The organism is Pandoraea sp. ISTKB (assembly GCF_001721285.1).
In the GTDB taxonomy this organism is placed as follows: domain Bacteria; phylum Pseudomonadota; class Gammaproteobacteria; order Burkholderiales; family Burkholderiaceae; genus Pandoraea; species Pandoraea capi.
In genome coordinates this window covers 1-45,155 of the sequence record NZ_MAOS01000056.1, presented here as the reverse complement: position 1 = coordinate 45,155, position 45,155 = coordinate 1, and the positions used below count along the sequence as shown (strand labels likewise).

Below are 45,155 nucleotides of genomic sequence, written 5' to 3'. Positions count from 1 at the left end.
ATGATGATCACCGACCGCTTCTCGCTTCCCGGTTTGTGGAAGCGCTTCATCAGCGGGTGGTTATCCGCGTTCAGCGTCAGCATCGTGAACGACAGACGCGAACGGCCCTCGCCCTCCCATTCCCGCCATAGCCCCGCAAGCGCTAACGGCCCGCCGTCGGCCATACCGATAGCCCAGCGCACCGACTTCCCCGTCTCGTAGTTCGGCTCGCAAAATACATGCGCCGGAATCCGGCAGAGCTGCTGTTTCTTCCAGGCGCCGCTGAAGCTGCGCTTCCCCCACAGTCTCCGCTCGCGCACTCATCGTGTCGAACACCTTCACGCCCTGCGGGATCCTCTCGCGCGGCACCATCCCGAACGACGCAAGGTCTGAGCGCCGCCCGTCGCCATCTCGCCGAATGATTGGGGCGAAATAGTCCTTGTAGACATCATCTCGCCAATCCCCCGCTAGCGCGGCCACACCGCATTTTTCGCTGAACAACTACCGATCAAAAACTCGGCGTTTGCGGCGCATCCCCCTCCCCCAGCACAACCGAATGCCTCGATTGCAATCATGACGGCATCACCTGATGCATTTCCGTAAACGTGGAAAAACGTTAATCGGCCTCTAGAAGCAATTCCGTCTTGCCATACAAAACAACTTTTCAGCAAAGACAACAACAGTGGACATTGGCACAAGGACACATTTGTTTTTATAGGCAAAACAATTCACAGAAAAATTTCGCAAGCCCCCAACGAAAACAATAACTAATATTATGAAACCAATCCATCAACACTATAGTTATAAAAAACTTGAACTCTTCCTCGATTTTCTATATTTTCCATAAAATATTTACTTGGAAAAATTTCTTCAAATCTATCGGATTTCATCCATAACAAAAATGATAATCATCGATTATGAAATCAAATTATGCCCACCTGGCCGAAAAAACATATGGGCAACGATTTTAATCATGCTCTCAACAGTATTCTTGATTACCGGCTTTACATCAACACACTGGCTTGCTGATTTAAGATTCTCAGAATCAATAATTCCATCAAAAGACGAATTGATTAAGATTGGCCCACTACCAATGAGTACAATACACACCAGAAATTCTACAATCATCAATTTTTTTGACAAAACCCCTCCCACGCTCTACCAGGAAGACATTGACGATTTTAGCATCCACCGGGAAGATGTATTGAGAATACTCAACGAAAACAAGAACAAACCCATCGCCTATTTATTTGTTTCAAATAAAAACCCAATTCGCCAGATATGGGAAATTAAAATAGATAATGATGACGCACTAACATATGAAACATCTTTACTTAACTACAAAAGAGAAGTCTCCTATGGATACGCGCGATTTTATCTTTCTATAATATTTTTCGCATGGTTTCTTATTTCAATTATTGAAATAAACAAAATTGAAAAATTGTAAATCCAACGACACATGACATCTATAGCCCCAACGAGCGAAGCGGTTTTGGCTCAAATCAATCAATGGATAGCCGCACTAAGTGTGACCTGACCGCGAAATTTCGTACCAAACAAATCTGAAGATAATGGCTCCTCAGCTCAGACGAGGAGTTGGTATGAAGAAAGCCGGTACAGCGACGAACAGATTGTGCGGATACTGCGAGACGCAGTGCCCGAGGGCGTCAAGCGTCACGGCGTAAGCGAAGTGTCGATTGACGCCTGGCGCAAGCGTTTCGGCGAGATGGTCAGCGATGACGTCAAGCGACTCAAGACGCTCGAGGCCGAGAACGCGCGACTCAAAAAGATGGTGGCCGAGCGCGATCTCTAGATCGAGGTCATGCGGGAGATTGGTGCAAAAAAGTGGTGAGCGTGCAGGCTCGCTGTGAACAAGCCCGGTTTGCGATGGCACGGGGCTTGAGCCAACGGCGAGCGTGCACGCAGATGCAGGTCAGCCGTTCGAGCTTGGGTTACGAGCCCAAGATGCCGAGCAAGAACGCGCCAGTAATTGAGGCAATGCGGGCGTTGTCGGGGCAATTTCCACGCTTTGGTTCGCGCCGCATTCGCGTGCTGCTTGGGCGTGATGGCATCGTTGTCGGTAAAGATCGATGCGCATCGCTCTGAGCACGGGCGGGCCCGCAAGTGCCGAAAAAACGGCGTAGGCGCCGCGTGGCCGGCAGTCGACCGAGGCCTCAAGCGCCGGCGGCTCTCAACGCGGTGTGGTGTTATGACTTCGTGTTCGATGCCTGCGCAAACGGTCAGCAGGTCAAATGTCTGACAGTGGTCGACGAATATACGCGCGAATGTCTGGCGATCGAAGTGGCGGGATCGATTCGCTCACCTCGAGTCATTGAAGTGTTAGGCCGATTGATCAGCCTGCAAGGTGCACCGCGTTATTTCCGCTCAGACAACGGGCCAGAGTTTATCAGCACGGCACTGTTGAAATGGGCGGTTCAAGAGCAGATCGAGACGGCGCTGATTAATCCAGGCAAGCCTTGGCAGAACGGCACCAACGAAAGCTTCAACGGAAAATTCCGTGACGAATGTTTGGCGATGGAGTGGTTCCGAAACCGAATCGAGGCGAAGATTGTGATCGAAGACTGGCGGACGCACTACAACGAAGTACGCCCGCATAATTGATCGACGAGGTGAAGCGAACGCATCCGAGTGTACTTGCCGCACAAGCGCAATACGAAGCCGCGAATGCGAAAGTCTCGCAAACGCGTCGCGAAGGGTTACCCAATGTCAGCCTCGTTGCGAAGTACAGCCGAAACAATCAACCGGCGAGTCTTGGGCTTAGGGTTCCCAGGCCACAGCTTAAACATCGCGACAAACCCGCACACAAGCCTCCCCCTGCTCCGCTTGCCATGCCCGCGCCCAATCCTCCAGCTCGGCCTCTGGCAACGGCTTGCTAAGGAAATAGCCCTGCGCGAAATCGCATCCCAGCGCGCGTAGTTTTTCCAGCGTCACGGCATCTTCGATACCCTCGGCCACAATGCGAATCCCCATGCTGTGACCCAACGCAATCGTCGAGCGTACGATCAACGCATCGTTCTGCTCGTGAGCCATGCCCTTTACGAACGACCGGTCGATCTTGATCTCCTCCACCGGCATGCGCTTCAGATACGACAGCGACGAATACCCCGTGCCAAAGTCGTCGATGGCAATACGAATACCCATGCGATGCAGTCGCTCCATCGTAATCAGCGCCTGCTCGGGATCGTCCATCAAGGCACTTTCCGTAATCTCTACGCACAACCAGTGCGGCGGCAGCGCGTGCTCCCGCAAGACCCGCTTCAGATAATCCGGCAAGTCCGTATCCACGAGATCGCGTGCCGACAGGTTGATCGACATGCCGACCTCCACACCCCTGGCATGCCACGCCGCACACGTCGCGATCGCCTCGGCCGCCACCCATCGTGAAATCACCCGGATGAAACCCGTCTGCTCGGCGAACGGAATGAACTCTGCCGGCGCCACGATGCCGCGCTTCGGATGCCGCCAGCGCACCAACGCCTCCACCCGCACCGCCCGCCCATCCGCCAGATCCACCTGCGGCTGGTAGTACAGGTACAAGCCGCCATGCTCGATGGCATGACGCAGATCGCTCATCAACGACAGACGGTCCCGGTCACGACTCTCCGTATCCGGCTCGTAGATGGCCACGCCCAGATTCGAGCGCTTCGCCGCATACATCGCCAGATCGGCACGCCGCAACAACGTATGCATATCCGACCCATGCTCCGGATACACCGCAATGCCGAAGCTCGCACCGACGTCGACCGTCTGACCATCCACAACGATCGGCACATCCAGTGCGCCCGCCAGACGCGTCGCACACTGGTGCGCCGCCGCCTGATCGCCGCCACGCACGAGAATCGCGAACTCGTCCCCACCCAACCGCGCGACCATGTATCCGGCGTCCTTCAATTCGGTGCTCAGCCGGTGGCCCGCTTCCCACAAGAGATGGTCGCCCACGTGGTGCCCCAACGTGTCGTTCACATCCTTGAAACGGTCCATGTCCATCAGGATGACGGCGAACGGTGCGCCGCCACGGTAAGCCTCCTCGATATCCGATTGCATCCGCTCACTGAACGCCGCGCGGTTCGGCAACCCGGTCAGCGTGTCGACGTAAGCGAGTTCCGTGATTCGCTCCTCGCGCTGTGCAATCGCATTGCGCATCGAATCGAAAGCGCGCGCCAGATCGCCGGTCTCGTCCCGGCGTCGCAAGTCGATGGCCACCGTATCGTCACCGTAATCGCCCTTGCCGATGCGTCTCGCCAGATCGACGAACGACGCCAGCGGACGCGTCACGCTGCGCGCGATCAACGCCGCACCCAGGATCGAAATCACAATGCCGCCGAGCGTCAGCCACAGCAGCGTCGAGCGCAATTGACGGAACGGTCCGGCGGCTTCGGTCACCGAGCGCTGCAACACCGCGACGACCGGGGCATCCGTGCCGGAGAGATTGACGACCTTGAGCGCATACCCGCTCACGCGCGACATTCTCGCCTCCTCCGTCACCGACACGGTATGGCTCGCCAGCGCCGCCTGCAACTCGGTGCGATCCGCCGCACGCAGCGAACTCGCCACCATCTCCCATTGCCCCGATGCCGCCCGATGCACCAGCGACACTTCAAGCCCCGACAACTCGTGCATGTCGCGCGCGAACGCATCGTCCAGCGAGAAGCCCATCGTCACCCAGCCGATGACCAGCGGCGCTTTGACCGGCACGCTCACCAACTCGTAAGCCCGTCCGTCGAGCATGCCGATCGACGAAACGGAAGTCCCCGCCTTGGCTCGCAATCGCCCGCGCGACGGCCCCGGCAGTGCCGGCGCCGCACCGTCGCCACGCACGCCCGAGATGCGCGAGTCGGCAATCACCGCACCGTTCAGGTCGATGAGCAGGGCGACGTCGGCATGCACGCGCTCCCGCACGTTCTCCAGCGCCGAGTGCATCGTCACCGGGTCGTGCAGCGCCACCGCCTCCCGGAAACCGAAGTCTGCCGTGACGACCTGCGCCACCTGCGTCAGCTCGTCCGCCTTGGTTTGCAACGCCCGGCAGAACACACGCTGCCCGACGGCAAGCTGCTCGTTGACCTGCGCCGTGGACGCGTCGTTGAGGGCGCGGCTGGCCGTCATTTGCATCACGGCGAGCACGACCAGAATCAGCGCGACGAACACGAGCGTGATTTTCGTGCGCAGTCGATACCACCCGAGGCTCACGCCAAGGCGAACCATCCGGCTACGGAAGCGGAGAAATGCGGGAAAGAACGGCACGCCTCAGTCCCCACGCAGCGGGAGCACTAGGGATAGCGGCGGGGAAAGCGGCGTGACGGTGACGCCCGGGGCAGCGGGTGCCGCCCCCGGCAACTGAAAAGTGCCCACGACGGTTGCCGGCGCATTCCCGAGTCGTGGATGCCACACGGCGACCCGATACCGGCCGGCCGGTACCGTCGGCAACTCGCCGCGACCGCCGCCACCGGTCTTCGCGAAATACGGCGTGTCCACGACAACGACGTACGCAATCATCATGTCGTGGATGTTGCAACCGATGGTCACGACGCCGGGCTTGTCGAACACCACTTGCCTGGAGCCGCCACGATAGAGCTTGAGCTCGAAGCGCTTCGCATCGGAGAGGGAATAGACGTCGTGCGCGATGTCGTCACGATTCGGAAAATCGACGGCGGCGCCCTTCTGCACGACGGTGACCATGGGCATGAACATCTTCTGCTTCTGCACGATGGACGCCGGTGCAGGACGCCCCGCAGGCACCTTTCCGTCTTCCGGGGTGAGATAGACGACGGCGTCGTCGAGGGCCGCCCCAGTGTTGTCCCGCACCTGAAAATCCTGTGCCCAGGCGCTTGCGCCGGACAAGGCCAGCGCCAATAACGCCAGACAGCCCCGCGACAGGACCGCGCGCAGCGGCAGACGTTTTCTTGCGTTCATGATTTTATTGCTGTGTAAAACGCGCCTTCCCCTGCGGTGCCGACGCGGCGCGCACGGCTTCGGCTTTCCCTTCCATAACGACGCATACCCCCGAACTATTCCTACACGTCGTTAAGAAATTTGCCGTCGCCGCAGTATCCGTCAGGCGCCCTGTCGTTGCCCTTCAACGCCCCGTCAACCCGAATGCACGTTCAACCCTTCGGAAATGCCCGAGAACGCCGTGGAACGCCCGTAAATCCTCAAGAACGTCTGAAGCCCCTTCACCAACCGCCGTCCAACAAAAAAGGCACAAACCCGTTAAAACGCGTTTGTGCCCTTCCGTTGGTGTCTTCCTGCCCGTGCTGCTTTACCGGATGATCTCCGGGGAACGCTCCTGTCAGGCCGTCAGACGCGCCAGCAGCGTGCGCGGCCGCCCGGCGCGAACCTGCGCTGCAAGCGCCGCCTCGCGCCAGCGTGCCGTCGGCACCTCCGAGGGCGACAGCAGGCTATCGAAGCCGCAAGCCCACAACATCGCCAGTTGATCCGGCAGCAGCGGCCCCGCAGCGCGGATCGCGCCCTGGAAATTCCACTTGTCGCGCAGGAACTTCGCCAGCGTGAAACCACGCCCATCGCGCGTCTTCGGGAACTCGATCACCACGAGTTCAAGCTGCGGCAACAGCGCGGCGATGCGCTCCGGATCGTCATGCCCCTGCACGCGGATACCGGCAGGCGCCACGCCCTGCTCGTTCGCGGCAAGCCACGCGTCGAGCGGCAGCACGCTTTCGCTGCGGGTTTCGTCCGAAGCGTCCGGCGCAAGTTGCGCGTCGGCGCCAAGATAAGTCCAGACGTCCTCGGCCGGCAGTCCGTTACGATCAATCAACATTCAGAGCTCCCTTGAATTCTTCCGCGCCGACACGTCCGAGCGTATCGATGAAGCGCTCACCCTCGTGACGCAGATTGAGATAGCGTCCGAGAATGTTTTCGATCACTTGCGGCACGGCCTCGTACGACACGCCCGGGCCGAGAATCTTGCCGACGGCCGCGTTATCGTCCGCCGAGCCACCCAGCGTGATCTGATAATTTTCCTTGCCCGCCTTGTCCACACCGAGAATGCCGATGTGAGCGACGTGGTGGTGCGCGCAGGCATTGATGCAACCGGACACGTTGAGCGTCACCGGCCCGATGTCGCGCTGCTGCTCCTCAGTAAAGCGCAACGCAATGCGCTGCGCCACCGGCACCGAACGCGCATTGGCGAGCGCGCAGTAGTCCAGCCCCGGGCATGCGATGGCGTCCGAGATCAGACCGATGTTCGGCGTCGCGAGCCCGGCCGCCTTCAATTGCTTCCACAGGGCATGCAGATCGTCGAGCTTCACGTGCGGCAGCACGAGGTTCTGCTCGTGCGTCACGCGCAGCTCGCTGAACGAATACTTGTCGGCCAGATCGGCCAGCACCAGCATCTCCTGCGCGCTGGCGTCGCCCGGAATCCCGGAGGCCGGCTTGAGCGACACGACGGCACTGATGTAGCCCGGCACCTTATGCTCGTGCGTGCAGGTGTCGACCCAGTGCTTGAATGCCACGTCAGTCTTGTACGACTGTTCGTATGCACTGGACTGCGCCGGCAGCGTGGCGAACTCGGGCAGGATGAAGCGCTCGCCGATGGCCTTGATCACGCTGTCCGCCAGCGGACGATGCGTTTGGGCGATACGGGCGAACTCTTCCTCGATCATCTCGATGAACTTCGCCGGCTGCATTTCCTTGATGAGGATCTTGATGCGCGCCTTGTAGATGTTGTCGCGGCGGCCCAGCGCGTTGTACACGCGCAGAATCGCTTCGACGAAGCGCAGCAGATCGGCCTCGGGCAACCAGTCGCGCACCAGCGTACCGACGATAGGCGTGCGGCCCAGACCGCCACCCGCGTAAATCTGGAAGCCGACTTCGCCCTGCTCGTTCGTGCGCGCCAGAATGCCGATGTCGTGAAAACGCACCGCCGCCCGGTCCGTCTGACCGCCAGTGATGGCGATCTTGAACTTGCGCGGCAGATAGGTGAATTCGGGGTGGTCCGTCGACCATTGACGCAGAATTTCGGCATACACGCGCGGATCGATGACTTCATCCTTCGCGGCGCCGGCGAACTGGTCGGTCGTCACGTTACGGATGCAGTTGCCGCTCGTCTGGATGGCGTGCAGATCGACGTCTGCCAGCGCCGACAGAATGTCCGGCGAATCGGTCAGCGTCGGCCAGTTGAATTGCAGATTCTGACGCGTGGTGAAGTGCCCGTAGCCCTTGTCGTAACGATTCGCCACGAACGCGAGCTGGCGCAACTGCACCGCGCTCAACGTGCCGTAGGGAATCGCAACGCGCAGCATGTAACCGTGCAGTTGCAGGTACAGGCCGTTCATCAGACGGTAGACCTTGAAGTCGTCTTCGCTCAGCTCGCCGCTCAGACGGCGCGCCACTTGCTGACCGAACTCCTTCGCGCGGTCCTTGAGGTATTCGCGTTCCGACGGATCGTAGCGATAGATGCCCGCGTGCTCGGGGGCCACGGTCAAGGCCGGTGCGTCCGCCAGCGCGGCTTGCACGCCGGCGTCTGCCGCCTGCTTGCCGAGGTCTTCACGCACCGACGGACCACGCGAACGCAGTTGTTCACGGAAGTCCACCGGCACAGGACCGGCGTCGCCGAGTTCGGCCGGACGCGGCACGGGATCCACGATCAGGTTGGCAGCCGCAGCAGCCTTGGCGGCCGCCTGCGCCTGGTCGAGACCGTCCGCATCGAACACGTGCGCCTGCGTCAGATCGTCTACCCAGTTGTATTGCTGGTCCAGCCAGACGACCAGACCGTCTTGGAGTCGGTTCGCCGAAATCAGATTGCCTGCATTCATTCGATGCTCTCAATGCTTGTCGTTTTGGTCGCGACTTAGTGGGAAACAATTCGCGATTAGAACCACAGGCTATCAAGCGGCGAAGGAATATACGAATATTGACTAGTTATGTCGTCATTACGAGATGTTGTTTGACGAAAAATCATTGCGGATCACTGTATTTTTATACAGTAGTCATGCTACATTTCCCATCATTCAACTTCATCGTGAGGGACACCATGAGCGACGCCAAATCCATCAAGTTCATCGTCGTGCCATATCGCAAGAACAAAGACGGCGTGCTGCAACCCGGCGAGCTGCGTCAGGCGAGCACCGAATTCGGCGCAGTGCGTATCGCGCAGTCGATGGCGTCCGGGTTCGCGGGCATCGCCGCCTACGAAGTGCTGGTCGACGAAGAGGACGGCACGATGGATGCACCGCGCGTTCTCTTCCAGGAAGGTGCCATTCCCGCGATGGCTGACTGAGCGGCGAGTGCCGGGCCTCACTCCGGGCGCGACGGACGGGCGATGCTGTCGAACGTCTTGGTCTGACGCGGATGCTGCATATCCCGCGTATCGAGCGCCCGGCGCTGCGCGAGCACTTCTTGCGTGCTCGGCCCCGTGGCCGGACCATTGCGCTCGCTTGCCGTGCGATTGATGCTGGCGCTGGCCGCATGGGCGTCGGTCACAGGAGCGGTCTGGCCGCCGAGTGCCGCTACCGCCGGGCTCACGGCCGGCGTCTGATTCGACTGACGGATGCTGCCCAGATCGCCTGCGCCGAGATAGGACTGCGCGTTGGCGTGACCGAAGATCAGCGCGCCGCTCAGGCACAGGCAAGCGGCGAAGAAGTGAGTGCGGTTCATATAGCCCCCCGTTTGGCGAATCAAGGCGTGTTTGTTGATGGCTGAATTGTCTCAGCCTCTACGCACGGTGTCGCCTTGCATTAATCACAGTAGACGCCCCTGCTCAGCCCATTGGCCGACAAGCGGATTGAATCGCCATCGTGAATCGCGTGATCGCAACCCGCCGGAACGTTCTGTGAATGGGGCGCCGCCGCCCGGTATCCGCTAACTCGACGGCGAATCCGGGGGCTCGCCGGGTGACGGCGTCTTGCCCAGCACGATCGTGCTGATGCGATTGCGGCCGGACTGTTTCGCAATGAAGAGTTGCTCATCGGCCGCCTTCAGGATGGCCTCGGCGCTGTCGCACTCGCCGGCGACACCGGTCGCCGCTCCGACGCTGATCGTCACCATGCCTGCGGCACTCCCTGCGTGATCGATATGCAGGCGCTCGATGTCGCGCCGGACCTGCTCAGCCATCGTGGCCGCGCTTTGTGCATCCGTATCGGGTAACACCACAGCAAACTCTTCGCCGCCGTAGCGGGCCGCCATGTCGCTGTCGCGCCGCACATGGCCGCCGATATTCTTGGCGACGGCACGCAGCACGTCGTCGCCGACCGAATGGCCGTAAGCGTCGTTGAAATGCTTGAAATGGTCGATGTCCGCGAACAGGATCGACAACGGACTGCCGGACCGCTTCGCGCGCCGCCATTCGGCCGCGAGTTTAGTGTCGAGCGCACGGCGGTTGGCCAGCCCGGTGAGGCCATCGGTCACACTCAGGCTCACGAGCCGCGCCGCAGCGCTCGAACGTGTGCGGATGGCCGCCGTCAGCAACCACGAACCCGCGATCAGTGTCGCCGCGCAGGCGATGGCGATGGCACTGAATATCCACACCTGCCGTAACCACTCGCGCATGAGCAAATGCGTCGAGGGCGTCACCACCACGTACATCGACGCCCCCGGCACCCGCACCGACCGGTAGTCCAAGGCACTCATGCCCTTCGGAAACGCAAGCGCCGCCGACAGATCGCCATTGCGCGCCGCCTCCCCCGGCAACGTGACCAGCGCCCCCGGCCGCGCGCCTGAGCAGGGATCGCAGGCCAGCACCGTCCCCTTCTCTTCCACGATATCGATCGAGTGCAGGTCGGCCGAATCCACATCGCTGACCAACGTGCCGAGATGATCGAGTCGCAGGGCCAGCACCGCCACACCGGCAAAGGTGTGATCGGGCGCCGCAATGCGGCGCGTGAGCGCCACCGACAACACGCCGCCGTGGGTGCGCGACGCGTACGGCTGCGAGATGTACAAACCGAGTGACGGACTGAGCGCATGTGACCGGAAGTAATCCCGATCCGACACGTTCACGCTCACGTTCGTCTGACCGTCCAGCGGCGCGGCGATATGGCCGGTCTTGTCGACGACGTAGGCATCGTCCAGAAAATCGCGACTCAGCGTCTGCCCGAAGCGCACCCGGTCACGCACGCGCTCCGGGAACAACGGTGTCGTGGGGTCCTCCGCCTCGCGGACCATCTCCTTGAGCAAGGTGTCGTAGACAGCAATGTTGCCGCCCAGACTGGTCGCCACGACCGACGCCACGCTCTGGGCACGTTCGAGGGCAAACAGGTAGCGCGCCTGACGGTCCGCGCGCAGCAGCAGCGAAACCCCGACCAGAATTGCAATGGCGATGGCCGTGCCGATCACGCCGACCATCGACGGATAGTCGTCGAACTTGTCGAACAGCGCTCGCAGTCTCTGCCCGAACCAACTCCGGAACCCACTCTGTTTGCGAGATACGTCCGAGCGTGTAGTCATGACGAATGGCCCGACACGGTTACCGACTGGTGAACTAGCGAGGAAGCCTGCCCGTTAGCGCGAATGCCTGGCGTTGCGCGAGAAATCGTCGAGCAGCGGCACGATGGCCAGCATGATCAGTACCACGGCGAGCGGAATCGTGGAGACGAACCCCAGATGCTTGAAGCCCAGCGCCCCCACGAGCCCGCCCATGAAGAAACTGCCCAACAAGGCACACAGCAGACGCAGCTTCTGCCGGTCGCCGGCCACGCGCGGCAGGTCCTGCGCCACGCCCGGCCGGTTCCAGTAGCCCATCTTGCCAAGCTCGATGCCTATGTCGGTGACCAGCCCGGTGACGTGCGTGGTACGAATTTCGGCCCGGGAAATCTTGGTGATGATGGCATTTTGCAAGCCCATCACGTAGCACAGCAGGCCCACGGTCGCCGGCACGTACAGCAACCGGTGATCCTCCAGATTGGCGCCCATCATGCCGAACGTCAGCAACAGCATCGCCTCGAGCATGAGCGGCGCGGCATATTCGCTATGCGTGTGGTGACGTCGTCCCCAATGAATCAGCACGGCGGAGGTGGCCGCGCCCAGCAGGAACGCCACCAGCGCGCTCAATCCTGCAAGCACCAGCAGCAACTGGCCGAGCACGAGATTGTCGGAGAGCGAAGCGACGATGCCCGACATGTGCGACGTGTACTGACCGACAGCCAGAAAGCCTCCGGCGTTGGCCGCCCCGGCCACGAAGGCGAGCGAACACCCCAGACGCCGGTTCGCCGCGTCCGTGCGCACCGGCTGGGTGAAACCGCGTAGATAATTGATCGGCATGGCGAGTGAGCGTCCCGGGCATCGCACTTGGGGTATTCTAATGCGCGTCGACGCAAAGTTGATGCAAAGGTGACGCCATTATCGTGCCATCGACGCGACACGACGGGTCGATGTGCCGACTTGTACGGGGGGAGACATAACAATGACCGAGTGCTACGCGTACATCAGCCGTGCGTTGCCGGATCTCGATCCGGTTGCGCTGTCCAAAATCATCGTCCACTCACGCGGGTTCAACGATACCCATGGCGTGACCGGTCTGCTGCTCTATGACGGCATGACTTTCTATCAGTACATCGAAGGACCGGCGCAGGCGCTGGCCGACGCTCGTCAGCGCATCGAAGCCTCGCGCCACCATTCCTCCATCCAGGTGCTGCTCGATGGCACGCCACGACAGCCCGGCGCCTTCTCGTCCTGGAGCCTCGGCTATCTGGTGCTCGACGAACCCGCCCACGCGCTGCATGCCTTCGTCATGCCCGCGGATCACGCACAACTGATCGGGGCGTTCAACGTGCTCGCCGCGCAGGCGGACGTGATGTAAGCCTCAGCGTCGACACGGCACCAAACCACGCCAGCCAAGCCGCACAAACGACAACGCCGGGCCACCTGAGGTGCCCGGCGTCGTTGTTTCGAGGCCTGCGCAACGCCTGCGCGAACGATCGCGTCATGCGCTGCGATTCATGCCATCGCGATCACTGCTCGATCTGACGGTTCCAGCGCTGATCCCACTGCGCGCGACGCTGGTTGATAGCGTCCCAATCGACCGTCTTGATGTTCTTGGTCAGATCGTCGAGCTTGCCCAGACGCTTTTGCATCGACGGCGGAATCGTCGCTTGCGGATTGGTCGGGATGTAGGCGCCGGCAGCCGCAGCCAGCGATTGACCCTTGGCCGACAGCAGGTACTGCGCAAGCTTCTGCGCCATGGCATTGTCAGGGCTGTTCTTCACGACGCACAGGTCGACGAGCAACTGCACCGCGCCTTCCTTCGGGGCCACGTAGCCGACCTGAATGCCCTTGTCCTGAAGGTCGCTCACGGCCGTCGGGGTCAGCGGGAAAATCGCGGCTTCGCCCGTCTGGATCATTTCCGAGAGCTTCGCCGAGTTCGGGATGTACTCGACGACGTTCGGACCGACGGTCGACGCCCATTTCGTGAAGCCCGGTTCGACGTTAGTCTCGCTACCGCCCCAGATGCGGTTCAGCGCGAGGAAACCGTGCAGACCGAACGTGCTGCTCGATGCCGACTGGAATACGACCTTGCCCTTGTACTTCGGATCGGCGAAGTCGGTCCACGACGTCGGGGCCGCCCAGCCCTTTTCCTTGAAGAGCTTCGTGTTGTAGCCGATACCGGTCATGCCGAGCTGCACACCAGCGCCCATATCGTCCTTCACGCGGGCCGAGGGCAGCAGTTCCTTGAGCACCGGCGCATCGTCGAGCTTCTGGCACACGCCCATGCTGATGGCGCGAGCCATCACACCGTCGTCGAGAAACACGACGTGCACCTGCGGGCTGTTACGGTTGGCGAGCAGCTTGGCGAGTACGTCCGACGACGTACCCGGCACCACCACGACCTTCACGTTGTTGGCCTTCTCGAATTCCGGGAAGACCTGACTCGTGTAAGCCTTTTCCATCGGGCCGCCATTCATGCCGATGTACAGCGTTTTCGACTGCGACCAGGCCGCGCTGCTCGCGCCCAATGCCAGCGCCGCAGCGCACATGACGACCTTACGGGATAGCTTCATCGTGGTTCTCCTTGCGTTTTCCAGGGTGTTAGGAATGTAGGTTGTGGACGGACTCAGAACGTGTGGCATGTCTCGGGTTCCCTCGTGTGCATCAGGCGGGGGCGCCGACTTTCGCGAACCGGTCGACCGCAAAGGCATCGATCGGCGTAGCCGTCTGCCCTTGCGTGACCAGATCGGCCAGCACCTCACCGACGCCCGGGGCCAGCAGAAAACCGCCGCCGCAAAAGCCGAAGGCATGCACCAGTTGCGGGGTGGTACGGCTCATGCCGATGATCGGGTTGTCGTCGGGCGTCTCGCCTTCCACGCCGCTCCACGTGCGGATCAGCAAGGCGTTGCGCAGCGCCGGCAACAACGCACACGCCTCGCGCATCACCGCGCGCGTGGTGTCGGCCGACGGCTGGGCGTACTCGCCGTCGCCGGTGCCGCGCCCGCCGCCGATCACGCAGTTACCGCGCTCGACCTGACGTGCATAGACACCGCCGCCGTAGACACCGAGGCTGTGCCCGACGAAGCGGGGCAACGGCTCCGTCACCCACATGTTCGGATAGATGGCATGCATCGGCACACGCTCGCCGAACGTCCCGGCGATGTGATTCGCCCACGCGCCGGACGTATTGAGCAGCCAGTTGCTGCTCACGTGCAGGGCGTCGCCCGCCTCGGGCTGTGCCGTGAGCTGAAAGTGCTTGCCGTCATGCGCGATCGAGGTGATCGGGGTGCGTTCTCGAACGTCTGCCCCGAGGGCACGCGCCGCACGCGCGAAGGCCGGCGAGACAAGACGCGGATTCGCATGGCCGTCGCTCATGCACAGCGAGCCGCCGACAGCCCCATCGCCCAGCCACGGAAAGCGCTGGCGGAACTCGGCCCCGCGAAACACCGTGGAGGACAAGCCGTAATTGGCGGCCATGGCGGACCACTTGTCGAGCGGTTCGAGATCGCTCTCGCGACGTGCAAGACGCAGGTGACCCGAGCGTACGAACTCGCCGTCGATACCGATGAGCTCCGGCAGACGATCCCAGACCCGCCGCGCACGCATTGCGAGCGGCAATTGCTCCTCGGGGCGCCCCTGACAACGCACGCCGCCGTAATTGACGCCGCTGGCTTGCGCGCCGCAATAGCGTCGCTCGAACAACGCGACCTTCAGGCCGCGCTCGGCCAACGCCCGTGCGGCCGATGCGCCGACCAACCCGCCACCGGCGACCACGACGTCGTAATGCAAGGTCTCACTCATCGCGCGCCTCCTCGGGAATGGCGGCGACGTTCTCGTCGAAAAGCATGGGGGCAATCGGAATCGGTTTGATCGGCGCCTGCGCACGCAGACGACCCACTTGCGCGAATGTCTGCCCGCTCGCCTCGGCGAGCACATGGCATGCCGCTTCGCCGCACATACGGCCCTGGCAACGCCCCATGCCCACGCGTGTGAGCGCCTTGAGGCGGTTGATTTCGGTCACGCCGTCAAGACGCGCGCAATCGCGCAAGGTACGGGCGGTGACTTCTTCGCAACGGCACACGAGCATGTCGTCGGGCCACTGCGAAGCCGGATCTTCCGGCAATGCGAACGCCTGCTCGATGCCTTCGCGAAAACGGCGGATGCTCGCGAGCTTGCGCTCGATGGTGGCAGCATCAGGCGCATCAGGCATGGCGGGCGCCGCGATGCCGAGGTCTTCGAGCAACGCCAGTGCCGCGCGGCGGCCGGCGAGTTCTGCGGCGTCGGCACCGGCAATGCCCGCACCGTCGCCCGCCAGATAGATGCCCGGCTGCGAGCTGCGGCCTGCGGCGTCGCGCTCGGGCAGCCAGCAACGGTTGAGATCGTCGAAGACGAAACGGCAACCGGCCAGATCGGCGAGTTGCGTTTCCGGACGCAGGCCATAGCCCAGTCCCACCGCACTGCATTCGAGCGATTGTTCGCGGCCATCGCGCTGCCAGCGAATCGCGCGGACCCCGGCAGTGCCGTCGATACCGTCGAGCGTCACGCCGGTTTCGATGCGCACGCCACGGGCGCGCAACCAGCCCACGTAGTAGACGCCCTTGGCAAACGTCGACGGCTGACTGAGCAGTCGCGGCGCAGCCTTCGCCTGCGCGACGAACGCGCTGGTGTCGAGCACCGCGACGACGTTCGCCCCGGCTTTCGCGTACTGGTACGCCACGAGGTATAACAAAGGCCCGGTGCCCGCGAACACCACCCGTTCACCGATGGCGCAGCCCTGCGCCTTAAGCGCGACCTGCGCGCCGCCCAGCGTGTACACGCCTGGCAATGTCCAGCCCGGCAGCGGGAGCACGCGATCCGTCGCCCCGCTGGCAATGATGAGATGGCTGAACGGTACGGCCGTTTCGCGTCCGCCATGCATCGTGTGGAGCCGCTTCGGATCGCACGCCCACACCAGCGTTTCGGGACGATAGTCGACCTGTGGCAGCAACGCGGCCATGGCGTTGTGGACGGCATCGGCCTTGGCGGCTTCGAAGCCGTACAACGCCTGCTTGCTGCGCGCGAATCCTGCGTCGGCGGGCGGTTGACGATAGATCTGACCGCCCCAGCGCATGTTTTCGTCGAGCACGATCGGGCGCACGCCAGCCGCAACGAGTGTCTGCGCTGCGCGAATTCCCGCCGGACCGGCGCCGACGATCACCACGTTAGCGTCATTCACGAGATTCCGGTTTCCGGCGCGCTCATTCATGCGAGCCTCCGTGAATTTCGTCGACGTCGGCCGCACGCGTGACGATACGCATGCCGGCCTGAACGGTCGTGGAGCACGCACGCAAACGCGTGAGTTGCATATCGCCGCCACCGGCCGTCGTCGTCTCGCAACGCACCCAGCAGTCCTGACAGGCGCCGATCAGGCAGAAGCCCGCACGCGGCGTGCCGCTGAACTCGCTGATGCGCACGTGGCGCTGATGCGTGAGGATGGCCGTGAGCAGCGTGTCGCCCGCGAGCGCCTGCACCGGCTCGCCGTCGATGAAGAACGTGACCGGCGAGCGTGAGGTCTCGGCCAGCCGCTTCATTTGCGGATGGCAGGTCGTTTGCCCCGTCGCGCGCGACGATTGAGGGAATTGGGAAGAACTGGACATAGGAGTCGTCGTTGAGCGCGCGTTCAGTGCTGGCCGATCAGAATGCGATTCAGGCCGTAGATGCGGTCGAGCAGCAGCATCGCGCCGAGCGTCACTGCAATGACGAGCGCCGAGACGGACGCCATCATCGGATCGATCGACTCGGTGGCGTACATGTACATGCGCACCGGCAGCGTGACGGTTTGCGGCGCCGTGAGGAAGACCGACATCGTCAGTTCGTCGAAGCTGTTGATGAACGCCAGCAGCCAGCCGCCGGTAATGCCCGGCAGGATCATCGGCATGGTCACGCGGCGGAACGTCGTCCACGAACCGGCACCGAGCGAGGCGGCCGCGTTCTCGACGCTGCGGTCCAGGCCGCTGATCGACGCGAGCACGAGACGCATGATGAACGGCGTCACGATGATCATGTGCGCGAAGATGAGCGCGCCGAACGAGCCGGTCACGCCGAGCATGGCGAAGAAGCGCAGCAATGCGATGCCGAGCACGAGGCCCGGAATCACCAGCGGCGAGAGCAGCAGACCGTTGAGGAAGTTGCGTCCCGGAAAGCGCGAACGGCCGATGGCCAGCGCGGCCGGCAGCGCAATCGCGAGCGAGAGCGTGGCCGAGATGAACGCGAGCTTCAGACTGGTGAAGAACGACGCGATGAAGTCAGGGTAGTCGAGAATCGCGCGGAACCAGCGCAGCGAAATACCGCGCGTGGGCAGCGAGAGCGTTTGTTCCGGCGTGAACGCGACCAGCACCACGATGATCATCGGGGCGAGCACGAAGAGAATGACGAGCGCGTGGAACGCGAGCGCCAGGGGACTGTTTTTGCGCATGATGGCGAGTGAGTTCTGTTCTGCGAAAGACCCGAGGGCCTTAGCCCATGCTTCGCGAGTAGCGACGATCGAGCAGACGGTAGTACGTCAGCATCACGATCAGGTTCGCCACGAGCAGCAGCACGGCAATGGTCGCGCCCAGCGGCCAGTTCAGCGAACTGAGGAACTGGTCGTACACGGCGGTAGCGGCCACTTTGAGGCGGCGTCCGCCCAGCAGGCTCGGAATCGCGAAGGCGCTGGCCGACAGGCCGAACACCATCAGACTGCCCGAGAGAATGCCGGGCACCAGTTGCGGCAGCACGATGCGGCGCAGCGTGGTCGCGGGCGACGCCATGAGCGAGAGCGCCGCGTTCTCCGTCTGCGGATCGAGACGTTGCAGCGACGTCCACACAGGAATCACCATGAACGGCAGCATCACGTGCGAGAGCGCCACGACGACGGCGAAGTTGGTGTACTCCATCTTGAACGGCCCGATGCCGATCAGCCCGAACGCCTGATTGATCAGGCCGCCGGAACTCAGCAGCATGCTCCAGCCGAATGCCCGCACCACGATGGACACGAGCAGCGGCGAGAGAATCACCAGCAGGAACAGCGAGCGCCACGGGTCACCCATGCGCGAAAGCACATAGGCTTCGAACGTGCCGACCACGGCGCAAATCGCCGTGACCGTCAGCGAAATGCCGAAGGTGCGCAGGAAGATCGTATGGAAGTACGAGTCGAACAGCACTTCCTTGTAGTTCTCGAACTGGAACGCCGCAATCGGACCGCTCGCCGGGTCGAACTGATAGAACGTGAGCGCCAGCGTCATGAGCAACGGAATGAGCACCAGCGCCACGAACAGCAGCATGGCCGGCGCACTCATCACCCACATCGGCAGGTAGGCATGCCACGGCGCACGCGCGGCGCTCGCGATGTCCGTGTGCGGGACTTGCAGGGTTTCAGCCATTGGCGCACGCTCCCGCAGCAACGAAGCGCACCGATTCCGGATGCCAGTCGAGACCGACCGGCGAACCTTCGTTCAACGGTTCGCCGCCTTCGTTCTGGCAGCACACGAGCACTTCGCCCAGCGCGCTGTCCACGCGATACAGCCACTGGCTGCCGAGGAAGAAGCGGCTCGTCACCGTTGCCGACAAGCGGCCGGCCGACGGTGCGCACAGGCGTACCTTCTCGGGACGCAGACACATCGTGATGGCATCGCCCACCGCCATGCTGCGGTCACGCGGCGCCAGGTCCGAGAGTGCTGCGCGCTGCGTGAGTTGCGCGCCCAGTTCGATATGCAGATGCTCGCCGTCGCGCGCGGCCACACGGCCGGCCAGCATGTTGGCCTTGCCGATGAACTGCGAGACGAACGGCGTTTCCGGACGCTCGTACGCCCGGTACGGCGTGTCGACCTGCGTGATACGGCCGGCTTCCATGACCACGACGCGATCGCTGATCGACAGCGCTTCGGACTGGTCATGCGTCACCATGATCGTGGTCGTACCGATCTTGCGCTGGATCGAGCGCAGCTCGAACTGCATGTCTTCACGCAGCTTGGCGTCGAGGTTCGACATGGGTTCGTCGAGCAGCAGCACGGGCGGCGCAATCACGACCGCACGCGCGATCGCCACACGCTGACGCTGGCCGCCCGACAGTTCACGCGGGAAACGGTGACCGAGGGCGTCGAGCCGCACCAGCGCGAGCGCCTCGCGAATGCGGTCCTTGCGTTCTGCCTTGTCGACGCCCCGCATCTCGAGGCCGAAGCCGACGTTGTCCGCCACCGTCATATGCGGGAACAGGGCGTAGCTCTGGAAGACGATGCCCAGGCCGCGCTTGTTCGGGCGCATGTTGGTGATGTCGCGCCCGTCGAGCGTGATGCGCCCGGTCGTGGCTTCGACGAAGCCCGCGATCATCTGCAACGTGGTGGTCTTGCCGCAGCCCGAAGGCCCGAGCAGCGAGACGAACTCGCCTTTCTCCACCGAGAGATTGACGTTCGAGACGGCATTGAGCTCGCCAAACGTCTTGGAAACATCCGTCAAAGTCAGAAAAGACATGGTCACTACCTTTGGGGCACACACGCGCCACATGAAATGCAATTGCATCGAACAGTAGCGAGCCAAATTGCATGCCGCAAGATAACGATTCCATGAAATGAGATAAATTTTCAGATTATTTCGTTTGACGGAATATTTAGCGAATGAATGCGCCCTTTCGTTTCGTGTCAGCGTCTCGGGATAATCCCTAACTTATGATGATTATTGGTAGTTTTTGCAGGTTTCGAGGCGTCACGCCAGTTTCCAAGCCATATCGGCTTGCGCTAGTATTCCGTTTGACGGAATATTCGAGACCCTGATGAGCACCTCCGACTCACCCCGCATGACCGACGTGAAGGAAGCGTCGCCCGCAGAATCCGCCGGCGCAGGCATTCTGCAACGCACGTTCGCGGTCATTCGCGCCCTCGGCGTCGCCAAACCCGAAGGCGAGCGCGTCACCCATATCGCCAAGGCCGTCGGTCTGAGTCAGGCTACGGTGCACCGGATTCTTCACGCCCTCATTGCCGAACAGGTCGTGGAGCAGGACGAGACGTCCAAGCTCTACCGGTTGAGCATCGATTTCTTCGCCATGGCCGCGCAGGCGGGCAACCCGAGCGGCATGCGCACGCTGTGCCGCCCGTCGCTGCTGCGTCTGTGCGCAAGCCTCGGCGACACGATCTTCCTGCTCGTGCGCAGCAGCTTCGATGCGGTCTGTCTCGACATGTGCGAAGGCCCCTTCCCGATCCGCTCGTTCACGGGTGACATCGGCGGACGCGTCGCGCTGGGCGTCGGTCAGGGCAGTCTTGCGATTCTGGCGTTCCTGCCGGAAGCCGAGCGCGAGGAGATCATTCGCTTCAACGTGCCGCGCTTGCGCGGTTACGGCGTGCTCGACGAGGTCTACCTGCGCACCGAGATCGAACGGGTGCGCCAGTTGGGGTATGCCGGGAGCAACAGCGGTGTGCTCGATGGCATGGCGGGGGTCGCGGTACCGGTCTTCGACCGTACGGGGCACGCTGTCGCCGCGCTGAGCGTCGGCACGCTGGCCGCGCGTCTGTCGCAGGATCGTTTGCCGATGGTGGTGGAATTGCTGCGACGTCAGGCCGAGTTGATCGGCCCGCAGACCAATCCGTTCGACGTCGCGATGCGCCGCCCGATGCACGGCCTCACGCGTGCGCTCACGACGGAACCGCTGGCCTGAGCCGACGATAATCCGGCTCGGTTTCCGACGTCCCCCGTCCTTTCGACCGACGATGATCCCTGCGGCGCCGCCTTCGGGCCAGGTCCGACGAGATCCGGCCTTTTGATGGCCGAAAATGACCGGCGCACTGCGTGCTGACCTGCGAGAATCGCGAACGGGCACGGGCACGGCGGCATCCGCCAGCCGGCCCTCAGTAGAGACAGCGCTGGCAACAGCGACAACGGCGACAGGAGCGGAGGCAAGTCATGGCATCAGGCGAACACGAGTACCGCGTCGAGGTGGAATGGATCGGCAATGAAGGCAGCGGGACCTCGGGCTATCGCGCATACGGGCGCAATCATGAGATTCGCGCAGACGGCAAACCGTCGATTCCCGGCTCGGCCGACCCCGCCTTTCGTGGCGATGCGACACGCTGGAATCCCGAGGATCTGCTGGTCGCATCTGCGAGTGCCTGCCACAAGCTCTGGTATCTGCATCTGTGCGCCGAAGCGGGCATCGTCGTCGAACGGTATCGCGACAACGCCCTGGGCACCATGATCGACACCGCGACCGAAGGACGCTTCACCCGGATCGTGCTGCGTCCGCATGTCACGATTCGCGCCGGCGGCGACGTCGCACTCGCCGAGCACCTGCATCACACCGCGCACGAGAAGTGCTACGTGGCCAATTCGGTCAATTTCCCCATCGACTGCGAACCGGTGATCGAGACGATCGAGGTGTGAGTGGCGACGGCCGAATGAGAGAGATCAGCGGCAGGCGAGCGAGCACCCTGCCGCGCCGATCACGGCAGCAGCGCCGACGGCGGTACCCAGCAGGAACGTTTGTGCCGAGCTTGCGCACCCCTGCAATCCTGTCGCCCCGACCAACAAGGCAGTGACGATCAGCCGGCGCATACGGTCTCCCATTTTGATGTTGGCGCATGGTAAGGCCACAACGTGTAGCGTGGCGTGATTCGTAAGGTCGGGAAATGCAAAACCGCGGGACCATTGACTCTCGTCCAACGGATTGATAAGATCGGTTCACTTTCAAAACGCCCTCCCGGTCCGCCGGGAGGGCGTTTCGTTTTGGTTCCACTCAACAACATGGAACCTTGAAATGAAAGCAGCCTTCGACATCCACGCCAGCACCGGCAACCTCCTCGGCCACGTCCGTTACGGCGACGGCCCCACGCACGTGCTAGTCATGCACGACTGGCTCGGCGACCACACCAGCTTTGACACCACCCTGCCCTGGCTGGACGCTCACGCCTTCACCTATGTCTTCGTCGACTTGCGCGGCTACGGGCATTCCATCGACATGACCGGCGAATTCACCGTGCCGGAAATTGCGGCAGATTGCCTCCGGCTCGCCGATCATCTCGGCTGGCAGCGCTTTCACGTCATCGGTCACTCGATGACGGGCATGGTGACGCAACGTCTGGCGGCGGACGCCCCGTCGCGCATCGCGAGCGCCATCGCCGTGTGCCCGGTGTCCGCTGCCGGCAACCGTCTGAGTCCCGAAGCGCTCGCGTTCTTCGCAAGCACGACGCAGGACGATGACGCCCTTCGACGACTGTTCAAGTTCGTCACCGGCGGACTCTCGGATACGTGGGCCGATCGCAAGGTCCGGCAAAACCGTGATTCGGTCGCTCCCGCGTGCCGGATGAAGTACCTCGACATGCTGGTCACGGCGGACTTCGCCGATGACGTCCGAGGTCTGGAAACACCGTATCTGGTGATGGTCGGTGACAAGGACCCCGGACTCGATGCGCAAGCGATGGAGCGAACGTTTCTCGCATGGCATCCCAACGCGACATTGCAGGTGATGCCGAATTGTGGGCACTACCCGATGCAGGAATGCCCGCCGTATTTCGCGAGCGTCGTCGAGACATTTCTGAAGCGTCACGCCGCCTGAGACGCTTGCCGCTCTCAATAGACGCCGCACGGGGACCGGACTGGGACGAACGCATGAAATACTGCATGCAGATCTGATCCGGCACGCGCTCCCCGCACCGTGCCGTTTGTACGGCCCGCAGCTAACCCTGCGGGCCGCCTTTTTCCATTTCCTCGGACGTCAGTTCGCACGCCAGCCGTCGTTATGCACGCGGTCGGCAACTCTGCCACCGCGCTATCATGGGCCGCCCGATCAACACGATGCATCGAGATTGCACGGATTGCCCATCATGACCGAACGCCTGCCCGTAGAACTTCCGAAAGCGTACCGCCTGCTCAATCACGGCCCGACCGTGCTCGTCGGCAGCGCCCACGCCGAACGCCGCAATGTGATGGCGGCCGCCTGGTCGATGCCGCTGGATTTCTCGCCGCCGAAGGTCGCTGTCGTCATCGACCGCAACACGCTCACGCGGGAGCTGGTCGAAGCGTCGGGAGAGTTTTCGCTGAACGTGCCCGCGCGCCTCATCGCCCGCGAAACGCTCCACGTGGGGTCAGTTTCCGGCCGCGACACCGACAAGTTTGCGGACGGTTCCGGCGTGACGGCCTTCGCAGGCTCACACATCGGCGCCCCGCTGATCGACGGCTGCCTCGCATGGCTCGAATGCCGCGTGATCCCCGAGCCGCACAATCAGGATCGCTACGATCTGTTTCTCGGCGAAGTCGTGGCGGCGTGGGCCGATCCGCGCGCGTTTCGCGACGGGCACTGGCAGTTCGCGCCGGGCGTCTCGCGCAGTCTCCACTACATTGCCGGCGGCAACTTTTTCGAGACCGGCGAAGCGTTCGACATCTCACCCGACAGCCCTTCCACCGCCAACTCATGAGCCACACTCTGCCCACGCCGCGCGCCTCAGATCGCGCCGACGACGTTGCACAAGCCGCACACGCCGTGCAGGCTGCCCAGACGGCACAGCACGCCCTGGCGCGCTGGCGGGCGGGCAATTCCGTGGGCGAAACGGATGAAGTGAGCCCCGTAGTGAGCCCCGCAGTAAGCCCGATGAGCAGCGTCGGCGAAATGCATGGCATGGGTGATATGGACGCCGCAACAGGCGTCGCATCGTCGCAATTGCCAAGCGACTTCGGGCGCGGCAGAATTGACACCGTCACGGCTGTCTTCGATCGGGAGTCCACCTGGCTACGCGCCCGGTCGCAAGTCTCTCCCGCGACATCCGAGTCATCTGCGAGTCCGGCGTTTGCACGCCAGCGCCTTGAGCATCACCAGCATCACCAGCAACGCGAGAATTTCGGAACTTTCGAGTCTTTCGAACCTTTCGTGCAGTTGCCGGATCTGCGGCAGGAATTTCCGTCGCCGGCACTGCTGTCGTCTAACCGCTGGGCCCTGCCCACCCGTCGCGACATGACTGCATCCGGTGCCGATTCATCTGATTTCGACGACGCCCGCCAAGGCCTGCAACGGCTGGCGTCCCCTTCATCTGGCCGCATGAGCGGTCTCGGTGGTGCCGGCAGCGTCGGCCTCGACGAAGCCGAGCGCCTCGCCGCGCTACGCCGCTATGAGATCCTCGACACGCCGCCCGAGCCCGCGTTCGACCGTATCGTGCGACTAGCGTCTCATGTGCTCGGCACGCCGATCTCGCTCATCTCGCTGCTCGACGAGTCGCGCCAATGGTTCAAGGCGCGTCGCGGCATCGATGCGACACACACACCGCGCTCGATGGCCTTCTGTTCGCATGCGATTCTCAGCGACGACGTGCTCGTCGTGCCGGATGCCCGTGCCGACCGGCGCTTTGCCGACAACCCGCTGGTCACGGGCGATCCGAACATCCGCTTCTACGCCGGCGCCCCGCTGCGCACGCCCGAAGGGCATCGGCTCGGCACCTTGTGCGTGATCGACCGCCGTCCTCGCGATCTCGACGACGAGAAGCGCGCCCTGCTCGCCGACCTTTCCTCGCTCGTGGTCGACGAACTCGAACTTCGCCGCGTGAACCGGGTACTGGGCGACATGGCGATGCGCGACGGCCTGACGGGTCTGCTCAACCGCCGGGCGTTCCTGATGCAGGCCGAGCGCCAGTTCGCCACTGCACGCGCCCAGCAGCGCCGACTGTCGGTGCTGATGCTCGACATCGATCATTTCAAGGCCGTCAACGATACGTGGGGGCATGCTATCGGCGATCGCGTCATCGTCGAACTGACGCTGGTCTTGCGGGCGGCACTGCGCAAGAGTACTGTGATCGGCCGTCTGGGCGGCGAGGAATTCGCCGTGCTGTTGCCCGAGACCGATGCGCGCCGTGCGGCCCAGGCGGCCGAGCGCATGCTGAGCGCGATCAACGGCGCGAGCGTGCCGGGTCCGAACAGTGCGACCCCTGTGCGGTTTTCCGCGAGCATCGGCGTGAGCAGCCTCACCCCGGACGACGCCGACTTCGGCACGCTGCTGCAACGCGCTGACCGCGCGCTGTATGCGGCCAAGCAGGCCGGCCGCAACCGCGTGGCCGTGCTGTGACACCCCTACCGTACTGACGAATCGACGAAAGCATGGGCAAAAGCCGACTGGAAGCCTTCAGCGATGGCGTAATCGCCATCATCATCACGATCATGGTGCTGGAAATGAAAGCACCGCACGGCAGCGAACTGGCCGACCTCCTGCCGGTCGCGCCCACGTTCCTGACCTACATCCTCAGCTATGTCTACGTGGGCCTTTACTGGAACAACCACCACCATCTTTTCCAGGTGGTGCAAAAGGTCTCCGGCGGCGTACTCTGGGCCAATCTGCATCTGCTCTTCTGGCTGTCGCTGATTCCGTTCGTCACGCACTGGCTGGGCGAAAACCACTTCACCGCGTGGCCGACGGCACTCTACGGCGTGGTGCTCTGCATGGCGGCCATTGCTCACTTCATTCTGTCGCGCGCCCTGCTGGCCGTGCACGACGGCGGCAACAAGCGGCTCGCCGCAGCCCTCGGGCGCGATTACAAGGGCAAGCTCTCGGTCGTGGTGTATGCCGTGGCCATCGGGCTGGCGTTCGTGGTGCCGGCAGTTTCACTCGCGCTGTATGCGCTGATGGCCGCCGTGTGGCTGATTCCCGACCGCCGTCTCGAACACGTGATCGACGCCTGAGCGTCTGAACCGATGCGCGACACCTGTCGACGCGCATCGGGTTTTTACGTAGTATCCGCTCCACTATGCAAAACGTAACTTTTGAATTGACGGGCGAATTCGTCGCCCTGAACGACCTGCTCAAACTCACCGGTGTCGTCGACTCCGGCGGCGCGGGCAAGGTCCTCGTGGCCAACGGCGAAGTCACGGTCGACGGCCAACTGGAAACGCGCAAGACCTGCAAGATCCGCGCGGGTCAGACCGTCGCCGTGGGCGGGATCCGCATTCGCGTCAAGGCGGCCTGAGCGCGTTCTCGGCCCAACCGGCGGGAAAGTCTCGCGAAGGTCGCCCAATACCGTCCGCCGACCGCTTTTCTTCCGTCTGTCGTATTGCCCGGGACGCCATCGTCACGTGACGTCTCCCGGTTTCTCCCACGTGAGCCTGCCCCCGCAGGTCGCTATACTTGAAAGCGATTTTGGCGTGTCAGCCCCAGTCACACCCGACAATGTCCTCAGGACGTCCGAGGAGGTCCGCTCGATGGTCGCGCCCGGTTCACCGTCCGCCGTCGGCGCCACACCGGCGCCAGGGCGCGAAGCGTTGCTCGAAGCACTCGACCGCTCGCTGGGCATGCTCACGCTCACGCCGGATGGCACCGTCGTCGATGTCAACGACAAACTCCTCGGTGTCTTCGGGTACACACGCGACGCGCTGATCGGCAAACGCCACGCCATGCTGTGCGATCCGCTCGACGACACCTGCGGCGACGCACTCGCCCAAGTCGTCAGCACCCGACGCTCGCACACCGATCAGGTACGGCGTCTTCGCCGCGACGGCAGCGCGCTCTGGCTCGAAGCCACTTACAACCCCGTATTCGACGACGACGGCAATCTCACTTACGTGATCAAGTTCGCCGTGGACGTGACCGAGCGCGTGGCGCGCCAGGCCGCCGACGACGCCCGCCTGCACCTGCTCTCGCTCGGCGTCGACGAGACGGACAACGCCGTGCTCATCACCGACGCACAGGGCAGCGTCTGTTACGTGAATGCAGGCTTCACGCGCATGCTCGGCTATGCCGCGAGCGAGGTGCTCGGCAAATTGGCGCATGCCCCGTTCGCCGATGCGCCGTTGGGCGAGTTCGCCGACGACGCGTCGGCGGTCGACATCCGGCAGGCGCTCTCGGGGTGTCTGGTTGCCGCCCGCGACGGCCGCAGTTGCCATTGCGAAGTGCTCGTACGGACCGCGCAGCGTCAGCCGCTGTGGGTCTCCGTTGTCACGAACCCGATTCTGGATACCCACGGCAAGCTCGTGAATGCCGTGGTGCTGTTCACCGACATCACGCAATCGAAGATTCAGGAAGTGTTGCAGCACAAGGCGCTGGCCGCGATGGTGCGCGATGCACCGCTCGTGGAAGTGCTCACGCTCGTGTGCCGCGAACTGGAGCAGATCGCCCCCGAGGTCATGGCCTCGGTCGTGCGGGTCGACGCCGAGGGCCGGTTGCGCCCGCAAGCCGGGCCAAGTCTGCCCGCGCAATACCATAAGACGATCGACGGCGTTGCCATCGGGCCGAACGTGGGCACCTGCGGCACGGCGGCCTTTCTGGCGCGCCCCGTCATCGTGACCGACATTGCGAACGACCCGCGCTGGGCGGATTTTCGGGAGATGGCCACCGAGTTCGGACTGGCGGCGTCATGGGCCATGCCGATCATTGCGAACGACGGGCGGGTGCTCGGCGTGCTGGCGTTCTATTACCGCACCGTGCGCGGCCCGAATGCGCTGCACGAGCGTCTGGTCGACGTGTGCGTGCATCTCTGCAAGCTCGCCTTCGAGCGCGACGAATCGCGCACGCGTATTCGTCAGTTGGCGTTCTCCGACAGCCTGACCGGCCTGCCCAACCGCAGCATGCTCGGCGTGCTCGCCGCACAGGCCATTGCCAGCGCGACGGAATTGAACACGCGCATGGCCGTCATCTTCATCGATCTGGACCGATTCAAGCAGGTCAACGACTCGCTCGGTCATCAGGCGGGAGACGTGCTGCTGCGCACGATCGCCCAGCGTCTGCGCCGGGCGCTACGTGGTGCGGACATCGTCGCGCGACTCTCGGGCGACGAGTTCGTGGCCGTGCTCACAGAGTGCGACCCGGAGCGGCTCGACATCGCCATCGAACGTATGCGCAGCGCCCTCACGGCGCCGTGCCAGATCGACGGGGTGACGCTGGTCCCGTCGGGCAGCTTCGGCATCAGCCTGTTTCCGAATCACGGTCGCGAATTCGACATCCTGCTGCAACATGCCGACATGGCGATGTATCAGGCAAAGATGACGAGTCCGGGCAGCGTGCGCTTCTACAGCGAAGACATGAATATCCACGCGCAGGAGCGCCTCGAACTCGAGACCGCCATGCGCGACGCCCTTCGTCTGGGCAAGCTCGAACTCTTCTATCAGCCGCAGATCAATCTGCTCGACGACTCGGTGTACGGGGCGGAAGCGCTCACGCGCTGGAAACATCCGCAACACGGTGACGTGCCGCCGTCGCGCTTCATCGCGCTTGCGGAAGAATGCGGACTGATCGGCGAACTGGGGACGTGGACGCTGCGCGAGTCGTGCCGTCAACTGGCCGATTGGCGGCGGCGCGGCATCGGCATCAGCAATGTGTCGGTCAACCTGTCGCCGACCAATTTCCACGACCACGATCTGCCGCGCACGATTGCCGAGGCGCTGGCCGATCACGAGTTGCCGCCGTCGTGCCTGGCCATCGAAATCACGGAAAGCGTGCTGATGGACCACAACCCGAGCACGTTGCGCATCATCGAGGAAGTCCACAACATGGGCGTGCGTCTCTCGATGGACGATTTCGGCACCGGCTATTCGAGTCTGGGGTATCTGCGGCGTCTGCCGGTCTCGGAACTGAAGCTCGATCGCAGCTTCGTCCATGACATTACACGCGACGAAACGGTACGTGCGCTGACCAATGCCATCATCAGCATCGGCCGCAACCTGCATCTCACCGTGGTCGCGGAAGGCGTGGAAGACGAAGCCCAGCGCGATCTGCTGGTCGCACAGGGCTATCGCGTCGCACAAGGCTATCTGTTCTCGCCTGCGCTATCGGCCGACGGTATCGAGCATTGGCTTGAGCAATGGTCTGCACGTCGGCATACGGCTCACCCGGCCTGAGTTCGATGGCTCCCGATGGATTTCGGCGCGCCGCGCTCCGGATTCATCCGCTGAACGCCAAGCGCCAATTCAAGGCGCGAGGCCCAACTCCATTTGATGCAAGGCCGTCTCGATCGCCTGACTTTGCTCGCCATTGAGGGCGTCGGCGGCAACGCTCGTCTCTCGACGATAGATCATCTCGCCATAAACGTTCGCCAACGCGCGTGCCGACGGGCAGAGCGACAGGTTGCTGTCGGCGGCCTGATGGCTTGTCCAGTAATTGATCGCCTGTTCGATGTCGGCGATGGAGTAGTTGGCTTTCATGGGATATCGTGTCTCGCCGTGGAGTGAATACTGTAATTATATACAGTATTCAGGGAGTCTGAGAATGCCTGCGTATTGGCATGGCACATGAAGCGCCTCGACGTCGATTCTCCAGTGCACGTTTCGGAACTGCAACACTTGATGCAGGTGAAGTGACTTCAGCTTGTGTCGCATCACGAATAACACCATACAAATCAAAAAGTTATCGAACCCGGCACGATATTGGCTTCTGGTTGCGGGAAACGTTGCACGATGCGCCATGCGCTTCGATGCGATCTCCCTCTCAACGATTGCCCCGACGGAGCCCATCATGCCGCCGAGACACGTCACACCGCCTCGCCACGACCTTCGACGCCCCCGGTCGACGGCAGTCGACCCAACCGCTGTTGCCGAATGGCGGCGCGTCGACCTTAGGGGAGTCCTCGCCCTCCTCATACTCGGTCTTCTGGCGCTGAGCGCATCGCCACTTGCCCGAGCGCAGTCGATGCCGCCGGCCTCCGCCACGCCCGTCGACGCATTTCATCAACCTTGTGTGGCCGTTCGGGCGATGCCGAACGCGCCGATCCCGGACAAGCGCCCCGCCGCCACTTCCGCCATGGCCGCCACGTTCACGGGCCAGCCGGTGCACAAGTGGCACGTCGACCTCGACAACCGGTGTGCCACGCCGCCCGCCTTCGCGCCGACGCGCGACGTCGACTCGACATCCGTCTGGTATGTCGATGCACCGGAGCGAAACCCCGGGATGTCGCAGCGACATCCCGGCGCGCTCACCTTGCATGGCGTGACGTCCTGAGCGATTGGCCATCACGTTTGCTATGCTGCGGCTTTCGCGTGTCGTCCCCATCGATTTCCGACACGCCTACCGCCTCTCATGAATCGCAATGTCCGCTAATACCCCTGAGCCTCGAGACACCGCCAACAAAGCCCGTCAAGCCAAGCCGGCCGCTGTCGACGTCACACCGCCGCCGCCGGGCGCCACGCCGCTCGCGTGGATCGGGCTGCTCGCTGCGGCCGCCTGGGTCCTCAAGAGTCCGAACCCCACCTGGGGTGTCGGGGTGCTGTGCCTTTGCGCGGGATTGATCTCGTCGTTCGGTGCACGCCGCCGCGCACGCGCCCCGTGGCCCGCCTTCTTCACGGGACTGTTGCCTGTCGGTGTTGCGCTGTTCTTCGCCCTGCTGATGCTGCGTCCACTGTTCCGGTGACACGTCACACAGGGGTCACGCCGCTGACATCGCGGCGAATCCCTGTCGCCCCCCTAAAGTTACCCACAGCTTCTGTGGATAACCCACTGGATAACCTCACACCACCCTCGCAGAACGCCCGTCGTTACACGCTGTCAAGAGGATTGCCCGTTTCAGCGTCAGCATTGGACAAATTTATTAGGCTTGACGTTTGCCACCGCTTCTGGCTCGTTTCCGGGGCACGTCTACCCTGCTTCCAAGCCGCCTTGTCACAGCTTTGACACGTCGAGAATCGGCGCGAAACAGCACGAGATGCTGCCAACCGCTCCCTGCCGATTCACGGCTCGGGTGCCCGGCATCGCGTGCACGGGAGGGTTCGCAGCACAAGGGAAACGGCCTATGATGGAGACATGCGACACCTCGCGAGGAGAACGTCTCGTATGACCCAATCCGACAAGCCGTCCGTCAACGCCACGCCTGCAGACGCCCGCACCGATACGCTCGACACATCGGTAACGGAAGCCGAACGCGTCCATCTGGACGAATTGCTCGCGCGACACTCGGTCACCGAAACCGTCGACCGGGCCTCCGTCATCGATCTGATCAAGCGGCTGCGCGAACCCGATGTGCAGACCTCGGAAGATCGCGATCGTGTCGTGAAGGAAAGCCGGTTGTGGAAGGAAGTCTCGCACCGCGATACCGCCATGTCCCTGCTGAACTCGCTGGCCCAGATGGCCCCGATCTTCCTCAACCAGATTCACTGGTGACGGTTGCCGCGCCGGCGTCTACCGGCGCATCCCCTGCCTTGGCGCCGCGGCGCTCCACTGGCATTTCCCCTTCGATCCATTGATCTGGATTAACTTTGCGCACCGGCGCCGGTTCGCGAACAGGACGATGTCGCGCTCGTGCCTTACAATGCGGGTCGCCCAAGTTTTCCCTGATGAATCGACATCATGACCACCACGCTGGACACCCCCACTGAATTCAAGAGCTGGATTTGCCTGATTTGCGGCTGGATCTATAACGAAGCCGAAGGCGCGCCGGACGACGGCCTCGCCCCCGGCACGCGCTGGGCCGATGTGCCCGCCGACTGGCGCTGCCCGGAGTGCGACGTGTCGAAGGAAGATTTCGCGCTGTCGGAGTTCTGACACGAGTCGGCGTTGCCCGGCCCGGGCGCGTTGGCTATGCCCTCGCCCCCGGGTAATGCTGCGATATCGGTCAGGTATCTGCAGTCAAGTGTCTGCGACGCCGAAGGTTCGGCTCGCAGATGCGGCATCAGTGATGCCAGCCCCACCCACGGCCACGCCCCCATCCGCGGTGATAGCCGCCCCCGTAGTACCCGCCCGACACGCCGAACGTGACAACCGGCGCCGGCGCCACGGCATAGCCCGGCGCGTAGTAACCAGGCGCGTAGTCGTATCCGCTGTAATATCCGCCGCCGTATGCGGGCGCCCCGTAAGGCACCGCCACACAACCGCCCAACAATAAGGCCACGGCAGCGCCGCCGGCCAGCATGAGTATGCGTTTCACGATGATGTCTCCTGCACGAACTATTCGGATCCTGCGTGACGAAGCATTCGCCACGCCTGCTTGATCCGTTAGACATGCGGGTTCCCGTGAAATGCGGGGAAAGGACTCGCTCTTTGGTTACCAAACGTGACATTGGTAACCGCAGCGAAACTGGACTGGCGGTCTTAGAACACCCAGCAGCGATCGCGTCCGGCGCGCTTGGCGCGATACAGCGCCATGTCGGCGCGCTCGACCATGTTCATCGGTGAATCTGTCTCCTGCCATTCAGTGATGCCGAAACTGGCCGAGAAGCGCAGCGGCGGTTCGCTGCCTTCCAGCGATTCACGTTTGCAGCGCTCACGAATCCGGTCGGCTACCCGTAGGGCATCGCGCTCGCTCGCGCCCGGCAGCAAAATCGCAAACTCCTCGCCACCGATGCGTCCGATCAGATCGTCACCGCGCAGTGTCGACGAGCAGACGAGCACAAACCGGCACAGCACCTGATCGCCGATGGCGTGCCCGTAGGTGTCGTTGATCGTCTTGAAGTGATCGAGATCGGCCACGATGAGGCTCATCGGTTCGTTCTTGCGTTGCGCGGCCTCCAGCAACTGCTCGAAACGATGGAAGAAGTAGCGCCGCGTGAGGCTACCGGTCAGTTCGTCGTAGCTGGCTTCGAACGCCAACTGGTTGTTCGCCGCACGGAGCTCTTCGTTTGATTGACGCATCTCGCGATGCTGCACACGCTCGCGCCAGTAAGTCCAGCCGGCCAGCGCCACGATGACGACACCGCCCAGGTACAGCAACAAGCACAGCGCCAGATCCTTGGCGTGCTGGCGCGTCAATGCATCCCAGGCTTCGACGTTCTCGACCGCATAGACCACCAGATCGTTACTCGAACTCGGACGCGACGAGATCACGAACGGCTTGTGCTGGTCGTTGAATTCGGACATCCGGTCGAGCAATTCCTGCGGCACCCAGGCATTGGAGCGCCCCGGCGCCCGCTTGAACTGCGAGATCGGCATGCGCGCGAAATCGTTACGCTGATACAACGCCAGACGCTCGACGTCAGACAGCGAACCGAGCTTGCCGTCGAGCATGAAGCGATTCTCGAAGCGCGGATCGTTGGCCATGATGACGACACCGTTGCCGTCGGTGATGAACGACTCCCCGCTGCCAACCCAATGGCGCAGACGCGTGAGTCCGATCTTGGTCATGACCACGCCGATCAGCGAACCGTCACGATAAATGGGGGCGCTGAAGTAAAGACCGGGCGCCTGCTGCTCCCAACCGGAGGCATAGCCCTCGAAGCGATCGCCGAGCAAGGCGTGTGTGACGTACGGAACACCGGCCACGGATTGCCCGATGGGAGATGGCGCATCACGATAGTTGCTTGCCGCCACACAGACGCCATTGGGGTCGAGCACCCACACGCGGTCTACACCGAAGTAGCCCTGCGCCCCGCGCAGAAATTCGTTGGCGCGCGCCACGATGTCCGCGCTCGCAGGGCGGGCGCCCGCTGCGGGCAGAACGTCACGCAACAAATCCACCTCGGCCAGTGTCGACGGGATGGCTCTGACCATCGACAAATCCGTGTTGATGGCGTGCACCATGCCGTCGGCAACGCGATCAGCGACCGTTTGCCCCGCATCGACACTCTGCGAGAGCTTGTCACCAACCAGAGACGTCGCCGTGCGGTCAGCGGCAACCCAGCAGGCGACCAGCACGCCGACCGAGACACAGGCGGCATAAAGCCAATGCCTTATCCTCATCCGAAAATCAAACGCTCGTTCTAATATTTTTCACTTATTACGTTGGCAAAGTATTCGCTTCAATCTAGTCGCGTTTCTGTCACTTCCCCGGACAGCGCATCTGGTCACGACCGGCATTCGTTGTGCCTGCGAATTCCTGCCAATTCTGGTCTGCGCGTCAAACACTTTTCCTCGTTTCCGATCCCCGGCTTGTCGCGCCCCGCGCCTTCGGATCCCTGCTACCTGCCATTGTCCACCCCGACAATTGCAGGCTGTTGACAGCCCGTCGCCCCTGCCCGATCTACTGCCGGTTGGGGCTGACGGCCATCCGTTCACGCCGTTTCAAACCATTGCGAGAACGAAGTGATTCTATAGTACTCCGACGATGATGCCGTATGAAAAACCGTCGAACATTCGAAATATTACCAATATCTATTTAACGTATTAACTAGCTCGGTTTTACGTTTATCATTTACTGCTTCTTTATCGGCAAATGCCAAATCGGGCAATTAGCGAATCCAGCTGCTCAATTTCCACCGGACGGGAAAATAAATAGCCTTGAGCGCTGAGTGGAACGAAGTGACGCAGCCAATCGAGTTGTCGTTCGTTCTCTACCCCCTCGACGATCAACTCGATGCCGAGCGAGCGGGCAATATTGACGATATTCGAAATCATCAGGCATGAGCGCGATGAATCGGGAATCGATTCGACGAACGAGCGATCGACTTTCAATGTGTCGACGGGAAAACGTGTCAGATAGGACAACGACGAGTAACCGGTGCCGAAATCATCCAGCGCAATGCGCAAACCGGCACGTTTGAACTGCTCGATCTTCATCTCCACGAGTGCCGGATTCTTCACCATCACCGATTCGGTGATTTCCAGTTCGAGCCGATGTGGCTCAATGGCGTATTCCTTGACCAGACGCTCGACCAGTTCCCCGATATCCCCCCGCCAGAACTGCACGGACGAGACATTCACGGCCAGCCGCAGCGAGCCCATCGGCGTATCGCGCCAGGCCACGAGTTGACGGCAGGCCTGCGTGAGCGCGAACTCGCCGATGGCCACGATCTGACCGGTCGTCTCCGCCAGCGGGATGAACTCGCCTGCGCTGAGCACCCCACGCTCCGGGTGACGCCAGCGAATCAGCGCTTCCATGCCGCAGATGCAATCGCTGCCGAGCGAAATGATCGGCTGATACGCCAGGAAGAACTCCCCGTTCGCCAGCGCCTGCTCCATCTGACGCTCCCAGACGACCAGTTGATGGGCCTGATACGTCATTTGCTGCGTATAGACGCGCACCACGCTCTTGCCGGCCTCCTTGGCCGAGTACATCGCGAGATCCGCCTTCTTGATGAGATCCGCCTCGGTCTCTTCAGGCTTGGACCAGAACGTCACCCCGATGCTCGCATGCAGCGCAAACGACGTGCCGTCCGCCACCATGGGCGCCTTTAGCGCCGCCAGCAGCGTTTCCCCCAGCGGCTCGGCTTGTTCGGGCGCTCCATCGCCTTCGAGCAGCACCATGAACTCGTCGCCGGCGAAACGCGCAAGCATCGCCCCGGCGGGCATACGGGGAATGAAACGCTCCGAGACCTGCCGGATGATCTCGTCGCCCTGCGAATGGCCAAGCGTGTCGTTCACACTCTTGAAGTTGTCGAGATCGATGTGCAGCAGGGCGACCTTGCCCAGTTGATCGGGACTCGACAGCGACTGGCGTAACGACTCCATCAACGCATAGCGGTTCGGCAGACCGGTGAGCGCGTCGTAGGAAATGAGCCTTGTGAGTTGCTGATCCCGGCCGATCAGACGTTGCATCAGGTAGGCGATGAGCGCGAAGAACACCACGAGCGCCACCGAAATGAACGTCGCCATCGTGAGATAGACACGCTCGACGTGACGGTACTCGGACAACTCCTCATCAAGCGACAACCCCACCTGTACTGCGAGCGGGTAATCGCGCAAATGGCGATAGGCGACGATGCGCTCCACGCCATCGATCGGATCGCGCTGCACACCGGAACTCCGTTGCTCGGCGGTGAACGGCGGCAACTCGCCGGTCCCGGTAATGGCGACGCTCGCGCCGGTGCTACGCGCGAGCAACGCGCCATCGTCCGCAATCACGGCGATCTGCCCGTACTGCCCGAGCACGGCGTTCGTATAGAAATCGGACGTGAAGTAACTCGGCTCCTGCGACACCACGACCACCCCTGCGAAGGTGCCGTCGGGATTGTTCAGGCGTCGGCTGAACTGGAGCACCCACTTGCGCGAGACGCGACCGAAGACCGGGTGACTGATGAACAAACCGTCGCTCTCGTCGTCGAGATGCACTCGAAAATGCTCGCGATCGGCAATGTTCACGCCCGCAGTGCCAGGCATCGTGGCGGTGACGATGTTGCCTTTGGCATCCGCCACGCTCACGAGCACCATGTAGCGCTCGGACACGATGCCGTCGGAAAGCGTCTGCTTCAGATTGAAATCGTTGTGGCGGCGTTCGTACTCATACTTCACGAAGCGCGTGATCTGATCGACCTGACGAATGGCGCGCAAGGTCTGTTGTTCCAGCGCGGTGGAGACCGTCGATGCCGACGCCGCCGTGTCACGCAGAATGGCTTTGTGCTCGATGGAGATGCGCCAGAGCACCGCCGTCCAGAGGAGGACAAGGATCAGGAGACCGAAAATCAGGATCGCGACGATCGAGCGATAGGAAGTCGCCCAACGTCCGCGTCGCGCTCCCATCATGCTCGGTTCCGCCATAGGTCGAGATCCTTTCTGCCCTCGCGCCCCCGCGCGATAAGGTCGGTATTGGCCCGTTCGTTAAGAGGATCCAGGCGACGCCACTGACGGGCGCCATGTTTCCGGCAAGTGTAAGGCAATCGCCTCGCCCCCGGAAGTCGTTCTGTATCGTCTCAATCGGGGGATGTATGGCGTTCATCGTGCCGGACGAGCGTCACCCCGCCGTGAAGCGTGCCTTATCTCGGATTACGGAAGTTTCGGCCACCGCCGCATTAGGAGAATCCCGGATCCGGCGAGCACCAGGACGTGACGCCGGATAGACCGAATAGGCCGGATAAGCCGGACGACCCCGGCTCAGGACTTCAGCAGGTCGATGACGGATTCAAGGCGGCGGCGCAGGTCGCCTACGTCGAGCGCCCCTTCGTCCATTACCGCTGTATCGGCAGTCGCCTGACCAGACGCCTGGGCGCTGGCGGCACTGGATGCGCGGGCACCGCGGGGCGTGTCCGCCTCCAGACGATTGCGTGCGCCGTTGATGGTGAAGCCCTGCTCATAGAGCAGTTCCCGGATTCGCCGGATCAGCAGGACTTCGTGATGTTGGTAGTACCGTCGGTTGCCGCGTCGCTTGACCGGACGCAGCTGCGTGAACTCTTGCTCCCAATAGCGCAGCACATGCGGCTTGACACCACATAGCTCGCTCACCTCACCGATGGTGAAGTAACGCTTGGCGGGAATCGGCGGCAAGGCAACGTGATCCATCGCGGCGTTAGCGGAATGGGACGACGGTTAAATTGCGGACGAAAAACCAGCGGCCGCCACAGAATGCGGCGGCCGGGGAATTACTTGCTCAGTACGCCAGACTCGACCATCGACTTGAGCTTCTGGCTGGCGTGGAAGGTGACGACACGACGCGCAGCGATCGGAATCTCCTCGCCCGTCTTCGGATTCCGGCCCGGCCGTTTTGGCTTGTCGCGCAGTTGGAAGTTACCGAAGCCGGACAGCTTGACGCTGTCACCGGACTCAAGCGCATCGCGAATCGATTCGAAGAAGGCTTCGACCATATCCTTCGCTTCGCGCTTGTTCAGACCGACGTGCTCGAACAGCAGCTCAGCCAGTTCGGCCTTCGTCAGTGTCGGCGCCTCGGTCGAGACCTCGTTCACTTCGCTGCGGCCCAGCGCAATCCGCTGCGCCGCAAGCATGGCTTCAAATTCACCAGGATTCATTTCGTTCATACGTCCCACGCGATGGCGATGACAGTGCGATAACCCACTCGCACCCGGATTTTTACTGAGCTTTAGGCGCGCAAACGTGCGCCAAACCCTTCTACCCGTTGTACCAGTGCGTTAATGGCGCCCTGGACCGTCTCGTCCTGCAACGTACCCGAGGGGTCTTGCAGAGTAACACGAAACGCCACGCTTTTGTCCTGCGCTCCCAGCGAGCCCGACGCCGCGCCGGCCTTGGGCCGGAACTCGTCGAACAGGCGCACCGATTGCACTACGTTGCACGCCGGATCGTCCTGACGTGCGGCGAGCATGGCATCGAGCAACACCTGCACCGGCTGCGACTGATCGACCACCAGGGCAATGTCACGGGTGACAGGCGGGAACTTCGAGATGTCCTCGTAGCTTGCCACGTCACGACCGAACAACGCCTCGGCTTCGATTTCGAACAGCACCGGTGCGTGCGGCAGATCGTACTTTTGCTGCCAGCGCGGGTGAAGTTCACCGATGAAGCCCACGCGCTTGCCATCCACTTCGATCGCAGCACTGCGCCCCGGATGCAGCGCCGGATGCTCAGCCTTCACGAAACGTGCCGTGCGCGGTGCCAGCAACGCTTCGAGATCGCCCTTCACGTCGAAGAAATCGACCTGACGTGCTGCCGCACCCCACTGCTCTTCGAGCACCGGACCATAAGCCAGTGCGGCAACCGTCAGCGGCTGACGATAACCGCCAACGCTCAACTCGCCCGATGCCACCGTGTTGTCACGGTGATAGGTGCGACCGATTTCGAACACGCGAACGCGCGATGCCTTGCGATTCAGGTTGTAGCGTGCCGTCGCAATCAGGCTGCCGATGAGCGTCGAGCGCATCACGGCAAGGTGACTCGCGATCGGATTGAGCAACTTTATCGGATTGTCATTGCCCGCAAAGTCGGCTTCCCATTCCACGTCGACAAAGCTGAAACCAACCGTCTCGTGATAGTCACGCGCGGCGACGGCATGACGAACGGCATGCTGCGAACGGCGGCCTTCCTGCGTGGGACGCATTTCGCTCGCTGCCACCGGCGGATTGGCCGGAATGCGGTCGAAACCGTAAATGCGCGCAATCTCTTCGATCAGATCTTCTTCGATCTCGATGTCGAAACGGTACGACGGCGGCGTCACTTCGAACACGCCATCCTGCAACGTGAACGGCAGGCCGAGACGCGTGAAGATCTCGCTCATCTCCTGCTCGGAGACCGGCACGCCCAGGATCTTGACGGCACGCGCCACGCGCATCTTCACCGGCTGACGCTCGGGCAGCTTCGCAACCTGGTCTTCCAGCGGACCCGCCTGACCACCGCAAATCTCGAGCACCAGTTGCGTTGCGCGTTCAAGCGCACGCACATTGCCCGCGAAGTCGACACCGCGCTCAAAGCGATGCGACGCATCGCTCGTGAAGTTGTATTTGCGTGCACGTCCCTGAATTGCCTGCGGGAAGAAGAACGCGCCTTCCAGGAAGATGTTCTGCGTCTCCAGACCAGCCTTCGTCGAATCACCGCCCATGATGCCTGCCAGGCCGATCGGGCCGCTGGCGTCGGTGATCGCGAGCGTGCTCTCATCGAGCGTCACGGTCTGTTCGTTGAGCAGCTTGAGCGTTTCACCCGCACGACCGAAGCGCACATCGATCCCGCCTTGCAGACGGTTCAGATCGTAGACGTGCAACGGTTGGCCCAGTTCGAGCATCACGTAGTTGGTGATGTCGACCAACGCCGAGATGCTGCGCTGGCCAGCGCGCTCGAGGCGTTCGACCATCCAGCGCGGCGACGGTGCGGCGGCATTGACGTTACGGATGATGCGACCACCGAAGCGGCCGCAGCCGTCCGGCGAGCTGATGCGCACGGGCAACGTGTCGGCGATGGTCGCCGCTTGCGCGCCCTGCCCCGGCAGATCCTTGAGCGGAGCGCCGGTGATGGCAGCGACTTCACGCGCCACGCCGAGCAGCGACAGGCAATCCGCCTTGTTAGGGGTGAGCTTGACGACGAACACCGTGTCGTCGAGATCGAGATACTCGCGGATGTTCATGCCGACCGGCGCATCTTCCGGCAGGATCATCAGGCCGGCGTGATCTTCCGAGAGCTTCAGCTCGCGTGCCGAGCACAACATGCCGAAGCTCTGCACGCCGCGCAGCTTGCCGATCTTGATCTGGAACGGTGCACCGCCGGCTTCTGCCGGCGGCAATGCTGCGCCCACGGTCGCGCAAGGCACCTTGATGCCCGGTGCAACGTTCGGCGCTCCGCACACGATGGTGAGCGTCTCGCCGGTGCCAGCATCCACCTGGCAGACATTCAGACGGTCGGCATCCGGATGACGGGCGACTTCGAGCACCTTGGCCACGACCACGCCGTGAAACGGCGGGGCGACCGGATCGGTTTCTTCGACTTCCAGCCCGGACATCGTCAGGGCGTGCGCCAACGCGTCCGTCGACAAATCCGGGTCGACCAGGGTACGCAGCCACGATTCAGAGAATTGCATGGATCAGTTCGCTCGCAGTTAAGTCTTCACTTCCGGCAGCCCGGCGGCAGCGACGTTGCGCGCCAGCCAGGGGCAACCGGTATCGATTACATGAATTGGCGCAGGAAGCGCAGGTCGTTCTCGTAGAACAGGCGCAGGTCCTGCACGCCGTAACGCAACATCGTGAGTCGCTCCAGACCCGAACCGAACGCGAAACCGATGTAGCGCTCGGGATCGAGCCCCATGTTGCGGATCACCGTCGGATGCACCTGCCCCGAACCCGAGATCTCAAGCCACTTGCCGGCGTTCTTGCCGGTCTCGAACTGCATGTCGATCTCGGCGGACGGTTCGGTGAACGGGAAGTACGACGGGCGGAAACGCACCTGAATGTCGTCGCGCTCGAAGAACTTGCGGAGGAAGTCGGTGTACACACCCTTCAGGTCGGCGAAGCTGATGTCTTCGGCGATCCACAGCCCCTCGACCTGATGGAACATCGGCGAGTGGGTGGCATCGGAGTCAACGCGATACGTACGGCCCGGCGCGATCACCTTGATCGGCGGCTTGTTCATGCGCGCGTAGCGCACCTGCATCGGGCTCGTGTGCGTGCGCAGCAGCAACGGCTTGCCGGCGTCGTCATTGCCTTCGACATAGAAGGTGTCCTGCATCGAACGGGCCGGGTGATTTTCCGGGCTGTTCAGCGCAGTGAAGTTGAACCAGTCGGATTCGATCTCGGGGCCGTCGGCCACGTCGAAACCAATGGAACGGAAAATCTGTTCAACGCGCTCCCAGGTGGTGAGCACAGGGTGCAGGCTGCCAGCGCCCAGGCCTCGGCCGGGCAGCGTGACGTCGATAGCCTCGGCGGACAGGCGCGCATCGAGCAGCGCGTCGGCCATGGCCTGACGGCGCGCCTGCAAGGCGCCTTCGATCTGTTGCTTGGCCGCATTGATCCGTGCGCCTTCGGTCTTGCGCGCTTCGGGATCGAGCTTGCCGAGGCCCTTGAGCAACTCGGTCAGCTGACCGGTCTTGCCAAGAAAGCGGGCTTTCTCGTTTTCCAGTGCGGCGGCGTCGGGAGCGGCGGCGAATGCACGCTGCGCTTCGCTGACGATAAGTTCCAGATCCATATGCTACAGACTCAGGTTAGGCGGTCGGAGTGGCCGCATGTTCAAGCAAAAAAGCGGGCGAAAAACAAAAGGGGGCTCCGATGAGAGCCCCCTCCTGGCGAATGGCGCGCGATAAAACGCGCTATACGCTAACTACAGCTTAGGCTGCGACGGCGGCTTTCACCTGGGCGACAATCGCGGCAAATGCCGGCTTGTCGTTGATGGCCATGTCGGACAGCACCTTGCGGTCGAGTTCGATCGAGGCCTTCTTCAGACCAGCGATGAACACGCTGTAGGTCATACCGTGCTGACGCACACCTGCATTGATACGCGCAATCCACAAAGCGCGGAACACACGCTTCTTGTTACGGCGATCGCGATAGGCGTATTGCCCAGCGCGCATGACCGCTTGCTTGGCGATGCGGAAGACGTTATTGCGGCGGCCGCGGAAACCCTTGGCTGCTGCGATGACTTTCTTATGGCGGGCCCGTGCGGTGACCCCACGTTTGACTCGAGGCATGTTTCTCTCCTATCTAAGTCGGGGTTTAAGCGAAGGGCAGCATTGCGCGTACGGAGTTCAGATCAGACTCATGAACGCCGACGGCACCGCGCAGGTGACGCTTATTCTTGGTGGTCTTCTTCGTCAAAATGTGACGCTTAAAGGCCTGACCACGCTTAACGGTACCGCCAGGACGCACGCGAAAGCGCTTCTTGGCACCGCTCTTGGTTTTCATCTTGGGCATGAAAAACTCCAGGGTTTTTAACATGATCACAGGTGTGACGCCAAAATCGCGCCCCTTTCAGGACCTGGGACCACTTATTTTCAGGGTCTGACTGCACCCTGCATCGCTGCTGCGGTCCTTGCGGACTACAGCGGCAATTCCTTACTGCCTGACGGCGCCACTCGGCACCACCACGGCCTTATTTCTTCTTCGGCGCGATGACCATGATCATCTGACGGCCTTCCATCTTCGGCATCTGTTCCGGCTGGCCGAACTCTTCGAGATCGGACTTCAGACGTTCCAGCATACGAGCACCGATTTCCTGGTGAGCCATCTCACGACCGCGGAAACGCAGCGTGATCTTGGTCTTGTCGCCGTCTTCGAGGAAACGCTTCAGATTGCGCAGCTTGACGTTGTAGTCACCGTCGTCGGTGCCAGGACGGAATTTGACTTCCTTGATCTGGACAACCTTCTGCTTCAGCTTGTTCTCGTGCGCTTTCTTCTGTTCCGAATACTTGAATTTGCCGTAATCCATCAGACGGCAAACCGGCGGATTCGCGGTCGGTGCAATTTCCACCAGATCGACATCAGCCTCTTCGGACAGACGGAAAGCTTCTGCCAGTTTCACAATGCCGAGCGGCTCGTTGTCGACGCCATTTAGACGCACTTCGGGCGCAGTGATTTCGCCGTTGATGCGATGCGACTTATCGGTAGCGATGTTGCTTATCCTCGAAAAAAGTCAAAAATTTAGCCGCGCTGTCCGACAGGCGTTATTGGAACGATGCGCAATCCTGCGCAAGACGTTCGATGAGCGCGTCAACGGGCATCACACCCAGATCCACGCCGCCACGGGCACGCACGGCTACCGTATTCCCCTCCTGCTCTTTATCCCCCACTACGATGAGATAGGGAACTTTCTGCAAGGAGTGCTCGCGTATTTTATAGCTAATTTTCTCGTTGCGCAAATCGCTCCGAGCCCTAAGCCCTTGTTCTTTCAACTTTTTCGTCACTTCCTGAGCGTAATCGGCCGTTTTTTCCGAGACATTCATGACGATCACCTGCTCCGGCGCGAGCCAGACCGGCAATGCACCAGCATGGTGCTCGATCAGAATACCGATGAAACGCTCGAGCGACCCGAGGATCGCGCGGTGAAGCATGACGGGGCGCTTGCGGCTGTTGTCCTCGGCGACGTACTCGGCGTCGAGACGCTCAGGCATCGAGAAGTCGACCTGCATCGTGCCGCACTGCCACTGACGACCCAGCGCGTCCTTGAGCGTGTATTCGATCTTCGGACCGTAAAACGCCCCGTCGCCCTCGGCAATCTCGAATTCACAACCCGAACGGCGCAGCGATTCCATCAACGCAAATTCGGCCTTGTCCCAGTTCTCGTCGGAACCGACACGATGCTCAGGGCGCGTGGCGACCTTGTAGATCATGTCCGTAAAGCCGAAATCCTTGTAGACGGCATGCAACAGCGCCGTGTAGTTCACGCACTCGTCGAGGATCTGATCTTCCGTACAGAAAATGTGACCGTCGTCCTGCGTGAACCCGCGCACGCGCATCAAACCGTGCAAACCGCCCGACGGCTCGTTGCGATGACATTGCCCGAACTCGCCGTAGCGCAGCGGCAGATCGCGATAGCTATGCAACGCCGAATTGAAAATCAGAACGTGCCCAGGACAGTTCATCGGCTTCAGCGCATAAGCGCGATTCTCCGACTCCGTCGTGAACATGTTGTCCTTGTAGTTCTCCCAGTGCCCCGACTTTTCCCAGAGAGAGCGGTCGAGAATCTGCGGCCCCTTCACTTCCTGATACCCGTTGTTGCGATAGACGCGACGCATGTACTGCTCAACCTGCTGCCAGAGCGTCCAGCCCTTCGGGTGCCAGAAGATGAGACCGGGCGCCTCTTCCTGCATATGGAAGAAGTCCAGCGCACGGCCGAGTTTGCGGTGATCGCGCTTCTCCGCCTCTTCGAGCATATGCAGATACGCGTCCTGGTCTTCCTTCTTCGTCCAGGCCGTGCCATAGATACGCTGCAACTGCTCGTTCTTCGCATCGCCGCGCCAGTAGGCGCCGGCAACCTTCATCAGCTTGAATACCTTGAGCTTGCCCGTCGACGGCACGTGCGGACCACGGCACAGGTCGACGAACTTGCCTTCGCGATACAGGCCGATCTCATCCGTTGCCGGAATCGATTCGATGATCTCCGCCTTGTACTTCTCGCCCATCGACATGAACAGACGCACGGCGTCGTCGCGCGACATCACTTCGCGCGTGACGGGCTCGTCCTTCTTGGCGAGCTCATGCATCTTCTTCTCGATGGCTTCGAGGTCTTCCGGCGTGAAAGCACGGTGGAACGAGAAGTCGTAGTAGAAGCCGTTGTCGATGACCGGACCGATCGTGACCTGCGCCTCGGGGAACAACTCCTTGACGGCATATGCCAGCAAGTGAGCCGTCGAGTGACGAATGATGTCCAGGCCGTCGGCATCCTTATCCGTGACGATGGCGAGACTCACGTCGCGATCGATCAGATAAGACGTGTCGACCAGCTTGCCGTCGACGCGACCTGCGAGGGCCGCCTTGGCCAGCCCCGTGCCGATCGAGCCGGCCACTTGCGCCACCGTGAGCGGGGCTTCGTACTGGCGTTGCGAACCGTCAGGCAAACGTACCGAAATCATGTCGCACTCCCATGCGCAAAAACGTCACGCGCGGCCCACGCCACGCGGCAAACCACGAAAAAAAACGGCCTCGACTGTCGTCGAGGCCGTCTCTTCATTCCTTGCATCCAGACGAAAAACACCCTCGACTTAACGTCGCACCTTCACCACTGTGAAAGTTCGGGCAGTCTTCAACATGAGTGTTTTCCAGCGCCTGTGTCTGCGGGGTTTCGCGGACTGTAATGCATTAAATTTCGTTGGTAGGCTCGATTGGATTCGAACCAACGACCCCCACCATGTCAAGGTGGT

The 45,155-nt window shown here is 62.1% G+C and carries 44 protein-coding genes and 1 pseudogene; 17 read left to right on the top strand and 28 right to left on the bottom strand.

Annotated features, from left to right (window positions below; translation table 11 throughout):
- On the bottom strand, window positions 1-299 hold a 299-nt coding region (locus A9762_RS28255), incomplete at its 3' end, for an SOS response-associated peptidase family protein (RefSeq protein ID WP_240493656.1).
- 653 nt (window positions 300-952) lie between these two features.
- Between A9762_RS28255 and A9762_RS28690 the strand changes: the two genes are divergently transcribed.
- From A9762_RS28690 to A9762_RS28675, 3 genes and pseudogenes are all read left to right on the top strand, one after another.
- Window positions 953-1,426: a hypothetical protein gene (locus A9762_RS28690; protein WP_139133328.1), complete on the top strand. Its 474-nt coding sequence runs from the start codon at window positions 953-955 to the stop codon at window positions 1,424-1,426.
- Between the two features lie 183 nt (window positions 1,427-1,609).
- A pseudogene (locus A9762_RS29245) lies at window positions 1,610-2,598 on the top strand (IS3 family transposase); the annotation flags it as partial.
- Between the two features lie 11 nt (window positions 2,599-2,609).
- Window positions 2,610-2,876: a TolC family protein gene (locus A9762_RS28675; RefSeq protein WP_240493657.1), complete on the top strand. Its 267-nt coding sequence runs from the start codon at window positions 2,610-2,612 to the stop codon at window positions 2,874-2,876.
- Here A9762_RS28675 and A9762_RS21040 read toward each other — a convergent pair.
- The 4 genes from A9762_RS21040 to A9762_RS21025 all read right to left on the bottom strand — a co-directional run bounded on the left by A9762_RS21040 (window position 2,779) and on the right by A9762_RS21025 (window position 8,768).
- Window positions 2,779-5,241: a bifunctional diguanylate cyclase/phosphodiesterase gene (locus tag A9762_RS21040; protein WP_240493655.1), complete on the bottom strand. Its 2,463-nt coding sequence runs from the start codon at window positions 5,239-5,241 to the stop codon at window positions 2,779-2,781. The genes A9762_RS28675 and A9762_RS21040 overlap by 98 nt on opposite strands.
- A gap of 3 nt (window positions 5,242-5,244) precedes the next feature.
- Entirely contained in the window at window positions 5,245-5,910 is a 666-nt protein-coding gene (locus A9762_RS21035) for a methylamine utilization protein (protein ID WP_069343952.1), read from the bottom strand.
- A 376-nt stretch (window positions 5,911-6,286) separates the two neighbouring features.
- On the bottom strand, window positions 6,287-6,772 hold the full coding sequence (locus A9762_RS21030) for a DUF934 domain-containing protein (protein WP_069343951.1): 486 nt from the start codon (window positions 6,770-6,772) through the stop codon (window positions 6,287-6,289).
- On the bottom strand, window positions 6,762-8,768 hold the full coding sequence (locus A9762_RS21025) for a DUF2849 domain-containing protein (protein ID WP_069343950.1): 2,007 nt from the start codon (window positions 8,766-8,768) through the stop codon (window positions 6,762-6,764). The genes A9762_RS21030 and A9762_RS21025 overlap by 11 nt, the downstream gene beginning before the upstream one ends.
- Window positions 8,769-8,986: 218 nt before the next feature.
- Here A9762_RS21025 and A9762_RS21020 point away from each other — a divergent pair, with 218 nt between their 5' ends.
- Window positions 8,987-9,232 carry a hypothetical protein gene (locus tag A9762_RS21020; RefSeq protein WP_039402924.1) on the top strand — a complete coding sequence of 82 codons (246 nt, stop codon included), beginning with the start codon at window positions 8,987-8,989 and terminating at the stop codon, window positions 9,230-9,232.
- A gap of 17 nt (window positions 9,233-9,249) precedes the next feature.
- On the opposite strand, the gene A9762_RS21015 is transcribed toward A9762_RS21020, so the two are convergent.
- The 3 genes from A9762_RS21015 to A9762_RS21005 all read right to left on the bottom strand — a co-directional run bounded on the left by A9762_RS21015 (window position 9,250) and on the right by A9762_RS21005 (window position 12,210).
- Entirely contained in the window at window positions 9,250-9,609 is a 360-nt protein-coding gene (locus tag A9762_RS21015; RefSeq protein WP_069343949.1) for a hypothetical protein, read from the bottom strand.
- A 204-nt stretch (window positions 9,610-9,813) separates the two neighbouring features.
- Window positions 9,814-11,397 (bottom strand): diguanylate cyclase, encoded by a 1,584-nt coding sequence (locus A9762_RS21010; protein ID WP_083254156.1) that lies wholly within the window; start codon window positions 11,395-11,397, stop codon window positions 9,814-9,816.
- A 54-nt stretch (window positions 11,398-11,451) separates the two neighbouring features.
- Window positions 11,452-12,210, bottom strand: coding sequence for a YoaK family protein (locus A9762_RS21005; RefSeq protein ID WP_069343947.1), 759 nt, complete (start codon window positions 12,208-12,210; stop codon window positions 11,452-11,454).
- A 142-nt stretch (window positions 12,211-12,352) separates the two neighbouring features.
- Here A9762_RS21005 and A9762_RS21000 point away from each other — a divergent pair, with 142 nt between their 5' ends.
- Entirely contained in the window at window positions 12,353-12,748 is a 396-nt protein-coding gene (locus A9762_RS21000) for a BLUF domain-containing protein (protein WP_069343946.1), read from the top strand.
- Between the two features lie 151 nt (window positions 12,749-12,899).
- On the opposite strand, the gene A9762_RS20995 is transcribed toward A9762_RS21000, so the two are convergent.
- The 7 genes from A9762_RS20995 to A9762_RS20965 all read right to left on the bottom strand — a co-directional run bounded on the left by A9762_RS20995 (window position 12,900) and on the right by A9762_RS20965 (window position 19,860).
- Window positions 12,900-13,946, bottom strand: coding sequence for an ABC transporter substrate-binding protein (locus A9762_RS20995; protein ID WP_069343945.1), 1,047 nt, complete (start codon window positions 13,944-13,946; stop codon window positions 12,900-12,902).
- 91 nt (window positions 13,947-14,037) lie between these two features.
- Window positions 14,038-15,174 carry an FAD-binding oxidoreductase gene (locus A9762_RS20990; RefSeq protein ID WP_069343944.1) on the bottom strand — a complete coding sequence of 379 codons (1,137 nt, stop codon included), beginning with the start codon at window positions 15,172-15,174 and terminating at the stop codon, window positions 14,038-14,040.
- Entirely contained in the window at window positions 15,167-16,618 is a 1,452-nt protein-coding gene (locus A9762_RS20985; RefSeq protein WP_069343943.1) for an NAD(P)/FAD-dependent oxidoreductase, read from the bottom strand. Before A9762_RS20985 ends, A9762_RS20990 begins: the two co-directional genes overlap by 8 nt.
- Window positions 16,611-17,009, bottom strand: coding sequence for a (2Fe-2S)-binding protein (locus A9762_RS20980; RefSeq protein ID WP_083254155.1), 399 nt, complete (start codon window positions 17,007-17,009; stop codon window positions 16,611-16,613). Before A9762_RS20980 ends, A9762_RS20985 begins: the two co-directional genes overlap by 8 nt.
- Before the next feature lie 23 nt (window positions 17,010-17,032).
- A complete protein-coding gene (locus A9762_RS20975) occupies window positions 17,033-17,827 on the bottom strand; it encodes an ABC transporter permease (protein ID WP_069343941.1) in 795 nt (264 codons plus the stop codon).
- Window positions 17,828-17,867: 40 nt separating this feature from the next.
- Window positions 17,868-18,773, bottom strand: a complete 906-nt coding sequence (locus A9762_RS20970) for an ABC transporter permease (RefSeq protein WP_069343940.1) — start codon at window positions 18,771-18,773, stop codon at window positions 17,868-17,870.
- A complete protein-coding gene (locus A9762_RS20965) occupies window positions 18,766-19,860 on the bottom strand; it encodes an ABC transporter ATP-binding protein (RefSeq protein WP_069343939.1) in 1,095 nt (364 codons plus the stop codon). The genes A9762_RS20970 and A9762_RS20965 overlap by 8 nt, the downstream gene beginning before the upstream one ends.
- 322 nt (window positions 19,861-20,182) lie before the next feature.
- Between A9762_RS20965 and A9762_RS20960 the strand changes: the two genes are divergently transcribed.
- Both A9762_RS20960 and A9762_RS20955 read left to right on the top strand, forming a co-directional pair.
- Window positions 20,183-21,037, top strand: a complete 855-nt coding sequence (locus tag A9762_RS20960) for an IclR family transcriptional regulator (protein WP_139133329.1) — start codon at window positions 20,183-20,185, stop codon at window positions 21,035-21,037.
- A 245-nt stretch (window positions 21,038-21,282) separates the two neighbouring features.
- Complete coding sequence (locus tag A9762_RS20955) at window positions 21,283-21,759, top strand: OsmC family protein (protein ID WP_069343937.1); 477 nt, start codon at window positions 21,283-21,285, stop codon at window positions 21,757-21,759.
- 24 nt (window positions 21,760-21,783) lie between these two features.
- Here A9762_RS20955 and A9762_RS28975 read toward each other — a convergent pair whose 3' ends face one another.
- A complete protein-coding gene (locus A9762_RS28975; RefSeq protein ID WP_170836292.1) occupies window positions 21,784-21,930 on the bottom strand; it encodes a hypothetical protein in 147 nt (48 codons plus the stop codon).
- 202 nt (window positions 21,931-22,132) lie between these two features.
- Here A9762_RS28975 and A9762_RS20950 point away from each other — a divergent pair, with 202 nt between their 5' ends.
- The 6 genes from A9762_RS20950 (at window position 22,133) to A9762_RS20925 (ending at window position 29,181) form a co-directional block, all read left to right on the top strand.
- Window positions 22,133-22,930, top strand: coding sequence for an alpha/beta fold hydrolase (locus A9762_RS20950; protein WP_069343936.1), 798 nt, complete (start codon window positions 22,133-22,135; stop codon window positions 22,928-22,930).
- Between the two features lie 268 nt (window positions 22,931-23,198).
- A complete protein-coding gene (locus A9762_RS20945; protein WP_069343935.1) occupies window positions 23,199-23,789 on the top strand; it encodes a flavin reductase family protein in 591 nt (196 codons plus the stop codon).
- Window positions 23,786-25,423, top strand: coding sequence for a sensor domain-containing diguanylate cyclase (locus A9762_RS29240; RefSeq protein WP_240493654.1), 1,638 nt, complete (start codon window positions 23,786-23,788; stop codon window positions 25,421-25,423). Before A9762_RS20945 ends, A9762_RS29240 begins: the two co-directional genes overlap by 4 nt.
- Before the next feature lie 32 nt (window positions 25,424-25,455).
- Window positions 25,456-26,034 (top strand): TMEM175 family protein, encoded by a 579-nt coding sequence (locus A9762_RS20935; RefSeq protein WP_069343934.1) that lies wholly within the window; start codon window positions 25,456-25,458, stop codon window positions 26,032-26,034.
- Window positions 26,035-26,099: 65 nt separating this feature from the next.
- Window positions 26,100-26,318 carry an RNA-binding S4 domain-containing protein gene (locus tag A9762_RS20930; RefSeq protein WP_069343933.1) on the top strand — a complete coding sequence of 73 codons (219 nt, stop codon included), beginning with the start codon at window positions 26,100-26,102 and terminating at the stop codon, window positions 26,316-26,318.
- Window positions 26,319-26,550: 232 nt separating this feature from the next.
- Window positions 26,551-29,181: an EAL domain-containing protein gene (locus tag A9762_RS20925; RefSeq protein WP_069343932.1), complete on the top strand. Its 2,631-nt coding sequence runs from the start codon at window positions 26,551-26,553 to the stop codon at window positions 29,179-29,181.
- A gap of 69 nt (window positions 29,182-29,250) precedes the next feature.
- Here the strand turns inward: A9762_RS20925 and A9762_RS20920 are convergent, their stop codons facing one another.
- The gene (locus A9762_RS20920; RefSeq protein WP_069343931.1) at window positions 29,251-29,484 is read right to left on the bottom strand and encodes a DUF3717 domain-containing protein; all 234 of its coding nucleotides are present in this window, start codon (window positions 29,482-29,484) and stop codon (window positions 29,251-29,253) included.
- Window positions 29,485-29,968: 484 nt separating this feature from the next.
- Between A9762_RS20920 and A9762_RS20910 the strand changes: the two genes are divergently transcribed.
- From A9762_RS20910 to A9762_RS20895, 4 genes are all read left to right on the top strand, one after another.
- Window positions 29,969-30,277 carry a hypothetical protein gene (locus tag A9762_RS20910; protein ID WP_069343929.1) on the top strand — a complete coding sequence of 103 codons (309 nt, stop codon included), beginning with the start codon at window positions 29,969-29,971 and terminating at the stop codon, window positions 30,275-30,277.
- An 88-nt stretch (window positions 30,278-30,365) separates the two neighbouring features.
- Entirely contained in the window at window positions 30,366-30,686 is a 321-nt protein-coding gene (locus A9762_RS20905) for a hypothetical protein (protein WP_069343928.1), read from the top strand.
- A gap of 419 nt (window positions 30,687-31,105) precedes the next feature.
- A complete protein-coding gene (locus tag A9762_RS20900) occupies window positions 31,106-31,432 on the top strand; it encodes a hypothetical protein (RefSeq protein ID WP_069343927.1) in 327 nt (108 codons plus the stop codon).
- A gap of 186 nt (window positions 31,433-31,618) precedes the next feature.
- Complete coding sequence (locus tag A9762_RS20895; RefSeq protein WP_039397716.1) at window positions 31,619-31,813, top strand: rubredoxin; 195 nt, start codon at window positions 31,619-31,621, stop codon at window positions 31,811-31,813.
- Window positions 31,814-31,940: 127 nt separating this feature from the next.
- Here A9762_RS20895 and A9762_RS20890 read toward each other — a convergent pair whose 3' ends face one another.
- From A9762_RS20890 to thrS, 11 genes are all read right to left on the bottom strand, one after another.
- A complete protein-coding gene (locus A9762_RS20890; protein ID WP_206093612.1) occupies window positions 31,941-32,195 on the bottom strand; it encodes a hypothetical protein in 255 nt (84 codons plus the stop codon).
- 164 nt (window positions 32,196-32,359) lie between these two features.
- Window positions 32,360-33,943: a sensor domain-containing diguanylate cyclase gene (locus A9762_RS20885; RefSeq protein WP_083254154.1), complete on the bottom strand. Its 1,584-nt coding sequence runs from the start codon at window positions 33,941-33,943 to the stop codon at window positions 32,360-32,362.
- Between the two features lie 462 nt (window positions 33,944-34,405).
- Window positions 34,406-36,676 (bottom strand): EAL domain-containing protein, encoded by a 2,271-nt coding sequence (locus tag A9762_RS20880; RefSeq protein WP_240493653.1) that lies wholly within the window; start codon window positions 36,674-36,676, stop codon window positions 34,406-34,408.
- Between the two features lie 333 nt (window positions 36,677-37,009).
- Entirely contained in the window at window positions 37,010-37,414 is a 405-nt protein-coding gene (locus A9762_RS20875) for a MerR family transcriptional regulator (RefSeq protein ID WP_069343924.1), read from the bottom strand.
- An 80-nt stretch (window positions 37,415-37,494) separates the two neighbouring features.
- Entirely contained in the window at window positions 37,495-37,887 is a 393-nt protein-coding gene (locus tag A9762_RS20870; protein ID WP_069343923.1) for an integration host factor subunit alpha, read from the bottom strand.
- 62 nt (window positions 37,888-37,949) lie between these two features.
- Window positions 37,950-40,388 carry a phenylalanine--tRNA ligase subunit beta gene (gene pheT, locus A9762_RS20865; protein WP_069343922.1) on the bottom strand — a complete coding sequence of 813 codons (2,439 nt, stop codon included), beginning with the start codon at window positions 40,386-40,388 and terminating at the stop codon, window positions 37,950-37,952.
- Window positions 40,389-40,474: 86 nt separating this feature from the next.
- Window positions 40,475-41,488, bottom strand: a complete 1,014-nt coding sequence (gene pheS, locus A9762_RS20860; RefSeq protein ID WP_069343921.1) for a phenylalanine--tRNA ligase subunit alpha — start codon at window positions 41,486-41,488, stop codon at window positions 40,475-40,477.
- Window positions 41,489-41,627: 139 nt separating this feature from the next.
- Window positions 41,628-41,987 (bottom strand): 50S ribosomal protein L20, encoded by a 360-nt coding sequence (gene rplT / locus A9762_RS20855; protein WP_010806048.1) that lies wholly within the window; start codon window positions 41,985-41,987, stop codon window positions 41,628-41,630.
- 25 nt (window positions 41,988-42,012) lie between these two features.
- Complete coding sequence (gene rpmI / locus A9762_RS20850; protein WP_010806049.1) at window positions 42,013-42,210, bottom strand: 50S ribosomal protein L35; 198 nt, start codon at window positions 42,208-42,210, stop codon at window positions 42,013-42,015.
- A 178-nt stretch (window positions 42,211-42,388) separates the two neighbouring features.
- On the bottom strand, window positions 42,389-42,907 hold the full coding sequence (infC, locus tag A9762_RS20845) for a translation initiation factor IF-3 (RefSeq protein ID WP_072617484.1): 519 nt from the start codon (window positions 42,905-42,907) through the stop codon (window positions 42,389-42,391).
- A 52-nt stretch (window positions 42,908-42,959) separates the two neighbouring features.
- A complete protein-coding gene (gene thrS, locus A9762_RS20840) occupies window positions 42,960-44,867 on the bottom strand; it encodes a threonine--tRNA ligase (protein ID WP_069343920.1) in 1,908 nt (635 codons plus the stop codon).
- Window positions 44,868-45,155: the final 288 nt, after the last annotated feature.

Coding starts and splice junctions, on each gene's coding strand:
- A9762_RS21000 (WP_069343946.1), top strand. CDS start 12,353: ATGACCGAGTGCTACGCGTACATCAGCCGTGCGTTGCCGGATCTCGAT.
- A9762_RS21010 (WP_083254156.1), bottom strand. CDS start 11,397: ATGACTACACGCTCGGACGTATCTCGCAAACAGAGTGGGTTCCGGAGT.
- A9762_RS20875 (WP_069343924.1), bottom strand. CDS start 37,414: ATGGATCACGTTGCCTTGCCGCCGATTCCCGCCAAGCGTTACTTCACC.
- A9762_RS21025 (WP_069343950.1), bottom strand. CDS start 8,768: ATGAATGCAGGCAATCTGATTTCGGCGAACCGACTCCAAGACGGTCTG.
- A9762_RS21015 (WP_069343949.1), bottom strand. CDS start 9,609: ATGAACCGCACTCACTTCTTCGCCGCTTGCCTGTGCCTGAGCGGCGCG.
- A9762_RS29240 (WP_240493654.1), top strand. CDS start 23,786: ATGAGCCACACTCTGCCCACGCCGCGCGCCTCAGATCGCGCCGACGAC.
- A9762_RS20970 (WP_069343940.1), bottom strand. CDS start 18,773: ATGGCTGAAACCCTGCAAGTCCCGCACACGGACATCGCGAGCGCCGCG.
- A9762_RS20945 (WP_069343935.1), top strand. CDS start 23,199: ATGACCGAACGCCTGCCCGTAGAACTTCCGAAAGCGTACCGCCTGCTC.
- A9762_RS20990 (WP_069343944.1), bottom strand. CDS start 15,174: ATGAGTGAGACCTTGCATTACGACGTCGTGGTCGCCGGTGGCGGGTTG.
- A9762_RS21020 (WP_039402924.1), top strand. CDS start 8,987: ATGAGCGACGCCAAATCCATCAAGTTCATCGTCGTGCCATATCGCAAG.
- A9762_RS20950 (WP_069343936.1), top strand. CDS start 22,133: ATGAAAGCAGCCTTCGACATCCACGCCAGCACCGGCAACCTCCTCGGC.
- pheT (WP_069343922.1), bottom strand. CDS start 40,388: ATGCAATTCTCTGAATCGTGGCTGCGTACCCTGGTCGACCCGGATTTG.
- A9762_RS28975 (WP_170836292.1), bottom strand. CDS start 21,930: ATGCGCCGGCTGATCGTCACTGCCTTGTTGGTCGGGGCGACAGGATTG.
- thrS (WP_069343920.1), bottom strand. CDS start 44,867: ATGATTTCGGTACGTTTGCCTGACGGTTCGCAACGCCAGTACGAAGCC.
- A9762_RS20905 (WP_069343928.1), top strand. CDS start 30,366: ATGTCCGCTAATACCCCTGAGCCTCGAGACACCGCCAACAAAGCCCGT.
- rpmI (WP_010806049.1), bottom strand. CDS start 42,210: ATGCCCAAGATGAAAACCAAGAGCGGTGCCAAGAAGCGCTTTCGCGTG.
- A9762_RS21005 (WP_069343947.1), bottom strand. CDS start 12,210: ATGCCGATCAATTATCTACGCGGTTTCACCCAGCCGGTGCGCACGGAC.
- A9762_RS20980 (WP_083254155.1), bottom strand. CDS start 17,009: ATGTCCAGTTCTTCCCAATTCCCTCAATCGTCGCGCGCGACGGGGCAA.
- A9762_RS20960 (WP_139133329.1), top strand. CDS start 20,183: ATGACCGACGTGAAGGAAGCGTCGCCCGCAGAATCCGCCGGCGCAGGC.
- A9762_RS20965 (WP_069343939.1), bottom strand. CDS start 19,860: ATGTCTTTTCTGACTTTGACGGATGTTTCCAAGACGTTTGGCGAGCTC.
- A9762_RS20900 (WP_069343927.1), top strand. CDS start 31,106: ATGACCCAATCCGACAAGCCGTCCGTCAACGCCACGCCTGCAGACGCC.
- A9762_RS21035 (WP_069343952.1), bottom strand. CDS start 5,910: ATGAACGCAAGAAAACGTCTGCCGCTGCGCGCGGTCCTGTCGCGGGGC.
- A9762_RS20880 (WP_240493653.1), bottom strand. CDS start 36,676: ATGGCGGAACCGAGCATGATGGGAGCGCGACGCGGACGTTGGGCGACT.
- A9762_RS20895 (WP_039397716.1), top strand. CDS start 31,619: ATGACCACCACGCTGGACACCCCCACTGAATTCAAGAGCTGGATTTGC.
- rplT (WP_010806048.1), bottom strand. CDS start 41,987: ATGCCTCGAGTCAAACGTGGGGTCACCGCACGGGCCCGCCATAAGAAA.
- A9762_RS20955 (WP_069343937.1), top strand. CDS start 21,283: ATGGCATCAGGCGAACACGAGTACCGCGTCGAGGTGGAATGGATCGGC.
- pheS (WP_069343921.1), bottom strand. CDS start 41,488: ATGGATCTGGAACTTATCGTCAGCGAAGCGCAGCGTGCATTCGCCGCC.
- A9762_RS20985 (WP_069343943.1), bottom strand. CDS start 16,618: ATGAATGAGCGCGCCGGAAACCGGAATCTCGTGAATGACGCTAACGTG.
- A9762_RS20870 (WP_069343923.1), bottom strand. CDS start 37,887: ATGAACGAAATGAATCCTGGTGAATTTGAAGCCATGCTTGCGGCGCAG.
- A9762_RS20885 (WP_083254154.1), bottom strand. CDS start 33,943: ATGAGGATAAGGCATTGGCTTTATGCCGCCTGTGTCTCGGTCGGCGTG.
- A9762_RS20995 (WP_069343945.1), bottom strand. CDS start 13,946: ATGAAGCTATCCCGTAAGGTCGTCATGTGCGCTGCGGCGCTGGCATTG.
- A9762_RS28690 (WP_139133328.1), top strand. CDS start 953: ATGCTCTCAACAGTATTCTTGATTACCGGCTTTACATCAACACACTGG.
- A9762_RS20925 (WP_069343932.1), top strand. CDS start 26,551: ATGGTCGCGCCCGGTTCACCGTCCGCCGTCGGCGCCACACCGGCGCCA.
- A9762_RS20935 (WP_069343934.1), top strand. CDS start 25,456: ATGGGCAAAAGCCGACTGGAAGCCTTCAGCGATGGCGTAATCGCCATC.
- A9762_RS21030 (WP_069343951.1), bottom strand. CDS start 6,772: ATGTTGATTGATCGTAACGGACTGCCGGCCGAGGACGTCTGGACTTAT.
- A9762_RS20920 (WP_069343931.1), bottom strand. CDS start 29,484: ATGAAAGCCAACTACTCCATCGCCGACATCGAACAGGCGATCAATTAC.
- A9762_RS20910 (WP_069343929.1), top strand. CDS start 29,969: ATGCCGCCGGCCTCCGCCACGCCCGTCGACGCATTTCATCAACCTTGT.
- A9762_RS20930 (WP_069343933.1), top strand. CDS start 26,100: ATGCAAAACGTAACTTTTGAATTGACGGGCGAATTCGTCGCCCTGAAC.
- A9762_RS20975 (WP_069343941.1), bottom strand. CDS start 17,827: ATGCGCAAAAACAGTCCCCTGGCGCTCGCGTTCCACGCGCTCGTCATT.